The organism is Microtetraspora niveoalba (genome assembly GCF_001570405.1).
Lineage (GTDB): Bacteria > Actinomycetota > Actinomycetes > Streptosporangiales > Streptosporangiaceae > Microtetraspora > Microtetraspora niveoalba.
The window spans coordinates 1-57,671 of sequence record NZ_BBYM01000032.1; the positions used below are offsets into that span (position 1 = coordinate 1).

Annotated in this window: 47 protein-coding genes (1 of these 47 running past the window's edge); 13 read left to right on the forward strand and 34 right to left on the reverse strand. The window is 71.1% G+C overall.

Features of this window, described 5'->3' with window-relative positions; genetic code table 11:
- Both AWQ70_RS28110 and AWQ70_RS28115 read left to right on the forward strand, forming a co-directional pair.
- On the forward strand, positions 1 to 280 hold a 280-nt coding region (locus AWQ70_RS28110), incomplete at its 5' end, for a hypothetical protein (RefSeq protein WP_218004689.1).
- A gap of 539 nt (positions 281 to 819) precedes the next feature.
- A complete protein-coding gene (locus tag AWQ70_RS28115; protein ID WP_157530514.1) occupies positions 820 to 1,269 on the forward strand; it encodes a hypothetical protein in 450 nt (149 codons plus the stop codon).
- Between the two features lie 158 nt (positions 1,270 to 1,427).
- On the opposite strand, the gene AWQ70_RS28120 is transcribed toward AWQ70_RS28115, so the two are convergent.
- From AWQ70_RS28120 to AWQ70_RS28215, 20 genes are all read right to left on the reverse strand, one after another.
- Positions 1,428 to 2,879: a PucR family transcriptional regulator gene (locus tag AWQ70_RS28120; protein WP_067182308.1), complete on the reverse strand. Its 1,452-nt coding sequence runs from the start codon at positions 2,877 to 2,879 to the stop codon at positions 1,428 to 1,430.
- A 79-nt stretch (positions 2,880 to 2,958) separates the two neighbouring features.
- Positions 2,959 to 4,485, reverse strand: a complete 1,527-nt coding sequence (locus tag AWQ70_RS28125) for a PucR family transcriptional regulator (protein ID WP_084517900.1) — start codon at positions 4,483 to 4,485, stop codon at positions 2,959 to 2,961.
- 15 nt (positions 4,486 to 4,500) lie between these two features.
- Positions 4,501 to 6,117, reverse strand: a complete 1,617-nt coding sequence (locus AWQ70_RS28130; protein ID WP_067182314.1) for a thiamine pyrophosphate-dependent enzyme — start codon at positions 6,115 to 6,117, stop codon at positions 4,501 to 4,503.
- Positions 6,114 to 6,911, reverse strand: coding sequence for an ABC transporter permease (locus AWQ70_RS28135; RefSeq protein WP_067182317.1), 798 nt, complete (start codon positions 6,909 to 6,911; stop codon positions 6,114 to 6,116). Before AWQ70_RS28135 ends, AWQ70_RS28130 begins: the two co-directional genes overlap by 4 nt.
- Positions 6,911 to 7,750: an ABC transporter permease gene (locus AWQ70_RS28140; RefSeq protein ID WP_067182319.1), complete on the reverse strand. Its 840-nt coding sequence runs from the start codon at positions 7,748 to 7,750 to the stop codon at positions 6,911 to 6,913. The genes AWQ70_RS28135 and AWQ70_RS28140 overlap by 1 nt, the downstream gene beginning before the upstream one ends.
- Positions 7,751 to 7,817: 67 nt before the next feature.
- Complete coding sequence (locus AWQ70_RS28145; RefSeq protein WP_084517901.1) at positions 7,818 to 8,879, reverse strand: ABC transporter substrate-binding protein; 1,062 nt, start codon at positions 8,877 to 8,879, stop codon at positions 7,818 to 7,820.
- A gap of 12 nt (positions 8,880 to 8,891) precedes the next feature.
- The gene (locus AWQ70_RS28150; RefSeq protein ID WP_067182326.1) at positions 8,892 to 9,980 is read right to left on the reverse strand and encodes an ABC transporter ATP-binding protein; all 1,089 of its coding nucleotides are present in this window, start codon (positions 9,978 to 9,980) and stop codon (positions 8,892 to 8,894) included.
- Positions 9,981 to 10,167: 187 nt separating this feature from the next.
- Positions 10,168 to 11,106, reverse strand: coding sequence for a hypothetical protein (locus tag AWQ70_RS28155; RefSeq protein WP_067182329.1), 939 nt, complete (start codon positions 11,104 to 11,106; stop codon positions 10,168 to 10,170).
- Positions 11,078 to 12,085 (reverse strand): C-terminal binding protein, encoded by a 1,008-nt coding sequence (locus AWQ70_RS28160; protein ID WP_067182332.1) that lies wholly within the window; start codon positions 12,083 to 12,085, stop codon positions 11,078 to 11,080. The genes AWQ70_RS28155 and AWQ70_RS28160 overlap by 29 nt, the downstream gene beginning before the upstream one ends.
- A complete protein-coding gene (locus AWQ70_RS28165) occupies positions 12,078 to 13,799 on the reverse strand; it encodes a hydantoinase B/oxoprolinase family protein (protein ID WP_067182335.1) in 1,722 nt (573 codons plus the stop codon). Before AWQ70_RS28165 ends, AWQ70_RS28160 begins: the two co-directional genes overlap by 8 nt.
- Positions 13,796 to 15,862, reverse strand: a complete 2,067-nt coding sequence (locus AWQ70_RS28170) for a hydantoinase/oxoprolinase family protein (protein ID WP_067182338.1) — start codon at positions 15,860 to 15,862, stop codon at positions 13,796 to 13,798. Before AWQ70_RS28170 ends, AWQ70_RS28165 begins: the two co-directional genes overlap by 4 nt.
- A 1-nt stretch (position 15,863) precedes the next feature.
- The gene (locus AWQ70_RS28175; RefSeq protein ID WP_067182341.1) at positions 15,864 to 16,958 is read right to left on the reverse strand and encodes a Gfo/Idh/MocA family protein; all 1,095 of its coding nucleotides are present in this window, start codon (positions 16,956 to 16,958) and stop codon (positions 15,864 to 15,866) included.
- Entirely contained in the window at positions 16,948 to 17,646 is a 699-nt protein-coding gene (locus tag AWQ70_RS28180) for an SDR family NAD(P)-dependent oxidoreductase (protein WP_067182345.1), read from the reverse strand. The genes AWQ70_RS28175 and AWQ70_RS28180 overlap by 11 nt, the downstream gene beginning before the upstream one ends.
- Positions 17,647 to 17,788: 142 nt before the next feature.
- Entirely contained in the window at positions 17,789 to 18,979 is a 1,191-nt protein-coding gene (locus tag AWQ70_RS28185) for an acyl-CoA dehydrogenase family protein (protein ID WP_067182348.1), read from the reverse strand.
- 195 nt (positions 18,980 to 19,174) lie between these two features.
- Complete coding sequence (locus AWQ70_RS28190) at positions 19,175 to 20,323, reverse strand: CaiB/BaiF CoA transferase family protein (RefSeq protein ID WP_067182351.1); 1,149 nt, start codon at positions 20,321 to 20,323, stop codon at positions 19,175 to 19,177.
- Positions 20,320 to 21,819 carry an aldehyde dehydrogenase family protein gene (locus AWQ70_RS28195; RefSeq protein ID WP_084517903.1) on the reverse strand — a complete coding sequence of 500 codons (1,500 nt, stop codon included), beginning with the start codon at positions 21,817 to 21,819 and terminating at the stop codon, positions 20,320 to 20,322. The genes AWQ70_RS28190 and AWQ70_RS28195 overlap by 4 nt, the downstream gene beginning before the upstream one ends.
- Positions 21,816 to 23,150 (reverse strand): 4-aminobutyrate--2-oxoglutarate transaminase, encoded by a 1,335-nt coding sequence (gene gabT / locus AWQ70_RS28200; RefSeq protein WP_067182355.1) that lies wholly within the window; start codon positions 23,148 to 23,150, stop codon positions 21,816 to 21,818. The genes AWQ70_RS28195 and gabT overlap by 4 nt, the downstream gene beginning before the upstream one ends.
- A gap of 306 nt (positions 23,151 to 23,456) precedes the next feature.
- Entirely contained in the window at positions 23,457 to 24,371 is a 915-nt protein-coding gene (locus AWQ70_RS28205; RefSeq protein ID WP_067182358.1) for a hypothetical protein, read from the reverse strand.
- A gap of 97 nt (positions 24,372 to 24,468) precedes the next feature.
- Complete coding sequence (locus tag AWQ70_RS42480; protein WP_373282392.1) at positions 24,469 to 24,594, reverse strand: hypothetical protein; 126 nt, start codon at positions 24,592 to 24,594, stop codon at positions 24,469 to 24,471.
- A 331-nt stretch (positions 24,595 to 24,925) separates the two neighbouring features.
- Positions 24,926 to 27,805, reverse strand: a complete 2,880-nt coding sequence (locus AWQ70_RS28215) for an AfsR/SARP family transcriptional regulator (RefSeq protein ID WP_218004690.1) — start codon at positions 27,803 to 27,805, stop codon at positions 24,926 to 24,928.
- A gap of 319 nt (positions 27,806 to 28,124) precedes the next feature.
- On the opposite strand from AWQ70_RS28215, the gene AWQ70_RS28220 reads away from it, so the two are divergent.
- The 4 genes from AWQ70_RS28220 to AWQ70_RS28235 all read left to right on the forward strand — a co-directional run bounded on the left by AWQ70_RS28220 (position 28,125) and on the right by AWQ70_RS28235 (position 32,843).
- A complete protein-coding gene (locus tag AWQ70_RS28220) occupies positions 28,125 to 29,213 on the forward strand; it encodes a HesA/MoeB/ThiF family protein (RefSeq protein WP_067182367.1) in 1,089 nt (362 codons plus the stop codon).
- Positions 29,214 to 29,217: 4 nt separating this feature from the next.
- Complete coding sequence (locus AWQ70_RS28225) at positions 29,218 to 30,456, forward strand: hypothetical protein (protein WP_067182371.1); 1,239 nt, start codon at positions 29,218 to 29,220, stop codon at positions 30,454 to 30,456.
- A gap of 319 nt (positions 30,457 to 30,775) precedes the next feature.
- Positions 30,776 to 31,519: a GNAT family N-acetyltransferase gene (locus AWQ70_RS28230; protein WP_067182374.1), complete on the forward strand. Its 744-nt coding sequence runs from the start codon at positions 30,776 to 30,778 to the stop codon at positions 31,517 to 31,519.
- A gap of 274 nt (positions 31,520 to 31,793) precedes the next feature.
- Positions 31,794 to 32,843, forward strand: a complete 1,050-nt coding sequence (locus AWQ70_RS28235; RefSeq protein WP_067182377.1) for an NAD(P)-dependent alcohol dehydrogenase — start codon at positions 31,794 to 31,796, stop codon at positions 32,841 to 32,843.
- 137 nt (positions 32,844 to 32,980) lie between these two features.
- On the opposite strand, the gene AWQ70_RS28240 is transcribed toward AWQ70_RS28235, so the two are convergent.
- The 5 genes from AWQ70_RS28240 to AWQ70_RS28260 form a co-directional block, all read right to left on the reverse strand.
- Positions 32,981 to 33,991, reverse strand: coding sequence for a C-terminal binding protein (locus tag AWQ70_RS28240; protein ID WP_067182379.1), 1,011 nt, complete (start codon positions 33,989 to 33,991; stop codon positions 32,981 to 32,983).
- The gene (locus tag AWQ70_RS28245; protein WP_067182381.1) at positions 33,978 to 35,777 is read right to left on the reverse strand and encodes an IlvD/Edd family dehydratase; all 1,800 of its coding nucleotides are present in this window, start codon (positions 35,775 to 35,777) and stop codon (positions 33,978 to 33,980) included. The genes AWQ70_RS28240 and AWQ70_RS28245 overlap by 14 nt, the downstream gene beginning before the upstream one ends.
- A 111-nt stretch (positions 35,778 to 35,888) precedes the next feature.
- Complete coding sequence (locus AWQ70_RS28250; protein ID WP_067182384.1) at positions 35,889 to 37,253, reverse strand: glucose-6-phosphate dehydrogenase; 1,365 nt, start codon at positions 37,251 to 37,253, stop codon at positions 35,889 to 35,891.
- Positions 37,250 to 39,076 carry a glycoside hydrolase family 15 protein gene (locus AWQ70_RS28255; protein WP_067182387.1) on the reverse strand — a complete coding sequence of 609 codons (1,827 nt, stop codon included), beginning with the start codon at positions 39,074 to 39,076 and terminating at the stop codon, positions 37,250 to 37,252. Before AWQ70_RS28255 ends, AWQ70_RS28250 begins: the two co-directional genes overlap by 4 nt.
- A 323-nt stretch (positions 39,077 to 39,399) precedes the next feature.
- Positions 39,400 to 39,873 carry a MarR family winged helix-turn-helix transcriptional regulator gene (locus AWQ70_RS28260; RefSeq protein WP_067182391.1) on the reverse strand — a complete coding sequence of 158 codons (474 nt, stop codon included), beginning with the start codon at positions 39,871 to 39,873 and terminating at the stop codon, positions 39,400 to 39,402.
- Positions 39,874 to 39,930: 57 nt separating this feature from the next.
- Between AWQ70_RS28260 and AWQ70_RS28265 the strand changes: the two genes are divergently transcribed.
- The gene (locus AWQ70_RS28265) at positions 39,931 to 40,707 is read left to right on the forward strand and encodes an alpha/beta fold hydrolase (RefSeq protein ID WP_067182394.1); all 777 of its coding nucleotides are present in this window, start codon (positions 39,931 to 39,933) and stop codon (positions 40,705 to 40,707) included.
- Positions 40,708 to 40,783: 76 nt separating this feature from the next.
- Here AWQ70_RS28265 and AWQ70_RS28270 read toward each other — a convergent pair whose 3' ends face one another.
- Positions 40,784 to 41,392: a hypothetical protein gene (locus AWQ70_RS28270; RefSeq protein ID WP_157530516.1), complete on the reverse strand. Its 609-nt coding sequence runs from the start codon at positions 41,390 to 41,392 to the stop codon at positions 40,784 to 40,786.
- Between the two features lie 151 nt (positions 41,393 to 41,543).
- On the opposite strand from AWQ70_RS28270, the gene AWQ70_RS28275 reads away from it, so the two are divergent.
- The 4 genes from AWQ70_RS28275 (at position 41,544) to AWQ70_RS28290 (ending at position 44,822) form a co-directional block, all read left to right on the forward strand.
- Positions 41,544 to 42,701 (forward strand): sensor histidine kinase, encoded by a 1,158-nt coding sequence (locus AWQ70_RS28275; protein WP_067182401.1) that lies wholly within the window; start codon positions 41,544 to 41,546, stop codon positions 42,699 to 42,701.
- Positions 42,698 to 43,390, forward strand: a complete 693-nt coding sequence (locus tag AWQ70_RS28280; protein WP_067182405.1) for a response regulator — start codon at positions 42,698 to 42,700, stop codon at positions 43,388 to 43,390. Before AWQ70_RS28275 ends, AWQ70_RS28280 begins: the two co-directional genes overlap by 4 nt.
- Before the next feature lie 110 nt (positions 43,391 to 43,500).
- Positions 43,501 to 43,851: a MerR family transcriptional regulator gene (locus AWQ70_RS28285; RefSeq protein WP_067182408.1), complete on the forward strand. Its 351-nt coding sequence runs from the start codon at positions 43,501 to 43,503 to the stop codon at positions 43,849 to 43,851.
- Positions 43,848 to 44,822, forward strand: coding sequence for an aldo/keto reductase (locus AWQ70_RS28290; protein ID WP_067182411.1), 975 nt, complete (start codon positions 43,848 to 43,850; stop codon positions 44,820 to 44,822). Before AWQ70_RS28285 ends, AWQ70_RS28290 begins: the two co-directional genes overlap by 4 nt.
- A 200-nt stretch (positions 44,823 to 45,022) precedes the next feature.
- Here the strand turns inward: AWQ70_RS28290 and AWQ70_RS28295 are convergent, their stop codons facing one another.
- Complete coding sequence (locus tag AWQ70_RS28295; protein WP_067182414.1) at positions 45,023 to 46,501, reverse strand: FAD-dependent monooxygenase; 1,479 nt, start codon at positions 46,499 to 46,501, stop codon at positions 45,023 to 45,025.
- 108 nt (positions 46,502 to 46,609) lie between these two features.
- Between AWQ70_RS28295 and AWQ70_RS28300 the strand changes: the two genes are divergently transcribed.
- Together AWQ70_RS28300 and AWQ70_RS28305 are read left to right on the forward strand one after the other, a co-directional pair.
- Positions 46,610 to 46,975 carry a winged helix-turn-helix transcriptional regulator gene (locus AWQ70_RS28300; protein ID WP_245647182.1) on the forward strand — a complete coding sequence of 122 codons (366 nt, stop codon included), beginning with the start codon at positions 46,610 to 46,612 and terminating at the stop codon, positions 46,973 to 46,975.
- An 80-nt stretch (positions 46,976 to 47,055) separates the two neighbouring features.
- Positions 47,056 to 47,535, forward strand: coding sequence for an OsmC family protein (locus AWQ70_RS28305; RefSeq protein WP_067182418.1), 480 nt, complete (start codon positions 47,056 to 47,058; stop codon positions 47,533 to 47,535).
- 15 nt (positions 47,536 to 47,550) lie between these two features.
- Here AWQ70_RS28305 and AWQ70_RS28310 read toward each other — a convergent pair whose 3' ends face one another.
- The 7 genes in view from AWQ70_RS28310 to AWQ70_RS28340 are tightly spaced (at most 55 nt apart) and all read right to left on the reverse strand, a layout consistent with a single transcriptional unit that may run on beyond the window.
- On the reverse strand, positions 47,551 to 48,348 hold the full coding sequence (locus AWQ70_RS28310) for a thioesterase II family protein (protein WP_067182421.1): 798 nt from the start codon (positions 48,346 to 48,348) through the stop codon (positions 47,551 to 47,553).
- A 1-nt stretch (position 48,349) separates the two neighbouring features.
- Positions 48,350 to 49,255: an alpha/beta fold hydrolase gene (locus AWQ70_RS28315; protein WP_067182424.1), complete on the reverse strand. Its 906-nt coding sequence runs from the start codon at positions 49,253 to 49,255 to the stop codon at positions 48,350 to 48,352.
- Between the two features lie 30 nt (positions 49,256 to 49,285).
- The gene (locus AWQ70_RS28320; protein ID WP_067182427.1) at positions 49,286 to 52,564 is read right to left on the reverse strand and encodes a non-ribosomal peptide synthetase; all 3,279 of its coding nucleotides are present in this window, start codon (positions 52,562 to 52,564) and stop codon (positions 49,286 to 49,288) included.
- A 26-nt stretch (positions 52,565 to 52,590) separates the two neighbouring features.
- Positions 52,591 to 53,907 carry an MFS transporter gene (locus AWQ70_RS28325; RefSeq protein ID WP_067182430.1) on the reverse strand — a complete coding sequence of 439 codons (1,317 nt, stop codon included), beginning with the start codon at positions 53,905 to 53,907 and terminating at the stop codon, positions 52,591 to 52,593.
- Between the two features lie 55 nt (positions 53,908 to 53,962).
- The gene (locus AWQ70_RS28330; RefSeq protein WP_067182433.1) at positions 53,963 to 55,123 is read right to left on the reverse strand and encodes a cytochrome P450; all 1,161 of its coding nucleotides are present in this window, start codon (positions 55,121 to 55,123) and stop codon (positions 53,963 to 53,965) included.
- Between the two features lie 10 nt (positions 55,124 to 55,133).
- The gene (locus tag AWQ70_RS28335; RefSeq protein ID WP_067182437.1) at positions 55,134 to 56,408 is read right to left on the reverse strand and encodes an acyl-CoA dehydrogenase family protein; all 1,275 of its coding nucleotides are present in this window, start codon (positions 56,406 to 56,408) and stop codon (positions 55,134 to 55,136) included.
- A protein-coding gene (locus AWQ70_RS28340) for an iron-containing redox enzyme family protein (RefSeq protein ID WP_067182440.1) crosses the window boundary here: on the reverse strand, positions 56,408 to 57,671 show its 3' portion. It continues 944 nt past the right edge of the window; the window shows 1,264 of its 2,208 coding nt (coding positions 945–2,208); the start codon falls outside the window, past its right edge; it ends in the stop codon at positions 56,408 to 56,410. Before AWQ70_RS28340 ends, AWQ70_RS28335 begins: the two co-directional genes overlap by 1 nt.

The window sequence follows — 57,671 nt, forward strand, 5'->3', positions numbered from 1 at the left end:
CAAGAAGATGCGGCGAGCATTCGTCGAGCGGCAAGTCACCGTCCACCCCAAGAAGATGCGGCGAGCATTCGTCGAGCGGCAAGTCACCGTCCACCCCAAGAAGATGCGGCGAGCATTCGTCGAGCGGCGAGTCACCGTCCACCCCAAGAAGATGCGGCGCGCCATCGTGGAACGCCGTGCGTTCGTCGAGCGCCCGGTACTCCGCAGGCACTTCGTCAAGCAGGCGACCGTCGAGCACCGGCGGCTGCGGCACACGGGTGCGACCTCCGCTTGCCGGTAGTCGCTCAGCGCGGCCAGGAACGCCCGCGGTCCGATAACCCCGCGTCGCCGGCGAGGGCTGGTCATGTCGGCCCGCCGGCTCGCCCCTCTCCCTGGCTGTAGGGAGTGCGGTCCGAGCGGGGATCGAAGCCCGCCCTCTTCGGGGCAACGGCATCTCTGGCCGTAGGCGGCGGGTACGAATCCGGCCGGAAGTGGGGACGCCCGCTCACCTCACAGGAGGGTGAGCGGGCGTCTTCGTGTTCGGTGACGCCTTCCAGTTCCGGCAGCTCCCCCTCGACGAGGGCTTTACCGACACGGCAGTCAACATCGTCCTCGGCGGGGTAGCTGGGCAGGCACACCGCGTGCGGACCCGAACACGACGGACACCGCACATCGGGAACCGAAAGGAGGAGGGGCGACCTTCCCCGCCTTGCATACGGGGGCGGGGTTCTCCGCCCTGGAAGCCTTATGACCGATCCCGAGATCATCCGAACCGACCTCCCCGCCACGAGACCGGCCCGAGGCACGGCCCGTCGCGGACTCCTTCTCGGAGCCGCCACCGTGCTGCTGTTCGCCACGGGTACGGGCGTGGCCGCGGCGGCCGGTGGCGGCGCCCCCGCCACCCAGAAGATGCCGTCACCGAGCGAGGAGACGCCCGGCGGCCGGCCGGCGGAGGGCTCGAGGGGCTCCGTCCACGGCGAACTGACCATCACGAAGGAGGGCGGCGGCCAGCAGACCCTCACCGTGCACAGCGGCGCCGTGACATCCGTCGACCAGGGTTCCATCGAGATCAAGAGCCTGGATGGCTTCGCGCAGAAGTACGCCATCACCGACTCCAGCCGTGTCTCCACCGGCCGCAAGGGGCTGACGGAGATCACGACCGGTGACAACGCGCTGGTGATCGCCGTCGGGAAGGGCGACTCCGCCCCCGCCGCGCTGATCGCGGACCTCAGCCGGCCGAAGTGGCCGGGGCAGGGTGGCGGTGGCACCGCGCCGCCGCCCTCATCGTGATCGGGTCCGGCCGGTAGAACAGCCGCCCTGTGCGGCTCCTCTGTCCCCTGACGGGGACGGCCTCTCGCTTTCTCCGGCCATGTGGCCGGAGAAAGCGACAGGCCAAGCCCTGACCGATGGCTCATGATGGCCGCTCGCTGGAGCGGCCGCGCACCCGATCAGGCCACTCCGCGTGCGCGCAGAGCGAGCCAGACTTCAGCGAAGACGTCCGGATCGTCGAGGTCGACCCCCAGCTCCTCACGAGCGCGGGCGACCCGATAGCGCAGCGTGTTGCGATGTAGACCCGTCACCCGCGCCATTCGCTCCCAGTTGCCCCGGCAGCGAAGGTGCTCGACCATCGCTTCCTGGAGATCCCGCGACCCCTGCGTCACGAATCGGTCGACCGCACGACGGACATCCACCGGATCGACACGACGCGGCCACCAGGAGTCTCCCGGCCGCATGGCGACGAGCCGCCGCTGCACGCCCGCCCTCGCCGCGCCCGCCATCGCCATGCCGACCAGCTCGGAGATCGCGAGCTTCACCAGCGGGTCGACGGACACGAGCCGGCCCCAGAGCGCTTCCGGCGGCGGATGGTCGCCCGGCAGGAGGAACCACGCCCGAGTCGCACCGAGCGTGACGCCGAGCGCCTCCGGGCACCACTGGGACACGACACGCGCGAGCCCGCCGACCTCACGCCCCTCGATCGCCGCGACGCATCCGGCATCCCAGACGGGCCCGAGTCCGTTGTCCGCCGCGAGGCTGCGTGCGGCCTCCAGATGACCGCGGTCGACCAGTGTCGCAAGGCATCGTCTGGTGACGTCATCCGCCGAGAGCGCAGTCTCCGCGTGCAGAGCGTGCACGCTGAGAAGCGCGACCGCGGTCAGTACGACGTGTCTCATCGGCGCTTCGAGGGGGCGCGGGGTGCCGACCGCGAGGAAGCCCACCACACGCTCGGACGTCCGAAGTGGGTAGGCGACCACCGCCCCGTCGTCGGTGCTCAAGGACAGGGACGAGAGCGTGTCGGCCGCCCGGAGGCGCTCGGCCGAGTCCCTGAGCACCCCGAGATCGTGGACGCCTGGCGGGTACAGGTCGATGACCGCTCCCCCGGTGTCCAATGTCGCGGCCCACCCGTCCACCAACTGGGAGAGTCTGCGGAGGATCGTCGGGCCGGCGTCGAACCCGGCCGCGGCGTCGACCAGTGTCCGATGGGCCGCGAGCGCGTCGGCCAGCTTCCGCTCGGTCGCTCTCGCTCGAGCGCGCCAGTAGGCCTGCGACACCGTGAGGAACGGCGTGCTCGCGGGCACCACGAGGAGCGGCAGGTTGGCCGCGTGGCAGGCGCGAACCAGTCGCGTGGGCGGCCGGCTGAACACCGGCCCCAGTCCGAGCGCGAGGGCACGGACGTCCGCCGCCATCAGGCGCTGTACGTAGGAACGACACCCGGCGTCGCTGCCGGGCAACGACAGTCCCGTCGTCATCAGCAGCTCCCCTCCCCCGAGGTAGGCCGCCGGGTCCGTGAGCTCGCTGATGTGGACCGCCTCGACCTCACGTCCGGGCGCGACGAAGCCGTCCGCGGGACTGAGGTGGCGGCCGAGCATCGAGCAGAGCGACTCGACCGTCGGGAGGGTCACGAGCGCGGCCCGGGACGTCGCGCGTTCCGGCAGTGGGCCGGCCGCCGGCCGCGCCTCCGAGCCGCCGGTCGAGTGTCGCTCATCGGTTGCGCCTGTACTGACGCAACTTGAGGGCGAGCAGCAGGTCCAGCATGTCGGGCCCGGTGCGGAGGTTCCGGCCCGTGAGCTGCTGGATACGGTCGACTCGATAGGCCAGCGTCTGCCGGTGCACGTGGAGCTCGGCGGCCGTCGGCCCCGGGCGCCCGCCGTTCCGGAGATAGGCCTCCAAGGTCGCGAAGAGCGCGTCATTGCGCTCGCTGTCCTCCATGTCGCCGAACGTCTGGGCGAGGAAGTTGTCCACGCCGTTCGCGTCGGCGATCTGGCCGATGAGGGAGTCGATCGCCATGGCGCTGAGCTCCCCCACACCCCGCCGGCCCTCCAGCGCGACCGTCCGCGCCTCGAAGATCGACTCGTCCACGTGCTCGATTCCCGGCCGGGTCTCGCTGCGCCCCACCGCGACGTCCCAGCCGCGGGTCCGCAGGGCCGCCCACAGCTCCTCGGCGGCACCCGCGTGCGGTTCGGAGACCACGATGAAGAGGACGTCACCGATCCAGCCGACGAGCTGGCTCTTCCCCATTCGGACGGCGTGGTCCTCGACACGGGAGATGAGCTCGGCACTCTCACGCGTGCCTTCCGCGCGCTGCCGGCAGGCGATGACGACGTGGTCTGCCGTGGAGTCGATGCCCAGCGCGGCGAACTCCGCGACGAGGTCGTCCTTGGTGATGTCGCGCTTCGAGGCTCGCGCGATGAGGTCGCTCGCCCGCTCGCGGCGCTCGTCCCGAAGCGATGCGAGCCGGCCGAGTGTCAGCCCCAGTGCCGTCACCCCTTGCTCGACCAGCAGGATCTCGCGCTCGGAGGGCTCCGTGGGCTGGACGACGACCAGGAAGGCGATGGTGTCCGAGGCCCCCGGGATCGGGACGATGGCGATGTGTCCTTCGGGCCGGTGGTACGAGACGGACGACCGGCACGGCCAGTTCTCCCGCACCTGGTGCCACAACTCGAGCGCCTCGCTCTCCTGCAGACCGGAGAAGGCGATTTGGAACCCGTAGTAGTCGAAGAGGGAGAGCTTGCACCGCTGCAGCGCGCCGCCGAGGATGTGGACGATCTCCTTGGGGTCGCGATTGTTGGCGACGAGTGGCAGCAGGCGCCGGCTGAGTCCGATCGCCTCACGAAGCGAGGCGTACTTCTCCCGGTACAGGGTGTCGAAGACGGTGCGCGTCACCGCGATGAAGGGCACCTCGAGCGGAACCTCGAAGACGGGCAGGTCCCGTGCCCTCGCGGCCTCGAGCAGGAGGGGCGGCACGGTGTCGTGGTGCACTCCGACGCCGAAGCCCAGGGCCGTGCAGTCACAGCGGACGAGCCGGTCGACGAAGTCGGCCCAGCGCGGATCGTCCGGAGCGAACGCGACGCCCGTCGTCAGGAGGACCTCGCCTCCCGCCAGCCACTCGTCGACGGAGATGATCTCTCCGACATGGATCCACTTCACCGGCCGGCTGAGTGCGGCGGGAGTTCCCGTCAGCCCGCGCAGCCCGAGCGTCCGGCTCGTGTAAAGGTCACTCAGTCTCACCGGTCAGCGCACCTCTCAGAACGCCGATCGGCCGTCGGCTGCCACGGCGACGTCGAGGAGCACGGGCCCGGACGCCGAGAGCGCCCGCTCCAGAGCGGCGTCCAGCTCGTCCATCGACCCGACCGCCCACGCGTCGACTCCGTACGCGGCCGCGATCTCAGCGATCCGGACGCCGTCGATCGCCAGCCCCGGTACCTGGGCAGCGTCGTAGTAGACCTCGGCATAGTCGTGCAGGATCTTGTAACCACCATTGTTCAGAACGATGAAGACGACCGGCAGCCCCGACCTGGCTGCGGTCCAGAGGGTCTGGGGAGCATACTGGAACGCTCCGTCCCCGAGTATGGCGACCACCCGGGAGTCGGGACGCGCCACCTGGGCCCCGACGGCGGCCGAGATCCCGAAGCCGAGCGCCGCATTCGCCGCGCGCAGATAGGACCGCGGCGCGTCGGGTCTCATCGTGGCGCGCACGAGCCCGCTGTTGGAGATGGCTTCGTCGACCACGACGCGATCGAAGGTCAGCGCCGCGGCGCAGCGCGCCAGCACCGCCTCGGCCGTGAACGCCCCCGGCGCCGACGGACGTGCGTCGGGACGATCGGCGACGACGCTCCGGGCAGTCGTGATCCGCTCCCCCGGTCCGTCGCCGTCGAGCGCAACGGAGGACAGCAGACGACGGACCGCGGCCGCCGGCGGTGCGAGCACGCTCCCCCGGCCCGCGAACCGCGCCGCGGGCTCGGGATCCTCGGTCACCAGCACCGTCCGTGCCAGCAGGCCGTCGAGCGGCTCGGGGTCATAGGTGTAGAGCAGGTAGCCGCCGTTGCCCAGCAGAAGCACCAGGTCGTGGTCGCCGAGGGTCCGCAGCAGCGCCGAGGTCTGCAGCGGGAGCTCACCGCGGTAGGCGGGATGCGAGGTGGGGAATCCGAGCAGTGCCTCCATGCCGCCGGAGTACACGGCCACGTCGAGCGCTGAAGCGAGCTCGACGAGCTCGTGCCAGCCACCGGAGCTCACCAGCTCCGTGCCGGCGACGATGGCCGGGTTCCGCGCCGACCGCACGGCCGCGACCAGTTCGTCGCCCGCGGCGTCGGCCAGTCCGCCGCCTGCCGCGACAAGCCCCTCAGCCGGGACGTCACCGCCCGGGACGTCCGCGAAGTCGCAGGGCAGCACCACCATCGTCGGCCCCGGCACGCCCGACGTCGCCATGCGCAGGGCGGTCGCCACCGCCCGCGGCACGTCCTGAGGCCGCACCGGCTCGTGGACGTACTTGACCAGGGGCCCCGCCATCTCGGCGATCGGTCCGCTGAGGAGAGGACGGTCGAAGAGCATCCGCGAGTCCTGCTGGCCGACCAGCACCACGACCGGCGCTCGGCCGTACGCGGCCCCGCTGAGTGCGCCCATGCCGTTGCCCAGGCCGGGCACGGCATGAACGACGGCGACGCCGGGCCGGCCACTGGCCAGGCCGTAACCCGCGGCCGCTCCGATGACCACGGTCTCCTGGAGGGCGTGGACGAACCGGAACCGGTCCCCCATGCCGACCAGGAACGGGATCTCGGTCGTGCCCGGGTTGCCGAACACATCCGTCACTCCGGCCTGCGCCAGCACGTCGAAGACGGCGTCTCGGACACACCGCGGCGTCACAGTGCCACCCCCTTGCGACCCGCCGCCTCACGCCGGCGGGTGACCACGACGAACAGCGCGAGAAGCACGTACGTCGCGATGACGACGAGCGCCGAGATCGAGGCCACCGCGGGATCCGCGCTGTCGAGGATGTGGCTGAACATGCGCACCGGCAGGGTGTTGGTTCCCGGGCCGACGAGGAAGAGTGTCACGGACACCTCCTGGAAGGAGACGATGGTTGAGAAGAGGAAGGCGGCCGCGATCCCCGGCGCGAGCTGGGGCAACGTCACCATGACGAAGGTCCTGACGGGGCCGGCCCCCAGCGTGCGGGACGCCTCCTCCTGGAACCGATCGAGCTGGGCGACGCCGGCGCTCACGGCGACGAAGGCATAGGGCATCGTGATGATGAGGTGCGCCGTCATCAGGCCTGACATCGTGCCGTTCAGGGCGAAGGCGACCACGAGGCCGAGCAACGCGAGACCGACGGCGACCTTCGGCACCGCGAGCGGCAGCGTCAGGAGGAAGCCGGTCGCCGTCCCGCCCCGACGCAGTCGCCGGATGCCGAGAGCCGCTGCGGTGGCGGCGGCGGTCGAGCCCAGGGCGCTGACGAACGCGAGATTCAGGCTGGTGGTGAGCCCGGCCATCCACTTCTCGTCGCCGACGATCTCCTGGTACCACCTGAAGGAGAACCCTTCGGGCGGGAAGGTCAGCAGGGATCCCGACGTGAAGGACGCTCCGACGACGACCAGGATCGGCGCCAGGAGGAACCCGAAGCTCGCGACGAGCCAGCCGCGGCCGAGGATCTTGAGCAGCATCAGCGACCTGCCTTCGGCCCGACCCGGCGCTCGATCCAACCCAGGAGAGCGACGACGGGGAGGGTAAAGAGAATCAAGCAGAACGTGGCCACGGCTGCTCGTTCGGTGTTCGAGTTGCCGATGACGTCCTGGTAGATGAGCGTGGCGAGCATGCGATCCTTCAGGCCGCCCAGGAGGACCGGTGTGACGACGGCACCCGTCGCGAGCAGGAACACGATGGTCGCTCCCGACACCACCCCCCGCGCCGTCATCGGCAGCGTCACCTTGACGAAGCGTCCGACCGGTCCGGAGCCGAGCACCGAGGCGGCCTCGAGAAGCCGCCAGTCGAGCCGCGCGAGAGAGCTGTAGATCGACATGATCAAGAACGGCACGAAGACGTGGACCATGCCGACGATCACGCTGAACGAGTTGTAGAGGATGCCGAGAGGGGCGTCGATGATGCCCAGGTCGAGCAGGACGGAGTTGATCGTTCCGCGTGGCGACAGCAGCACCGACCACCCGTACGTGGAGATCACCAGGCTGATGAGCCACGGCGACAGGGACAGTACGAGAAGGGTGTACTTCAGGCCCGGTGACGAGACACGAGCGATGGCGTACGCGATCGGGTACGCGACGACGATCGCGGCGAGCGTCGTGATCGCCGACACGCGGAGCGTACGGACGAGGATCAGCCGGTTGGTCTCCGACATCGCGAAGTCGACGTAGCCGGCCAGGTCGAAGCCCCGGCCCGTCGGTCCCAGCCCCACCGAGACGCCGAAGAGACGGACGAAGCCGTAGAAGAACACGCCTAGCAGGACAAGTGCGGGCAACAGCAGCAAGGCCGGCTTGAGTTTGCTCATGGGAGAGGGCTCCTAGACTTGTCGACGGGTGGGGGCCGAACTCAACTCGGCCCCCACCCTCGGCCCGCTACTTGCTGATGATCTCTTCGATCTTCGCGGTGTTGCCGGACAGCTGCGACACGACGGCGTTCCAATCGGGGACGTAGAGCTCGTCCTCGATCTCCTTCACCGACGACGCCCCGAGGTTCTCCTTGAGGCTCGCCGGGAACACCGCGTTCTTGTTGAACGGGATGTAGCCCGCCTCGGCCACCGCCTGCTGCTGGTCGCGTTCGAGGATGAAGTTCAGGAACTTCAGCGCCTCCTCCCGGTTCGGCGCGTCCTTCGGGATCACCGCGACGTAGGGCAGCACGAGCGCCCCCTCCTTCGGCCGTACGATGTCGACCGGGGCGCCTTCCGCCTTGAGTGCCCAGGCCCGGCCGGAGTACCACGGGGCCACGTCGATCTCCCCACGCGAGAACAGCTGGTTGGCGTCGGCCAACGACTGGTACAGCGTCAGGAGGTTGGGGGCGATGTCCTTGAGCACGCCGAGCCCGCGACCGAGGTCGTCGTCGCTCCCTCCCGCCGCGTGGTTGAGCGCGACGAGGTCGTTCGCGGCGACGAAGCCCGGCAGCTGCATACTCGCCCGGCCCTTCCACTTGCGATCGGTCAGGTCGAGCCACGAGTCGATCTCGGAGGGGTCGACGTTCTTCGTGTTGTATCCGATCCCGAAGTAGAGGAAGTAGACCGGGACGCCGACCAGCTCACCCTTCTCGTCGACCGGCAGATACCGGTCGTCGACCTCCTTGAGGGCGGGAAGGTTCGCGGCGTCGACCGTCGAGATCAGGTGCTTCTCCTGGGCTACCTTCGCGGCCTGCCAGTAGGGGAAGACGAGGACGTTGAACTTCGGGTTGCCGGCCTGCGACGTGATGGTCGCCTCGGGGTCGATGATCGTCTCGAGGGAGACGTCGGCACCGGTGGACTTCGCGTACGGATCGAGGAAGCTCTCGGTCCAGACGGCGTCGACGCCTCCGCCCCACACGCCGAGCACGACTCCGCCGCCGGCCGACCCGCCGCCGGATCCACAGGCGGCGAGCAGTGATGTGATCAGCAGCCCGCCGAGAGCAACCGATGCCCTTAGTTTCAGACGCATCGCTCCAACTCCTTAGTGAAGTGCCATTCCGTCGTCCGACGGAACGTTCTCGGTGACCGCCCATGAGTCGCGGCTTCGCCACGACAGCTCGACCGTGCTGCCGACCGGGACGCCGCCGTGGGCGGTGGCGACGTCGACCAGGAACTCGAAGTCGGCCTCCGAGGCGACGAAGAGCCGAACGCTCGAACCCCGGTACACGCTGGCGGTGACGAGGCCGCGGACTCGGCAGTCGTGGTCCGGTGCGGCCGCGTCGACGCTGATCGACTCGGGCCGCACGCAGAGAGTGACCTGCTGCCCCGGCGGGACACTGCGCGGGAGACATGCCGACAGCCCGGCGCCGACGAGCGTCGGCTTCCCGTTCTGGGCGTCCGCCACGCCGTCGAGCAGGTTCGAGTCGCCGACGAAGTCCGCGACGAACCTCGACGCTGGGCGCTGATACAGCTCGTCGGGGGTGCCCACCTGCTCGACCCGGCCGCCGTTCATGACCGCGATGCGATCCGACATCGCCATGGCCTCGTCCTGGTCATGGGTGACGAAGACGAACGTGGTGCCGACACGCTGCTGGAGCCTCTTGAGCTCCACCTGCATCTGCTGACGGAGCTGCAGGTCGAGGGCGCTAAGCGGCTCGTCCAGCAGGAGGACGCGGGGCTCGGTGACCAGGGCCCGGGCGAGCGCCACACGCTGCTGCTGGCCACCGGAGAGCTCGGCGACCTGACGGCGCCCCAGGCCTCCCAGCGCGACCATGTCCAAGGCGTCCGCCGTCCGTGCCCTGCTCTCGGCCCGCGACACCCCGCGAGCCCGCAACCCGTAGGCGACGTTCTGGTCGACGTTCATGTGCGGGAACAGGGCGAGGTTCTGGAAGACCATCCCGAGAGGCCGCCGGTGGACGGGAACCCGGGCCAGGTCCTGGTCGCCGACGACGATCCGCCCGCTGTCGAGACGCTCCAGGCCGGCGATGCTGCGCAGCAGCGTCGTCTTGCCGCATCCGCTGGGGCCGAGCAACGTGAAGAACTCACCGTCGTGGATGTCCAGCGTGACGTCGTTGACAGCCTGGACGGAGCCGTAGCTTCGACATGCGCGGCTAATACGGATCGACGACACTTGCTCTCCTTGTCGATCGGAGGATGGTTCGAGTGGTGGCTCCTGATCGGCCGGCCTCGGGCTGGATGCTGATCGAGGCTAGGTAACTCGCCGTACAGGTGGCTTCAGCCAACCGTCGGGAATCTCCTGGACCCGGTCCACGGAATCTCGTGCAAATGGATATGGACCGTCTCCGCGCGGACGCCCGTCAGAGTGCCGCGGCCGGCACGCCGAGCCCGGCGGCGCCGGGTGCCGACTGAGTCGCTTCCGGACAGAAGCGGTCGATGACCTGATGGATCGTCTGGAGCCGATGCACCTTCTCGCGTGCGGCGGCCACCGAGAGGGATTCGGTGTGGAGGCCCGAGGGATAGAGGTCGGGGCTGTTCCGGAGCCCCACCTTCAGGTACACCGGCGCCGCGACCCGGATGATCTCAGGGATCTCATACGTGCGGATGAAGCCACCGAAGGAGTCGGGCGCCTCGATGTAGAGATCGATGGGAACGTCGACAGCCGCACGGATGGCCGCCAGTTGGGGCAGCGTGAGCGCGCTGGGCACGTTCAGCGAGTCGACGCCCATCTCCACGGCGTCGACGGCCGACAGGGGATTGGCACCGAGCCCCGCGAGCGCCGACGCCTTCAGCACCAGATCCGCCGGCACGATGGCACGTTGCCGGGCCTGGTGGAGCACCTTGATGGCCGCACGATCGGCGATGGTCAGGCCCCTGACACCGAGCTCCAGGCCACGGGCGACGTCGTCGAGCAGGTGCACCAGCCGGTCGAGGCCTTCGGACTGGTACGCGAGGTTGTGACCGGCGCCGGTGAGGTTCGACGGCGAGGGTGCCCAACTGCCGCGCGGCCCCGGGAAACAGGACAGCTCGACACCCGCGGACCGCGCCGCGCCGAGCATCCTCCCGAGCTCGGCATCGGTGCTCATCTGGATTCCGGAGCCCTGACTGATCCGGTGCACGGTGAGTTCCGCGGCGGCCGCGGCCTCCAGGGTGGCGTCGACCGCGGCGGGCCCCTCCACGCTGGCGATCTCGATGCGGTACTGGGCCCCGTCCGGGAACCGCTTCTCGCTGGTCGGCAGATCGTAGGCGTCGCCGGCCCCGTAGCCGAGCTCAGTCAGCAGGCTGCGGGCATCGAACATGGGAGTCTCCCTCCAGGTGGATCTTGTTGACGGAGTACAGCGGCGCCCCGTCCCGGAGCGTCGCCACGACGTTGCGGGCCACAGTCTCGCGCAGCTCCACGTACGCCTCCTCGGAGTAGAAGCCGACGTGCGGAGTGAGGACCGCCCCGGGCACGTCGAGCATCGGGTCGTCGGCCGCCGGCGGCTCCACAGCCAGGACGTCGAGGGCGGCGACGACGCTTCCGTCCTCGAGACGGGCTGCGAGCGCCCGCTCGTCGATCACGCCGCCCCGGCTCGTGTTGACCAGGCGCAGGCCCGGTCGTGACCGGCCGAGGACGTCGGCGGAGACCATGCCCCGGGTCGAGTCCGTCAGGGGAACATGGATCGACACGGCGTCCACCCGTGCGAACAGCTCGGCGAGGTCGTCCACCGGCGAGGCGCCGTCGGCCGCCACGGCCTCCGCGGGCACGAGCGGATCGTGGACGAGCACCTGATAGCCGAGGGTCCTCGCCACGCGCCCGACCTCTCGGGCGATGCGCCCGTAGCCGACGAGCCCGAGCCGGCGACCGGACAGGCGGTGGAGCGGATACTCCCCCTTGTACGTCCAGCTCCCGCCGCGGAAGGCGCGGTCGTACATCACCACACCGCGTTCGAGGGCCAGCAGCAGGGCGACGGCGTGGACGGCGACCTCTTCCGTGCAGTAGTGCGGCGCGTTCGCGACGTGGATCCCCCGCCTGCTCGCCGCCTCGATGTCGATCGTGTTCGTCCCGATGCCGTAGTGGGCGATCACCCGGCAGTGCGGAGAGAACAGGTCGATGGTCCGAGCACTCAGCTTGGTGTACTGGTTGCAGACCGCGTCGGCGCGTCCCAGGGCGTCGGCCAGCGCGTCGACGTCGCCGTCGAGGTCGATCACCTCGGCGTCGATGCTCGACAGGATCTCCCGCTCGACGTCCAGGTCCGGATGCTCTCTGTCGGTGAAGACGACGACCGGCCTACTCATGAGCGCCGCTCACGCGCTCGATCACCTGCAGCGTGTCGGGATCGATCCGGACGCCGTAGGACTCCCAGGCGGCCTGGATGCTCACCTTCCCGTTCGCCACGTCCTCCAGCACGAGCTCGACCGGCCTGCGATACGGGTCGCCGTACCCTCCCGACCCGGGCGTGTCCACGGAGATCACGTCGCCGTCCCGCAGCGGGAAGCCGGTCTCCTTCTGGTACAGGCGCGCCGGCTCGCCGTCGCGGATCAGAACCTTGCGGCCCGGCGTGCCGGATCCACCCCCCTCCAGGCCCTGCGGACGGTGCTCCTCTCCGTCGGACCGGATCGTGAGCGACTGCCCGTCCGCCGTGATCCGATAGGAGCGCCGGAAGGCGAGTCCGCCGCGGTGTGTGCCCGGACCACCGGAGTCGGGAATCAGCGAGTACTCGGTGAACTGCAGCGGATACTCGATCTCGGCCGCCTCGACCGGGACGTTCATCACGTTGCCCACGTAGTCGTCGACGGCATCGAGCCCGTCCTTGTTGGGGCGCGCCCCGATCGGCCCGCCGAGCAGGTCGAAGTACACGCCGTAGCGACAGGTCTCCGGATGCACACCGGAGATCGAGATCGCCGTCGTGTGGGCGTTCGACTGCGCCGGGATGCGGCCGGGGAGCGCCTGCGCGAAGGCCGACAGGATGACGTCCGCCGCTCGCATGACGGTGAAGTGCCGGGCGCCGCAGGGTGCCGGGAACTGCGGGTTCACGACGCTCCCGGGCGGCGTCACGATCCTGACCGGCCGGAACGCCCCCTCGTTCTGCGGGATGTCCGGATCCGTCACGCACTTCGTGATCAGATACGCGGCGGCGCAGATGGCCGCGGGCACCGCGTTGTAGGGCCCCGCGGTCTGGGGCGAGGAGCCCGCGAAGTCGAACACCATGTCGCTGCCGCTGACCTTGACCGTGCACCGCAGCCACACCTTGGTGTCGCGGTCGATGCCGTCCTCGTCCAAGAAGCCCTCGGCGAAGTACTCGCCGTCGGGGATCTCCTCGATGCAGTTGCGCAGGCGCCGCTCGGTGTAGTCGAGACGATCCTGCGCGACAGCGGCGACGAGGTCGGCGCCGTGACGCCGGCACAGCTCCTGGATCCGGCGGACACCTGTCTTGTTCGCGGCGAGCTGGGCCCGCAGATCGCCGAGCAGCTTGTCGGGCTGACGGGTGTTGGTACGCAGGAGGGCGATGAGCGTGTCGTTCAGCTCGCCGTCGCGCTCGAAGAGAATGGGCGGCAGGCGCACGCCCTCCTGGTAGATCTCGGTCACGTCGTTGCCGATCGACCCGGGCGAGCGCCCACCGACGTCGAGGTGGTGCGCCACCGTCACGGAGAACGCGACCGGGCGTCCCTCGAAGAACACCGGCGTGAACAGCGCGATGTCCGGCAGGTGGCTGCCGCCCGCGTAGGGGTCGTTGAAGATGATCGAGTCACCCTCGCGCAGGGACTCCAGCGGGTAGCGGTTCGCCAAGGTCGAGCGCAGGGCGCCGCCGGCGAATCCGAGGTGCGCCGGGATCGACTCCGACTGGGCGATCAGCTGCCCGGATGTGTCGTAGAGCGCGGCCGAGCAGTCGGCTGCCTCACGGATCACGACGGAGTAGGCGGAGCGCTGCAGCGTCGCCATCATCTCCTCGGCGATGGAGACCAGTGCCGCATGAACCACTTCGGTCGTGACGGTGTCGATCGTCGTCACGTCAGTTCCCCTTCCGCGTTGATGTGGATGATGACGTTGCCGAACTCGTCGATGCGGGCGACGTCTCCGGGCGGTACCAGGACGGACGTGTCCTCGGCCTCGATCAGGGCCGGCCCCGCGACGACGTTGCCGCCGCGCAGGAGCTCCCGACGCCAGACCTCGGTCACGCGAACGCCGCTCTCGAAGAGGACCTCGCGCTCCCCCAGCCGCGCGGACGCGTCCGGCGTCGCGTGCCCGACGGTCTGCCGCACGACGGGCGGGCTCACCGGGCCGAGCGCGGTGAGGCGGACATTGACGATCTCGACCGGCTCCCCCGGCGCACTGTGCCCGTAGGCGCGCTCGTGCTCCTGGTGGAAGCGCGTCAGGACATCGGCGTACGCGCCGTCGTCGATCCGCTCCGGCGGCAGGTCCACCGTGATCTCATAGGCCTGCCCGACGTAGCGCATGTCGGCGTGGCGCCTGAGCACTCGGCTCTCGACGGGGACCGCCTGGCGTGCCAGCGCGTCCTGTCCCTCGGCCTCGAGCTCCTCGTACGCCTTGTTCAGGGCGGTGAGGTCAATGTCGTCGCTGATGAACCGGCGTGTCACGGAGAAGTCGTGCCGGATGTCGGCCACCAGACAGCCCAGAGCGGACAGTGCCGAGGACCCGAGCGGGACCAGCACCTTCGGCACACCGAGCTCGCGCGCCATCGTGGCGGCGTGCAGCGGGCCGGCGCCGCCGAAGGCCATGAGGGTGAACTCCCGGGGGTCGTATCCCCGCTGGAGGGAGACCATCCGCACCGCGTTGAGCATGCTGGCCTCGGCGATCCGGATGACGCCCAGCGCCACCGTCTCGCGATCGAGCTGGAGCTCGCGGGCGAGCGCGTCGACGGCCGCGGCCGCGGCTCTCGCGTCGAGCTTCATCCGACCGCCGAGGAAGGTGGCCGGATCGATCCTCCCCAGCAGCAGGTTCGCGTCGGTCACCGTGGCGCTCGTACCGCCGTGGCCGTAGCACGCGGGGCCGGGCATCGCTCCGGCGCTCTGCGGCCCGACGCGCAGGGCCCCGCCGGAGTCGACCCATCCGATGGAGCCGCCTCCGGCCCCCACGGTGTGGATGTCGACCATGCGGACCCGGAGGGGACGGCCGTCGATCTCCCCCTCGGCGGTCATCCGCGGCGTCCCGCCCGTGATCAGCGAGACGTCGCAGGAGGTGCCGCCCATGTCGAGCGTGATGAGCTCGGACTCACCCGCCAGCGATGCCGTGAACGCGCTGCCGATGACCCCGCCGCTCGGGCCGGAGAGGGCGGTCGTGATCGGGCGCCCCTCCACCACCTCCGGCGTCGCGATCCCGCCGTTGGACTGGATGACGTGGAAGGTCACGTTCGACCCGCGTTCGACCAGGCCGCGGCGTACGTCCGCCATGTATCGGGCGACGCGCGGCATGGCGTAGGCGTTGGCGACCGTCGTACTGGTCCGCTCGAACTCTCGGAACTCCGGGCTCACCTCGCTCGAGAGCGACACGTGGAGCTCGGGGCTCACCGACTTGATGATCTCGGCGACGCGGCGCTCGTGATCGGGGTTGGCGTAGGCGTGGAGCAGGACGACGGCGATCGACTCCACGCTCTCCGAGACCGCGCGCCGCGCCAGCTCGACGACCTCCTGCTCGTCCAGCGGCTGGACGACGGTCCCGTCGTAGGCCATCCGCTCGCTGACCTCCCACCGCCAGCGACCGGGCACGAGGATCTGCGGCTTGTCCTGGAACAGGTCGTAGAGCTTCGGCCGCCGCTGCCTGCCGATCTCGAGCACGTCGCGGAAGCCGCGGGTGGTGATCAGCGCCGTCGACGATCCGTTGCGTTCCAGCAGCAGGTTCGTCACGACCGTCGTGCCGTGCACGATGGACCGGACCGCCTCGATGGAATGGCCGGTGTTGGCGAGGATCCGGTCGATGCCGTTGAGCAGCCCCACCGACGGGTTCGACGGCGTCGACGGCACCTTGGTGAGCGAGAGCTCCGCCGTCTTCTCGTCCATCAGGACGACGTCGGTGAAGGTTCCGCCGACGTCGACGCCAATTCGGACTCCACTCATCTCAAATGTCCTCCATGCGCTCAGGGTGTGACGGCGCCGTGGCAGGCCAGACGGTCGCCGGTTCGAGGGGGCGGTACGCGGCTCGGGCCAGAACGTCCTGCACGGCCGCCGCTTCCCGGAAGGTCGCGAGATCCCTCGACCGCTCGCCGTCGACCGAACGGACGAAGAGCTCGGCGAATCGCGCGAGGCGAGGGATCAGATCATCGATGTCGGCGGGCCCGGCATCGGGGCCCGGCGCGTGCAGCACGCGCTCGGCCCGGCCGTCGTGCAGCCGCAGGACGCCGGCCCTGTCGTCGAGAAGAAGCGTGCCCGACGATCCGACGACGCACAGCGAGCTCTCGAAGAACCCGTGCGTGGGCGTGAACGCGATGCCGGCCACGCCGCCGGCTTCGAGCCCGACGCTGACCTCGAACGCGTCGTCGGCATCGGTCCGGACGCCGCCGTGCGCGTCGACGACGGACCACGTCGTACCGCTCCCGCCGGATGCGAAGGGGCCGGCGAGCCAGTTGACGGTGTCGAGGTAGTGCGATCCGAGGGCGAGGAGCAGACCGCCGCCCTCGCGCTCCCAGAGCCAGGAGTGGGGGAAGCCCGCGAGACGACCCACCGACGGGTGCCGGACGCTCCAGGCGACGCTGCGGATCGTGCCGACCACGCCCGACTCCAGGGCCCGCTTAAGTGCCAGCCGGCCCTCGGAGAGCCTGAACTCGAAGTTCACGGCGCTGACCCCGGCGGCGCTCTCCGCGACCTTCACCAGCCGCCACGCGTCGGCGGGTGCCGGGCTCAGCGGCTTCTCACAGACGACGTGGAGTCCCTTCTCCATCGCCGCGATCGCCGGCGCCAGGTGGTCTTGCGGCTTCGTCGCGATCACGACGAGGTCGAGGTCGGCCCGGTCGAGCATCAGCCGCCAGTCGTCGTATCCCTCGGGCACGGCGTGGGTGGAGGCGGCCTCCTGGCCGCCGCCCGGCCGGCTGGAGCACACCGCGACGACGTCGCATCCGGCCGTCCCGCGCCACACCGGCAGGTGGTGGGTGAGGCCGAATCCGAGTCCGAGGATCCCGACGCGAAGGGCACGCGCGCCGCGCGGGTCAGCGAGCACTTTGACCTCCGTCGACGACCAGGGTCGTGCCATGGACGAAGGAGCTCCGCGGGGAGCCGAGGAAGTAGACGGCCTCGGCGATCTCCTCCGGCCGGCCCGCTCGTCCCAGGAGCCCGTACGCCGTCCGGAACGCCTCCGGATCCTCGCGCGACTCGATGGTCTCCAGACCCATCTCGGTCTCGGTGAGGCCCGGGCACACCGCGTTGATCCGGATGCCCCGCCGGCCGTAGTCGACGGCGACACCTCGGACCAGGCCGAGCAGGGCCGACTTGGTCATCGTGTAGACCGTGTTCGTCGGGAACCCGATCATGGCACCGACCGACGCGGTGACGACGATGGTGCCCGCGCCGCGCTCGACCATCTGCGGCAGCACGGCCTGACACGTGTTGTAGACGCCGTGCACATTGACCTCGAAGAGCTGCCGGCGGATCGCCGAGGGCGTCGTCAGCAGATCCCCCGCGTGGTTGACGCCGGCGTTGGCGACGAGGACGTCGGGCGCGCCGAGCTCGCGGCCGGCCGCCGCGGCGGCGTCCTCGTCGGTGACGTCGACCGGTCGCCAGCACACGCCCGGGATGTCCGTCTCGAGCACGTCCCACACCACGACGTCGTAGCCGCTGTCGCGGAACCGCTCGCACACGGCGCGGCCGATGCCGCGCGCCCCTCCGGTCACCAGTACTGTCTTCTTCACCTTTGCCTCCTCGACTTCGAGAAGGCTAGGTGCGAGACGTCGTGCCGATCTTCAGACAAAAACCAGAAATCGCGGGGCGGCGTTCCGTACCTACGGCTGAGAGGCGGGTGCCCGGACTGTCGCCGCCCACCACGCCTCCTCCTCAGCGGAAGGCTGCGTGGCCGGTCATCGCCTGGCCGACCACGAGAGTGTGCATCTCGACCGTGCCCTCGTAGGTCAGGACCGATTCCAGGTTGTTCATGTGCCGGATCACGGGGTACTCGAGCGAGATGCCGTTCGCCCCGAGCACGGAGCGCGCGGTACGGCAGATCTCGAGCGCTCCCCGGACGTTGCTGAGCTTGCCGATGCTGACCTGCTCCGGCCGGAGCCGGCCGGCGTCCTTGCGTCGGCCGAGGTGGAGCGCGAGGAGCAGGCCCTTGGTGTACTCGAGGTTCATCTCCACCAGCTTCTGCTGGGTCAGTTGGAAGGCCGAGATCGGCTTCCCGAACTGGACCCGCTCGTTGGCGTAGTCCAGGGCGGCTTGGAGAGACGAGCGGGCAGCGCCCAGGGCGCCCCACACGATCCCGTAGCGCGCCTCGTTGAGGCAGCTCAGCGGGCCCTTGAGGCCGCGGACGTCCGGGAAGGCGGCCGACTCCGGCAGGCGGACGCCGTCGAGGACGAGTTCGCTGGTGACCGAGGCCCGCAGCGACTGCTTGTGCTTGATCTCCGGAGCGCTGAAGCCGGGCGTGGCCGTCGGCACCACGAAGCCGCGGATGCCGTCCTCGGTGCTCGCCCACACGACGGCCACGTCGGCGATCGTCCCGTTGGTGATCCACATCTTCCGGCCGTCGAGGACCCAGTCGCTCCCGTCCCGGCGTGCGCGGGTCCGCATACCGCCCGGGTCGGAGCCGATGTCGGGCTCGGTCAGGCCGAAGCAGCCGATCGCCTCGCCTGCCGCCATCCGAGGGAGCCACTCGCTTTTCTGCTCCTCGCTTCCCCAACGCCAGATCGCGAACATCGCCAGCGACCCCTGCACCGACACCAGCGAGCGGATGCCCGAGTCGGCGGCCTCGAGCTCCAGGCACGCCAGGCCGTACTCGGTGGCCGACATCCCGGCGCAGCCGTAGCCCTCGAGGTGCATGCCGAGGACGCCGAGGGCGCCGAGTTCCTTGGCCAGTCCGCGGACGTCGTCGATGGTCCCGCGCTCGAACCAGTCGGCGACGTGCGGCTCGATGCGCTCCGCGCACAGCCGGCGCACCGACGCGCGCACGGCCTTCTCGTCGTCGGACAGGAGGTCGTCGATGCCCACCGGGTCCAAGGGCTTGAACGGCGGCAAGGTGGTCGTAGCGCTCATCACTGTGTCCTACCTTTCGAGTACGGGTCTGAAGTGGTCATTCGTGAGATCGGTCGGCCCGGGGACTCTCGGTATGGCTGTCATCGTTTCGCCGCCGGATGGCTGAGGGGACTCGGGCCGCCCGGAGTCCTCGCGGCGACTCGACCGCTGATCGGGACACGCGCGCCCGACCAGCCGCCACACCGATCGCTCTTGTCAACTTCCTTGGGAAGTCTCCTCGGTCAGCATCCTGCGTACCTCGTCGTTGTGCTGGCCCAGTCGCGGCGGCGCCGCGTAGCCGGTCACGGGTGTGGCCGAGAAGGTGATCGGGCTGCGCACCTGCCGAGGCCGATCGGCGCCGACAGACACGGTCGGCTCCAGGCCGAGCCGCTCGGCCAGCCGGAAGCCGTCGGCGATGGTGCCGACCTTGCCGGCCGGCACCCCGACGGCCGACAGTCTCCGGACCCACGATGCGACCGTGTCCGCCGCCAGGAGGTCCTCGATCAGCTCGACGAGCTCGGCTCGGTGTGCCACCCGGTCGGCGTTCGTCGCGAACCTCCGATCGTCGGCCAGGGCGGGGACGCCCAGGACCTCGGCCAGCCTGCCGAACTGTCCGTCGTTGCCGCAGCAGATCGCCACATGACCGTCCTTCGCCCGCAAGGTCTCGTACGGTGCGATCGAGGGGTGCCGATTGCTCATCGGCCCGGGCGCCTCCCCGGTCGTCAGGTACGCCGACGCCTGGTTCGCCAGCGATCCGAGCAGGCTCGACAGCAGGTTCACCTCGACGTGCTGTCCGCGGCCGTCGGCCTCGCGCGCGCGGAGCGCGGCGAGAATGCCGATGACCGCGTCCCTCGAGGTGAGGACGTCGACCAGGGCGACGCCGACCTTCATCGGGTCGTCCGGATGACCGGTGATGCTCATCAGACCACCGACCGCCTGGACGAGGAAGTCGTAGCCGGCCAGCTCCGCACCGCCGCGACTGCCGAACCCGGTCACCGACGCGTAGACGACGCCGGGGTTGCGCGCGGCGACGGCGTCGTACCCGAGGCCGTGGCGGGCCAGCGAGCCGGCCCGGAAGTTCTCGATGAGGACGTCGCAGCGGGCGGCGAGCTCCTGCGCGAGCTCGAGGTCGCCGGGATCGGCGAGGTCGAGCTCGACCGACTTCTTCGAGCGGTTCGCGCACTCGAAGTACGAGCTCGCGCTCCCCGTCCACGGCGGACCCCACTGCCGGGTGTCATCGCCCACGCCGGGGCGTTCCACCTTGATGACCTCGGCACCGAGGTCGGCGAGCGTCGCGGCGGCGAGCGGGCCGGCGAGCACCCGGCTGAAGTCCGCCACCAGGACGCCGTCGAGAGGGCGGGTCACGGCGTGCTCGTGGCCGCGAGCCGGCCGTTCACGCGCCGCGGCAGGCGCCAGGGGTTGGCCGCCCGCGCCTCGGGCGGGAGCCAGTCGTCGCGCACGGACTGGTAGGCCACCGGTCGGACGAACCGGGCCAGGCCATGCGCACCCACCGAGGTCGCCGACGGCACCGACGTCGACGGCCAGGGGCCCCCGTGCTGCTGCGCCCAGGTGAAGGCGACGCCGGTGGGCCACTCGTTCACCGTGACCCGCCCCGCCTTGCCGCTCAGCTGCGCCACCAGTCCCGGCGCCTGCTCGTCAGCCCCGGTGCCGACGAAGACGCCGGCCGCCAGCGAGGACTGGAGTCGCTCGATGACCTCCGCGAGCTGCCGGTCGTCGTCGTACTCGCACACGAGGACGACGGCGCCGAAGCACTCCTCGAGCAGGCGGCTGCCGTGTCTCAGGGCGGTGATGTCGGCGCGCAGGACGGCGGCCGGCGCGGCCCACCCCGCGCCGGAGGACGGGATCTCCGCGACGAGCTCGGCTCCCGCCTCGACCATCGCCCCGAGTCCGGCGACCACGGCGTCCGCGATGCCTCGGGTCAACATCACCGGGGTGGGGGCAGACGCTCGCAGCGCGGTGGCGACGGCGTCCGCGGCCCCCGACCCGGCCGGCGCGAGCAGCAGGCCGGGCTTGGTGCAGAACTGGCCGTGGCCGAGCGTGAAGGAGCCGACGAAGCCGCGAGCGACCGCATCGACATCGGCGGCTCCGGCGCGGGTGAGGACGACCGGGTTGACCGTCCCCATCTCGGCGTACACCGGGATCACGACCTCGCGCTCGTTGGCGATGCGCCAGAGAGCCAGGCCACCGGCTTGCGAGCCGGTGAAGGCCACGGCCGCGATCTCCGGGGCGCGTACCAGGTCGACGCCGACCTGATGACCGTTGACCACCGCGAAGGCGCCGGGCGGCGCGCCCTGCGCGGCGAGCGCCTCCTGGGCGATCTCCGCCTGCCGCATGGTCAGGCCGACGTGGGCGGGATGCGCCTTGACCACGACCGGACAGCCCGCGGCGAGCGCCGCTGCGGTGTCGTTGCCCAGCACGCTGAAGGCGAACGGAAAGTTGCCGGCGCCGAAGACCGCCACCGGCCCCATGGGGCGGTTGACCCGGACGAGGCCGGGGGTGGTGGGCGTGGGGTCGTCGATCGTGACCTCGAGGTAGGAGCCCTCGGCCGCGACGTCGCCGTAGAAGCGGAGCTGGCCTGCCGTCCTGGTGACCTCGCCGGTGAGCCGCTCGAGCCCCAGCGCGGTCTCGCGGTCGGCGAGCGTGGCCAGCTCGTCGCGGTGGAGCTCCAGGGCGTCCGCCATCGCGTGCAGCCAGCGACGGCGCTCGGCGGGGCTGGTCGCCGCCAGCGACGGCGCGGCGGCGTCCGCGCTCGCCAGCACCGAGGCGAGCAGCTCGGGGCCGGTCTCTGCGACGGTGGCGACCACACCGCCCGTCCGGGGATCGAAGGAGGTGACGGTCATCGGATGCTCCTCACGGCCTCCACGAGGACGTCCACGCCCTCGTCCAGCAGTTCCATGGGGATGACCAGTGGTGGCAGTAGCCGGATGACGTTCCCGAACGTGCCGCACTGGAGGGTGAGGACGCCCGCCTCGTGACAGCGTGCGACCACGGCTCGGGCGACGTCGGGCGCGGGCCGTCTGGTGCCGGGCCTGACGAACTCGAGCGCAAGCATGGCGCCGCGTCCACGGACCTCACCGACGACGGAGTCGGGACCGACGAGCGCCGCCAGCCGCGGCAACACGCGCCGCTCGATCTCCCGGGCCCGGTCGACCAGCCCCTCGCTCTCGATGGCCTCGATGGCGCCCAGGGCGGCGGCGCAGGCGACCGGGTTGCCGGCGTAGGTACCGCCGAGACCGCCGGCGGGCACGGCGTCCATGAGGTCGGCCCGTCCGGTCACGGCGGCCAGCGGCAGACCACCTCCGAGCGCCTTCGCCGTGGTGATGAGATCGGGGACGACGCCCTCGTGCTCGCAGGCGAACATCGCGCCGGTGCGCGCCAGACCGGTCTGGATCTCGTCGGCGACGAAGACGATGCCGTGCTCGTTCGCGAACTCCTGGACGCCCTTCAGATAGCCCGGGGGCGGCACGATGAATCCGCCCTCACCCTGGATCGGCTCGGCGACGATCGCCGCGACGTTGTTCGCGCCGATCTGCGTCGTCACGATCTCTCTGAGGGCCTCGAGACCCTCTGCCGCCGCATTCTCGGGCCCGGACGGCCAGCGATACGGGTAGGGAGACGGCGCCCGGTAGATCTCGGGTGCGAACGGGCCGAAGCCCTGCTTGTAGGGCACGTTCTTCGCGGTCATCGACATCGTGAGCAGGGTGCGCCCGTGGTAGGCGTGGCCCAGGACGACGACCGCCGGGCGCCCGGTAGCCGTCCGGGCGATCTTGATCGCGTTCTCGACGGCCTCGGCGCCCGTGCTGAACAACGCCGTCTTCTTGGCGTGGTCGCCCGGCGTCAGGCGGTTGAGCGCCGCCGCGACATCGACGAATCCGTCGTACTCGGTGACGAGGAAACACGTGTGGGTGAAGCGCTCCGCCTGCTCGGTGAGCCGCCGCACCACCGCGGGGTGGGACGCGCCGACGCTGGTGACCGCGATGCCGGAGGCGAGGTCGATGATGTGGTTGCCGTCGACGTCGACGAGGACTCCCCCTCCCGCGCGGTCGATGAAGACGGGCATCGTCGTACCGAGGCCGTCTGCGATCTCGGCCCGTCGCCGCTCGTGGAGCTTGACGGACTTCGGTCCCGGTATCACCGTCGTGACGATGCGACGCTGTTCGGGTATGGACATGACTTACCTCCGCCAGATGTGCTTGAGGCAAGGTAGGGAAGCTCGGTCTACTGGTCCATGGATGATTCCGACCAATTCCCGGCGCTCTTCGTCGGAATGACCAACGCCGGCAGGCCTTCTACGGCCGCCTCGACAACGCCACCCACTTCACCGCCGTCATGGTGAATCCCGGCCAGTGTTCCTCGCGCCGCGTTTCCGTGCGCAGGACGACCCGCGTTCTCGACGCCGACGCGGGCCGGGTCGGCACCGGCGCCCGCGACCGCTGCGGAGGTCGGGGAGGGCGTCCAGGATTCGTCGCCGCTGCCGTCAGCGGCACTCCATGTCGCCCGCGACCTTGGTCAGGACGGCGCGTTTGATCGCCGCGTACTCGGCGTCGGAATCTGCGGCGAATACGTGCACGAACCTTGCGGCGCCGCCGTCGCCGCACACCAGGCGTGTCGCGGCGTCACCGTCGTAGCGGAGGTCCTCGCGCATCAGATCCAGGGGCTTGCCGGGCGATACCCGCACCGTGGCTCGAACGCCGTCCGGCGAGAGAGCGTTCAGAATCGCCTCATCGTGCAGGACGACAGCCGAGAACAAACCAAGGCCGTGCTCGTCGTCGCCTTCGCGGAGGGCTGTGCACCTGGCGACAGGGCCCGCGCCGAAGGCGCCGAGCTGTGCCAGATCGCTGTTCTTCTTCCGTACGGTCGCGGGCAGCTCCACACCGCAGGGTGATTCGCCCGGGGCGAGGTGTACGGCCTCCATCCCGGACCAGTCGAAGGTTCCGGGGTCGGGGAACGGCTCGCCGCCACACCTGACGATCTTCGCGTTGCCGACGGCGAGCAGGATCTTCGCGGCGGAATCCGCCGCGCCGCGCCGCTCCGACGCCGCGCCGGGGAGGTTGACGTTCACGAGTTCGTTCCCACAGGGGGGCAGGTAGAGCCAGCCGTCGATGCGGTCGCCGCTGGGCCTGATCATCCCCGGCAGGCCGTGGCCCAGCGGGACGATGCCGAGCCTCCACCACAGATGTGCCTTGAGCGGCGTCTTCATCACGGTGGCGGTCAGCCGCCAGTCGCCCGCCGTGACGGTGCACTCCGCGTCACCCCATTGGTCCTCACCCTCGGCGACCTCCCAGGACGTGTCGCCGGGTGGTGGGCCTGTATCGAAGCCGGTCAGAGCCATTCGCCGGTCGCGACCCGGCGCGGCCCGGAACCCGAGCGCGCCGTCCCCCACCACCGACACCGCTCACCCACAACGGGCGGGAACGTGCGCTTCTCGCGGCCCACGGGGCCGCCGTACGAGCACGGGGAGCCGGGAATCCGGCCCGGTGACGCCGGTCCTAGGAGTTGCTCCACGACCGTGTCGACAGAACCAGGCGGTAGCCGTCGGGGTCCTGGAGTGTGACGCCCCACTCGTCCCAGTACGGGTTGTGCGCCGCGACCCGGGTGCACGTCTGCGTGGTCAGGTTCCAAGGGTGTCCACATGTGGACCGGCAGGTGTCTGTCCGCCCCTCCCGATCTCGTCATCACTGTGCCAGGCACTACCGCGGCCTGGACGATGACGAGATGAGGAGTACGAGGTGGGCACGATCAGCGTTTTCGTGAGCGTCTGTGTGGACGGCGTCATGCAGGGGCCCGGCCGGGCGCTGGTGGTGTCGGCGGTGGCCACGGAGACGGGCGGCGGCGACGAGGCGAAGTTCCTGCCGGCGGTGCGGGGCATCGCCCGCCTGGAGCACGGAGCGTATGGGCCGCTCGTCGGGTTCGACGACGCGCTCGTCCTCCGCCGGCCTTGGCTCCTCAGGCCCCGAGTTCGCCGAGGGCTGCGCGGGAGCGGGCGATCTGCTCGCGAGTGCGGGCGGACCAGACGGGTTCGTTGAGCCGGCTGAGCAGGGCATAGCAGGCAGTGAAGTGATCAAGGGCCGCGCGTTCGTCACCCCGCCACCGGCAGATCTCCCCCAGGGCATACGCGGTTATGGCCTCCCCTAGGGCGTCGCCGGCACGGGCGCACATCTCCCTGCAGTCGGCGAGCATGCGCGCGGCGCGGTCGAAACGGCCCAGCGCGCCCTCGGCCTCCGCCAGCCGGCGCAGCGCGATCCGCTCGCCGTTGTTCCATCGCAGCTCGCGGCTGAGGTCGAAGCTCATCCGGTAGTGGCCGACGGCCTCCTCGACCCGGCCCATCTCGTAGCAGGCGATCCCCATGCCGCGCCATATGCGGGCGCTGTGGACGACGCTCTCGCCGTCGGCGAGCGCAAGAGCGCGCCGGGAGGTCGTGACGGCGTCGTCGTAACGGCCCAGGTACAGCTGAACTGCGGCGACCTCGGTCCACGCGGTCAGCAGGCCGTGCGTGTCGCCGAGGGTGATGAAGCGGTCGGCCGCCCGGGTGGCGACGGCCAGCGCGGACCGCAGATCGTCCTCCATAGTGGCGGCGACCCCGAGCAGCGCGTACGCGGCCGAGTGCCGGTCCCCCGCCCCTTCACAACGATCCAGCAGCCGGCGGAACTCCACGGCGACGGTGTGGGCGCGCCTGCGGTCCACTTCGGCGTCGGCGCGCACCAGCCGCAGGCGCGTCTCGGCGGAGGCGTCGCCTGCCCTCGCGGCGGCCTCGATCGCCTCCCCCAGCAGGTACACGGCGTCGTCGTGGAAACCGCGCAGGATGAGGAACGGCGCCAGGGCGTGGGCGAGGTCGGCCGACACCGTCACCAGGCCCGCCCTGGCCGCCGTCACCACCACCGCGATGAGCAAACTGCGCTCCGCCGACAGCCAGGCGCCGCCCTCGGCCGAGGGCGGCGTCCGCGCCGGGACGCCGGAAGGCGGCGGCGCGAAGGCGAGGGGCAACTCGCGCGCGGCGTCGGTGACCCGGACCCGCGCCTCGGCGGCGACCCGGCGCAGCGCCGCCTCCCGGCACCCTTCGCTCTCCTCGGCGGCGAAGAGCTCGGAGGCGAAGCTCCGCAGCAGGTCGTGCATTCGGTATCGGGGCTGTGCCGCCGCGTCGATGTCGCTCCCACTGATCAGACCGGCGGCGGCGAGCTCCTCCAGGGAGTGGTCGACGTCGTGCGCGGACGCGCCCACGAGCGCGGCCACGGTCCACGCCGCCACGCTGTCGGCCGTGATCGGTCCGAACATCCGGAACGCCTGCCGGGCCTGCGGGGACAGCGTCGCATAGCTCATCGCGAACGTGGTCCGCACGTCCAGCTGTCCGGAATGCAGCTCGTTCAGGCGCGCCGGCGTGTCGGTGAGCCGCCGGGCGAACTCGGCCAGCGGCCACGCGGGACGCGTGACGAGGCGTGCTCCGGCGATGCGCAGCGCGAGTGGGAGCCGTCCGCAGGCGCGCAGGATCGCCTCCGCCGACTCCGGGTCGCTCTCCACCCGATCGGTGCCGGCCACACCCGCGAGCAGGTTGCGGGCGTCGGCGGGTGGCGGCACGTCCAGGGTGAGCGCGACCGCGCCCGGCATCGTGGGAAGGGGCCCGCGGGAGGTGACGATGACCGCCGACCTCGGTGTCCCCGGGACAAGCGGCCGCACCTGGGCCTCGCCGCCCGCGTCGTCGAGCAGCACCAGGACCGCACGGTCGGCGATCCGGGCCCGGTACATCGCCGCCTGCTCCTCCATGGAGGCGGGCATGACAGCGGCGTCCACGCCGAGCGCCCGCAGCAGTTCGGCGAGTAGGTCGGCCGGGTCGCGGGGGGACGGCGAGGCGCCGCCCAGCCGGACGAACAGCTGTCCGTCGGCGAATTCCTCCCGCAGTTGGTGGGCGACGTGCACGGCCAGCGTGCTCTTGCCGACGCCGGGCGGGCCGGACACGACCGCGATCGCGGGCGCCGCGCTGCCCCGGTCGGTACGGCCGGCTGTTGCGCGCAGCGCGGCGATCACCTTGCGCGTCTCGGACTCGCGCCCGACGAAGTCGGCGATGTCCGCGGGGAGCAGGCAGATCCCCCTCCACGCGGGCTCCCGCCGCTCAGCCGCGTTCGGGGCGGATGCGTCCAAGACGGCCGCCGGTGCGGCCGGTTCGACGGGAGCGTCGTTCAGGATCGCCGCGTGCAGGTTCCGTAACTCCTGCCCCGGCTCCACGCCCAACTCGGCGACGAGCACCGACCGCGCCCGCCGGTACGCCTCCAGCGCCTCGGCGCGCCGCCCCGCCCGGTGCAGCGCCACCATGAGCCGATGCCACAGCCGTTCGCTGAGCGGGGCGGTCTCCACCAGCGGGGTCAGTTCGGCAACGAGTTCGTCGTGCAGGCCGAGCCGCAGGCGCACGTCGATCCAGTCGAGCCTGGCGCTCTCCCTCCTCTCCTCGAGTTCGGCGATGCGCGCGGTCACCGGCCCGGCCAGCGGCACGTCCTCGGCGGGCCTGCCGCGCCACAGCGACAACGCCCGCGCGAACAGGCGGTGGGCCTCGGCCAGGTCGCCGCGCGCCGACTCCAGACGTGCCTGCCGTACGGCCTCGTCGAAGGCGAGGAGATCGAGCCGGTCGGGATCGAGCGTGAGGAGGTAGCCCTGCCCCTGTGTCTCCACCTCGATCGCGGCCTTGCGGAGCACCGCCACATAGGTCTGCAGGTTGGCCAGGGCAGATCTGGGCGGGTCGTCCCAGACCGAGGCGATCAGCCGGTCTCTGGAGACGACGGCGTTCGGATGGAGCAGGAAGGAGCTGAGCACCGCGCGCGGCTTGGCCGCTAATCGCACGGGCCGCCCAGCCTCAGCGATACGGACCGGTCCGAGGATCGCAAAGTCCACTTTCGCCTCCCGAATCCGCTCAGCGAAAACCCCCGACGAGGACCCTTTTGACCTTCTGTAGCGACTTTATGGGGATTCTGTGGGCGCGCATAGGAGCTTGATCGAAGACATCCGAAAGGAGGTGGGCTCAGTGAAGATCGAGGTTCGCAAGGTCGAGGCGGTCAAGGCGACCCAGTTCATGACCTGACGCGCCGCCTGTCAGTAGATCGGCGGGGGACGGCGCGACCGTCCCCCGCCCGTTTCGTCCGATCGACCCTCTGGAGTGGCGATGCGAGTGATATTGAAAGAGTGCGCCTGGGAAGCCCTCGGTGACGACCTCATCGTGGTCCACGACCCGCGTGAGGCGTTCACCCTGGCCGACCCCGAAGGCCGGATCGCGGCGCTCCTCGACGAGCTCGGCCGCGGGCCCGCGACGGCGGAGAAGCTGAGCGCCGCGCTGACCGCGCGGGGCTTCGCCGCCACGGTCGCGGACGTCCGGGACGGGCTGGACGGACTCGACTCCCTCGGCCTGGTCGAGAACGCGGACGAACGGTGGCTGGGCGCGCCCGACGCCGACGAGCGCCACTTCTCCAACCTGACCTTCTTCGGCTCCTTCGCCGGACTGCACACCTCGCGCGCGGAATTCGTCCGGCGGTTGCGCGACTCGCACGTCCTCGTGCTCGGCGCCGGCGGCGGCGGCTCCTCTCTCGTGCAGTGCCTGGCGGGGCTCGGCGTCGGCGCGCTGACGCTGGTGGACCGCGACGACATCGCGCCGCGCAACTTCGCCCGACAGTTCCTGTACCGGCATGTCGACATCGGCCGGTCGAAGGTCGACCGCGCCGCCGAATGGGTGCGCGAATACGACCCCGGCATCGAGGTCCGTGCCGTCGACCGGTGGATCTCCGGCCCCGAGGACCTGAAGGACCTCACCGAGGACGTCCACGTGGTGGCCGGCGGCCTGGACGGCGCTCCGGACGCCAACCTGTGGGTGAACGAGGCCGCACTGCGCGCGGGGGTCCCTCTCGTCGCCGGCGGAATGACCCGCACGCAGCTCATCTACTTCTCCGTCGATCCGGGCAAGAGCGCGTGCCTGCGATGCGACGAGTCGGACCTGCCCGACCCGGACGAACACTCCTCGGCGGGGGTCGCCCACCGGCTCACCCGCGGGCTCCGGCTCGCCAACGGGCTCACCGGGCCGATGGCCATGCAGGTCGGCTCGCTGGTCGCCTACGAGGTCATGCGCTACCTGACCGGCATCGAACCGCCGCGGGCCGCCGGGTCCCGTGTCATCCTCGACCTGCGCAACGGGCTCATCCCCACCTGGGAGCCGTTCCCCCGCGACCCCGACTGCCCGGCGTGCGCTCTGGCCCGGCGGTGACGGGATGAACGGCACCACGGTCCCGCTGCGCCCGCTCACCCTGGTGGAGGAGGGCGATGAGGTACTGGTCGGCGATCCCGACACCGGCACGTTCGTGACCATGCCCGCCGTGGGCGGAGTGGTGATCTCCGCACTGCTGCGCGGCGCGACCGCGGAGGAGGCCGCCGCCGAGGCCGAGGCGTTCGCCGGGGAGCCGGTCGACATGCCGTCGTTCGTGGCGACCCTCGCCGAACTCGGCTTCGTGGACGATCGGCCCGGCGAGGAACGTCAGGCCGCTCGCACCGCACCCATCCAGATGCGCCGCTGGATGGGCTGGGTGAGCCAGCGGATGGCCCGCCCTTTCTTCGGCCCGGTGGCCTGGACCGGCTACGTCGTCCTCGCGTCGTTCTGCCTCGCCGTCTTCATCACCTCGCCGTCCCTGTTCCCGAGCCCGGCGCGGGACGCGTTCCTGTTCGACGACATCGGGCTGAGCGCCCTGCTGCTCATGCCGTTCGTCATGGTCTCGACGGCCCTGCACGAGTGCGGGCACTGGCTCGCCGCGCGAGCGATCGGCGTCAAGTCCCGCTTCGGCATAGACCGGCGGATGATGCTGCTCGTCTTCGAAACCGACCTCACCCAGGTGTGGACGGTGCCCCGCCGCCAGAGGTACGGCCCACTGCTCGGCGGCATGGCGACGGATGCGGCCGTGCTCAGCCTGCTGCTGGGGGCCCGCCTGCTGATCCAGCAGGGACTGTGGGCGCCGCCGCAGCCGGTGGACGCGACGCTCGCGGTGTGGGTGTTCGTGAAGCTGGCCGGCTTGCTGTGGCAGTGCATGATCTTCCTGCGCACCGACCTGTACGCGGTGCTGGTCAACGCCCTCGGCTGCCGCGATCTGTGGCGGGTCAAGACGCTGCTGCTGCGGCGGGCGTTCGGCCGCCTCACACCCGAGCAGGCCGAGGAACTGGCCGGGGCCGCCCCCGCCGACCTGCGGGCCGGCCGCTGGTTCCGTTGGCTGTGGCTGGCCGGATTCGTCGGCGTGCTGGCCTGGTTCGTCTTCTTCGTGGTCCCCGTCGCCGTGACCGTGCTCCGGTGGGCGGCGGACGGTCTCCTCCTCGGACCGTTCGACCTCCGGTTCTGGTACTCACTGCTGTGCACGGCCCTGCTGCTCGGCCCGGTAGCCCTCGCCATCTACCTGACAGCCAGGGAGTACGCCCTCTGGGCCCGCGTACGGACATTGCTCGTGCGCCGGACGCGCCTCGACTGACGATCCGGTGAACGGTGCACGGCGGCCGGCTCTTCGGGGGGCGGACGTACGACGACCTTCTGGGGCACGGGACGACAGTGGGACCATCGCCTCATCACCGAGGGCGAAGCCCATCTCCGCCGCGCCGAGCGAGGAGTGCGAGCAGCGTGCGCCCGAGCCGTGAACGCTCGGGCGCGGCTGATCCCAGGCTGTCGTGGCGCGACCGCTAGGGAGTGTCTGACAAATGCTGCGAGCCGTTCGATGGGCGGGCCGAAAACCGGTTGAGCGGGCGGGCCGAAAACCGGTTGGGCGGGCGACAGGGGTCGGATAGCCTTCCGCGATGGACACGATCGTCACGACGCTCGCGGAGCGTCCGGAGCTCTGCGCCGGGCTGCGGGAGATGGCCGACGACTGGCCGCTGTTCGTCCTGAACGACCCGGTCGGCTGGTCGCACTTCGGCCGGCTCGCCGACACCTTCCCGGAGTTCACGTTCGTCGCGACCGAGGGGGGCGAGGTCGTCGCCCGCGCGTACTCGGTGCCGTTCCGGCTCGACGCGCCCGGACGCGGAGAGCTGCCCGCCGGCGGGTGGGACCAGGTGCTGATGTGGGCCTTCTCGGACCATCGTCGCGGCGTTCCGCCGGACACGGTGAGCGCCCTCGAAATCACGGTGCGGCCCGACCTTCGGGGCAAGGGCCTCTCCGGGACGATGCTGGCCGCGATGCGGGCGAACACGCGCTCCCTCGGCTTCGCGTCGCTGGTCGCGCCCGTACGCCCGAACGGGAAGCACCGCGAACCCGCGACGCCGATGGCGGAGTACGCCCGGCGAACCCGCGAGGACGGGCTGCCGGTCGACCCGTGGCTGCGCACCCATGCGCGCGCCGGTGGAGTGATCGTCTCGGTCGCCCCCGTCTCGATGGCGGTCGCGGGGTCGCTGGACCAGTGGCGGGAGTGGACCGGCCTGCCGTTCGACACGGACGGCTGGGTGGAGGTGCCGGGCGCGCTGGTGCCGGTGCACTGCGTGCCGGAACACGGTTACGCCACCTACGCCGAGCCGAACGTCTGGGTGCGGCACGACCTGACGTGACGCCCCGGAGGCGTCCGGCCCATCTGAGCCCCCGAGGACCTGTTCGCGGTCGCCGACGCCGGGCTTCCTGGTTGCCGGCGGCGCGGCGGGGCATGAACCGGCTACGGGGCGCCCACCCGTGACCTGCGGAAACGGATCACATGGTGGCGGCGTGCCGGCAACCTCACCGGACATGACCGCACGGATGCGGCGTGGCCCGCCACCACCAGGGGCCGATACGGCCGGCGTGCCGCCGTCCCCCGGACGGTGAGCGCCGGCAGGAGGGACGGATCAAATGAAGGCGTTCGTGATGAAGGAGATCGGGCGCGTCGGCTTCATGGAGAAGCCCGTTCCGCGGCCGGGCCCGGGGGACGCCGTCATACGGACGACAAGGGCCCTCATCTGTACATCGGACTCCCACACGGTCAGCGGCGGCATCGGTCCTCGCGAGAACCTGACACTGGGGCACGAAGCGGTGGGCATCGTGGACTCCGTCGGAAGCGAGGTGGCGTACTTCCGGCCCGGCGACCGCGTCCTGGTCGGCGCCATCACCCCCGACTGGGGCGACCCGTCCTCACAGAATGGGTACCCGTCGCAGTCCGGCGGGCCGCTCGGGGGCTTCAAGTTCGCGAACTCCAAGGACGGCGTGTTCGCCGACTATTTCCACGTGAACGAGGCCGACGCCAATCTCGCCCGAATCCCGGACGGCATTCCCGACGAGATGGCGGTCTACTGCGCCGACATGCTCTCGACCGGGTTCATGGGGGCCGAGAAGGGGAGCATCCCGATCGGCGGGACCGTCGCCGTCCTCGCGCAGGGCCCGGTGGGCCTGATGGCGACGGCAGGGGCCAGGCTCCGCGGTGCCGGCCTCGTCATCGGGGTCGAATCCGTCCCACGCCGGCAGCGGCTCTCGCGCACGTACGGCGCGGACGAGATCGTGGATTTCACCGACGAGGACGTCCTCGGGCGGATCCTGGAGCTGACGGGTGGTGAGGGAGTCGACACCGCCATCGAGGCACTGGGCGCGGATGTGACGTTCCAGACCGCGGTCAAGGTGACCAAGCCCGGCGGCACGATATCCAACGTCGGCTATTTCGGCGCAGGGGAGTTCGTGCGCATTCCCCGCGTCGAGTGGGGGGTCGGAATGGCCGACAAGACGATCGCGACCGGGCTCTGCCCCGGAGGAAGGCTGCGCATGGAGCGACTGCTGCGGGTCCTGGAGACGAAGCGGGTCGACCCCACCCACATGACGACTCACGAGTTCCGCTTCGATGACATGGAGCGGGCCTTCGAGATCGCCGACAGGAAACTCGACGACGTCGTGAAAGTGCTGATCACCTTCTAGCTCCGCACTCTTCCGGCCCGGCGGAAGCCGCAGCGGGACGCCGGCAAGGCGACCGGCCTGCCGGCGCGGTCGTTGCGGACCCGTCGCGGCGGGGGTTGGCTCGCACCGCTGCGCAGGCTCTTCGAGGTGCCGGTCACTCAGGGACGGGAGCCGGCCGTCACATCGTTGACCGGGCAACGGGCCGGTTGCCCGGTCAGGACCCGCACCGCCTCTTCGGCGGCGAAGCGCCGCACCGTTCTGATGGCCTGCTCGGAGTAGTAGGCGGCGTGGGGGGTGACGATCACGTTGGGCAGCGTGAAGAGGGGGCTACGTGGGAGCCAGCCGCGTTGCTTCGCGGGCTCCTCCTCAAGGTCGTCCAGCGCCGCGCCGGCGATCCATCCCTCGGTGAGCGCCTGGTAGATCGCCGTATCCTCCACTATCGGGCCGCGCCCGGTGTTGATGAGGATGGCGGTCGGCTTCATCCGGCGGAACGTCGCACGGTCGAAGGTGTGGTGTGTCTGCGGGGTGAGCGGCGCCTGGATCACCAGGTAGTCGGCACCCTCCACGAGCTCGTCGAAGGACACCGGCCGCACCTGGCATGATCGGATCTCGGACTCGTCGAGGAACGGATCGTGCGCCCAGACCTCGACACCGAACACTCGCGCGCGCTCGGCGATCAGCCGTGCGATGAAGCCGAAGGACAGCAGCCCGAACACCCGTCCCCTCAGCCGCCAGATCGGCTCTCCGCTCTGCCACCGCCACGTGCCCTGCCGGGTCGCCCGGTCGTACACGCAGATCTTGCGGGCGGCGGCGAGCCAGAGCGCGACGGCGTGATCGGCGACCTCGTCGGCGCACCACTCGTTCGGGGCGTTCGTGACCTGGATGCCCCGCCGGGTGGCGGCGGCGACGTCGACGATGTCCACGCCCGTGCCGTAGCGGGCGATCACCCGGCAACGGGTGAACGCGTCGATGGCGCGGGAACCGACCCGCGCGTACTGGGTCAGGACGCCGTCGACGTCCCGGCCCTTCTCGATCACCTCGTCCTCGCTCTTGCACTGTGCGGCGAGGAGCTCGAATCCGGCGCCCTCGGCGATCGCGCGCTCGATGTCCACATCGCCGAAGTCGAAGTCGGCGATCAGGATCGTGCCTCTGGCCTCAGTGCGAGTCACGGGGAATCCCCTTGGTGCGTACGAGATCCTGGTACGACACCGCGAGCTCCAGGCAGCCTCCGGTGTCCAACTGTCCGACCGTGGAGCGGTAGATCTCCTGCCACGGTGTCTGGTTTTCGAATACCGGCGGTGTGTATCGGGTCCACCGCGCGGCGATCTCCTCGTCCGACAGGAGGACGTCGACACGCTGGTTGTCCATGTCGATGCGAATGCGGTCGCCGGTGCGCAGGATGGCGAGATTGCCGCCGACCGCGGCCTCGGGGCTGGCGTTGAGAATGGACGGCGCGTCCGAGGTGCCGCTCTGGCGGCCGTCACCGAGCGTGGGCAGCGCGGTGACGCCCAACTGGAGCAGCGCGGCGGGCACCTCCATGTTCACCACCTCGGCCGAACCCGGATAGCCGATCGGCCCGGTGTAGCGGATGACGAGGATGCAGTTCCCGTCTATGCCCAGCTCGGGATCCTCGATGCGGGCGTGGTAGTCCTCGGGCCCGTCGAAGACGACGGCGCGAAGGTCGAACACCTGCGGATCACCGGGATGTGGCAGGTAGCGGGCGCGGAAGTCGTCGGTGATGACCGAGGTCTTCATGACCGCGGAGTCGAACAGGTTGCCGCTCATGATGAGAAGTCCGCCCCGCGTGGCGAGAGGCTCGTCGAAGGGACGGATGACGGTCGGGTCGGCGGGAGGAACATCGGCCAGGTTCTCGGCCACGGTGCGGCCGGAGACGGTCACGGCGTCGCCGTGCAGGCGCCCTGCCGTCAGCAACGACCGCATGATGGCGGGGACGCCGCCGGCGCGGTAGAAGTCCTCGCCGAGGAACTCACCGGCGGGGGCGACGTTCGCCAGTACCGGGATGTCGGCTCCGACTCGTTGCCAGTCCTGCATGGACAGCGGCACCCCGACGTGACGCGCGATGGCGTTGATGTGGATGGGCGCGTTGGTCGAGGCGGCGATGGCCGAGGCGACCACGATCGCGTTCTCGAAAGCCTGCCGCGTCATGATCTCGCGCGGGGTGAGGTCCTCACGCACGAGGGCCACCGCCCGGCGGCCTGTGTCGTAGGCCATCTGCCCTCGCCGGCGATAAGGGGCCGGGATCGCGGCGCAGCCCGGCAGGGACATCCCCAAGGCCTCGGCCAGGCTGTTCATCGACAGCGCGGTACCCATCGTGTTGCAGTGACCGATGCTGGGCGCGGAGGCGGCCACGCGCGCCATGAATTCGTCGTAGTCGATCTGCCCGCCGGCGAGCAGCCGCTTCGACTGCCAGATCACCAGCCCCGAGCCTGATGAGCCTGTCCGCTCGCCATGGTGATAGCCGTTGAGCATCGGCCCTCCGGACAGGACTATCGCCGGGATGTTCACCGTCGCCGCCGCGGTCAGGCACGCGGGCGTGGTCTTGTCGCAGCCTGTCGTCAGGACGACTCCGTCGAGTGGATACCCGTAGAGCACCTCGACCAGCCCGAGGTAGGCGAGGTTGCGATCCAGCGCGGCGGTCGGGCGTTTACCGGTCTCCTGCAGCGGATGGACGGGAAACTCGAATGGAATGCCACCGCCGTCGCGGATCCCGTCCTTGACCCGGTCGGCGAGGGCGAGGTGGTGGCGGTTGCAGGGAACGAGGTCGCTCCCTGTTTGTGCGATGCCGATGATCGGCCGGCCCGACTGGAGCTCCGACGGGGTCAGTCCGAAGTTGAGAAAGCGCTCGAGATACAGAGCCGTCATCTCCGGATTGCCCGCGTTGTCCCACCATGCCTGGCTGCGCAGGCCGTCTGCGGTGCGCTTCGTCGATGGCATCAGACACTCCTCACCGGCCTACCAGGACTCCCGCCGGCCGGGCGCTGCCGTGGCGTAGGAGGAGTCCCCGCGCATCACAGCGCCCCTCTACCCACAGCTCAACCGCCCAACCTACGTTCGCGGGGCAGGCCCGTCCGATCCGGCCGGATACTCAAGAAGCGGAACCAGGTCCGTGGACCAGGCCGACATGACAGGTGCGAGGACCCGCCAGGCCTCTTCGGCCTCGTCACCGCGGATGGACAGGGCGGCGTTGCCGTGCAGGACGTCCAGCAGCAGTCGGCCGTAGGCAGGCAGGTCGGGGCCCCCCAACCGCGCGGTGAGGGTGAGCGGGGCGAGGGTGCGGGCGCCGGGGCCGATGCCGGTCAGTGCCAGGGTCATGCCTTCCGGCTCCAGACCGAAGCGCAGCACGTTGGGCGGGGCCTGCTCGCCGCGGCCGAAGGGCAGGTGGGGTACGGGCCGGAAACGTACCGCGACCTCTTTGCGGTCGGCCCCGAGCGCTTTGCCGCTGCGGAGCCGGAACGTCGTGCCGGACCAGCGCCAGCTTTCGAGTTCCAGCTCAACCTCGGCGAAGGTCTCGGTACGGTGCCGTGGGTCCACGCCCTCCTCCTTGGCATAGGCGGGAACGTCACGGTCGCCGATGCGACCGGCCAGATACCGGGCACGGCGGGTGCGGCGCACGACGTCGTCGTCCGTGAGAGGGCACACCGAGCGCAGCACGTCGATCTTCCGATCGCGCAGGTCACGCTCGCCGAGGCTGAGCGGTGGTTCCATGGCCACCAGGCACAGCAACTGCAGCAGGTGGTTCTGCACCATGTCCTTGAGGGCTCCGACGCCGTCGTAGTAGCCCGCCCTGCCTTCCAGCGTCAGGGACTCGTCCCAGACGATCTCCACCTCGGCGATGTGCGCGCTGTTCCAGATGGGCTCCAGCACGCGGTTGGCCAGCCGGCTGCCGAGCACGTTCTGGACGGTCGTCATGGCCAGGAAGTGGTCGACCCGGAACACCGCCTGCTCCGGCACGACCTCCGACAGCAGCCGGTTCAGCGCCACAGCGCTGTCCAGATCTTCACCGAACGGCTTTTCCAGCACGATCAGGCTGCCCGGTGCCAGGTCCGCGCCGCGCAGGGCGGCCACCGTGCCCGGGAAGATCGCTGGAGGGAGGGCGAGGTAGACGGCGACGGGACCGTCGCCGGCGATGGCCGACGCGACGTCGGTGACGTCCGTGGCGTCGGCCCGCAGGTAGCGGGCGCGCTCCGCGATCGCCTTCCTGGCGTCCGCAGGCGAGGAGAAGCCATGACGGCCGAGCTGATCGGCCGCCCAGCGCCGGAACCCCTCGTCGCTCCAGTCCGCCCGGTCCACGCAGGTCAGCTGGAAGCGGTCGTCGAGATGCCCGGCCGCCCGCAGGGCGGCCAGCGCCGGCAACAGGTAGCGCGCGTTGAGGTCGCCGGTGGCGCCGAAGATGACGAGCCGGTCGATCATGTCGTGCCCCCCTTCGCTCGTGCGAGGCCAACGCCGGCGGCGATGATTCCGATGTGGCTGAACGCCTGGGGAAAGTTGCCCATGAACGTGCCCGTCGACGGGTCGATCTGCTCCGGCAGCAGCCCGAGCGGGCTGGCCCGGCCGCACAGTGAGGCGTACAGTTCCCCGGCCTGTTCGATCCGGCCCTGCTGGGCAAGGTTCTCGACCAGCCAGAAGCTGCACAACATGAAGGCGCCCTCGTCGCCGGGCAGGCCGTCGGGCGAATGATCGTGCAGGTAGCGGTAGAGCAGCCCGTCGCCGGCGGACAGACGTTCGGCGATGGCCGCGGTTGTGGCCACCATCCGCGGATGATCGGCCGGGATGACCTTCCGGAGCGGGAGCGCGAGCAGACTGGCGTCCAGCCCGCCGCCGCCGTCGAGGTGTTCGCTCAGGGACTGCGCGGCCTCGTTCCACGACTGGTCCACGATGAGCTGACGCAGTTTGCCGGCGGTGGCGCGCCACGTTGCGACCTGTCCGGGCAGGCCGAGCCGCTCACCGATCTCCGCGGCCCGGTCGAGGGCGACCTGGCACATTCCGGCCGAGTAGGTGAAGACGCGGCCCGCGCTGCGTATCTCCCAGATGCCCTGGTCCGGGTGCCGCCACGCGCTCGCGGCGGTCTCGGCCAGCTCCGCCAGGCCGGACCACAGCGCGGGCTGGATCTCACCACCGGAGCGCAGCCACTGGTCGGCGCAGTCCAGCACCTCACCGTAGACGTCGTGCTGGCGCTGGTCAGCCGCGCCGTTGCCCCATCGCACCGGAGCGGAACGCCGATAGCCTTCCAGGTCGGCGTCCTGGATCTCCTCGGGTACGGGATCGCCGCGGAGGCTGTACATGATCCGCAGCCCGCGGCTCTGTTCGAAGGCGTCGAGGACCCAGCCGAGGAAGGCGTCGGCCTCGCCGTCGAAGCCGATGCGGCGCAGTGCGAACACGGCGAAGGCGGCGTCCCGGATCCAGGTGTAGCGGTAATCCCAGTTGCGTACACCGCCGATCGGCGCGGGCAACGAGGACGTGGGGGCGGCGACCAGCGAGCCGTTGACCCAGTCGTCGCACAGCTTGAGCGTGATCGCGGCGCGGCGGACCAGCGGCTCTTCCGGGCCGCTGTAGCTGCAGCTCCGCATCCAGCGGCGCCACGCCTCGGCGGTCTCGCGCAGCATGGCCTCGGGGTCGAACCGGCGGTGGCGGTGGATTCGGCCCCAGGACAGCACGAGATCGAGGCGATCGCCCTGTTCCAGGTCGTGGACGGTGTGCAGGCCGGTCAGGGGACGGTTGGAACGCAGATGCAGGCGCAGGTCCGGCCGCCGGGACGCCTGCACTTCCAGGCCGCTGCCCAGGAGCCGGGTCTGTCCGCCACCGCGGGGGCGCAGCTCCGCCCGCATACGGACGGTCCCATCCAGAACCCGGGCGGAGCGGACGAGTTCGGCCCGGCTCGCCCCGGCGTCGTCGGTGAGGTCCGCGCCGGCGCGCAGGGCCAGCGCGTCGGTGATCCTGACCATGCCGGTCGGGCTGCGCAACTCGGTCACCAGCACCGCGGTGTCGGGCTCGTAGCGCTGCCGGGCCTCTTGCAGGTCCTCCACCGTCAGGGTGAAGTGCCCGCCTCGCGCGTGATCCAGCAGGCCGCACAACAATGGTTCGCTGTCGAAGCGAGGCAGGCACAACCATGGGATCGAGCCGTCCAGGCCGACCAGTGCCGCGGTTGTGCCATCCCCGATGAGACCGAGATCCTCCAGGGGCAGGTAGCCCTCCCGTCGGCGGACCGGGCGGAATGACGGATCGGGATCGAGCATGCCACGTTCCTCTTCTGTCGTACGGCGCACCGCCGGAGAGCCGCACGGAGCGGCGCCCTGGACCGTGCGGGCATCCGACGCGCAGATCAGGGCCGCCGGCGCCGCCGAAAAACAGGCAGACTGTGCCGCGCTGATCGAGACCCAACCCCCGGTGAGCGACCCGATGCCACACTCCGCATCGGGCATGGGCGCGCCACATCACCCCTGACAGCGCGGACAATGACAGGCCTACCCCACGGCCTCACCATGTAACGCCGCCCTCCCGCCGGAACGCCGCGCGCCGGGCTGGGCGGCGGCCACCGCCGCTCCTCGTGCCGTCCGGCTCATTCGATTTCGACGTTGTCGAGGGACCGCAGCAGGCGTGAGAGGACCCGGATGCAGGCGTCGACCTCGGCACCCGACAGGTCGCCGCCGACCTGGCGGAGCACCGCGCGCTCGCGGTCGACCACGGCTGTGATGGCGGTCCGGCCCTCCCGGGTCAGCCGGATGAGCGAGGACCTCTTGTGCGCCGGATTGGGGACGAACTCGACCAGGCCGCGCGCGGCCGCGTCGTTGATCATGCGCTGGACGAACTGGCGACTCAACGCCAGGGCCCGTCCCATCTGAGGGACGGTCATCGGCCCGTGGTCGCGGAGCATGGTGAGCACGGCCCGCACCCCTACCGACAGCCCCTCGATGGTCGCGTCCTGCTCCACCTTGCGGAAGGCACGTCGATACAGCGGCCCCACGAGGTCGAACACCTCGGCGAGCCGATCGGCCAGTTCTTCTGACGCCAGACTGCGTTCACTCTCACTCACCTCACCATAATGACACCTAGGTTGTCATTATGGTGAAACAATGACACCCTGGTTGTCATGAACGGCATGCACTGGCTCGACACCGGCACGGGTCGGCCCCTCGTCCTGCTGCACGGCGGCTTCCTGGACCACACCATGTGGGACGACCAGATCAAGGTCCTCGCCGCACACCACCGCGTCATCGCGCCCGACGCCCGCGGTCACGGCCGCTCCGCCAACTCCACCGAGCCGTACCGGCTCACCGACGACCTCGCCGCGCTGCTGCGCCACCTGGACACCGGGCCCGCGATCCTGGTGGGAGTCTCCATGGGCGCGAGCACCGCGGTCGACACCGCGCTGGAGCACCCGGACCTGGTCAGCGCTTTGGTCGTCAGCGGCGCCGGCACCAGCGAGCCGTACTTCACCGACCCATGGACCACCCAGGTCCTGGCCACGTGGCACTCGGCAATGGCGGCCGGTGACCTGGAGGCCTCGATCGAGAGGTTCATGCTCTTCGCCGCGGGCCCGCACCGAAGCCTGGACGATGTCGACCCCGACGTCACCGGCCGCCTACGCCGCATGGCCAGGGCCACCATGTCGAAGCACACCGCCGGAGAGGCCGTCCCGCTCGTCCCCGTACGCGACACCTGGGACCGCGTCGCCGGGATCGACGTGCCCGTGCTGGCCGTCAACGGCGCCATCGACTCCCCCGACCACATCGGCATGGCCGAACGTATCGCCGGCACCGTCGCCGACGGCCGCGCGATCTCGATCGACGGGACCGCGCACTACCCCAACATGGAGCGCCCGGACGTCTTCAACGACATCCTCGAGGCCTTCGTCCGCACCGTGTGACCACCCCGTGGACGGCGGTCAGGACGCCGAAGGACGGAGATCCGGCCGTCGACCCGCCACCGCTGACCGACAGAGTTCAGGCCGACGCCTTCTGGCCCGGCACGATCGGCGCCGCGGATCCCGCGAGCGGCAGGGAGCGGGTCCACAACATCCACCCCAGCACCCCCCAGTACGCGGCGGCGAGCAGGCCGCCGCCGAGGCTGGACAGCGGAAGGGTGAACACCCAGGTCAGCGGAAGCAGTACGGCGAGCGCGAGGGGGAGGCACCGCCGACGGTACGTGTGGACGGCGACGGCGACGAGTCCGGCGAACCAGAGCAGGTTCGCCGGGATGGCGATCGCGGCGAAGAAGGAGGCATCGCGTCCACGGACGTTGGAAACGGTGGTGACCACGGTCAGCAGCATCATCCCCGCGGCGGCGACGAGCGCCCCCCACCGAGATCCCGCTGATCGGCCGAGCGCGAGGACGATGGGGATCTGCAGGAGCATCAGCGCGGCGAGGCAGACGAGCATCAGATGCTCGATCCCGACCACCGTCTCCTCTCCGGAGGGGGTGTGCACGACCTGCAGCGTGCCCGCGATGAGGGAGGCGATCGCCGTTCCCGCGGAGCACAGGGCCAGTGCCCGAGGGTTCCCCGCCGGATCCTGGGAAGCGGGGGAGTCGGAAGCGGAGGTTGGAGAAGTCATGCCTCCAGCGTCCTCGGACGCGATGTCGCGCACATCGCCGTCACGGCGCGCGGATCTCATCCTCACGGCTCGAGCCGGCGCGACCTGAGGATGACCCCGGCCACGTCCGGCGGGGGACGTCGCGGGTGACGGCGGCGGCTACGGTGGCCGCGTGGATCCCCTCTCCCGGCTGGCACACGTCCCGGCCCGTCCCCCACGGTCGGACTACTGGCTCGCCGCGCTTCTCGGCGTGTGGGCGCTGGTGGAGGCGGTCGCTCTGCCCGGCCCCGGCCCTGTCGCGGTACGGGTGCTGTTCGCCCTGGTGGTGTCGGCACCCCTGGTGCTGCGCCGCGGGTTTCCGGTGCCGGCTCTGCTCGCGATCGCGGCCGCGCTGGTGGTGCGGGCGTACTTCGCGACCACGTTGGAGCCCGGGGCCACGCCGTTCCCGGCGCTGCTCGTCGCCACGTTCTCGTGCGGCCTGTACGCGCGACCGGCCTGGCTGGCATGGGGCAGTGCCCCGGTCGGAGCGGGCGCGATCGTCGCGGCCACCTATCTCGACTACTACACCGGCACCCCCGGGCCCGGTGACTACGCCCTGCTGTCGTTCTTCTGCTTCGGTAGCTGGGCCGGGGGGCGGGTCATCCGGATGCGGGTGGCGCAGGCCGAGGAGGCGGCCCGCAGGAAGGACGAGGACGCCGCCCGGTCCGTCGCCGAGGCCGCCGCCACCGAACGGGCACGCATCGCCAGGGAACTGCACGATGTCGTCGCGCATTCGCTCTCGATCATCGCCATGCAGGCGGGTGCGGCCGAACGCCTCGTCCACACCCGCCCCCAGGCCGCCGAGGAGCATGCCCGTACGGTCCGGCGCAGCGCCCGCGAAGCGTTGATGGAAATGCGTCGTCTGCTCGACGTCCTGCACGAGACGGCCGAGTACCATCCGGTGCCCGGCCTGTCGGATCTCACCACGTTGATCGACGAGGCGCGCGAGTCAGGCACCGGTGTGGAGTTCGTCGAAGTCGGCGAACGCCCCTCGCTCGCCCCGGGTTTGGAGCTGTCGATCTACCGCGTCGTACAGGAAGCCCTGACGAACGCCCGGCGTCATGGTCGGACGGGACAGGCCCGGGTGACCATCGCCTATTCGGACCCGGACACCAGGGTCACCGTGTCCAACCCGGATCCGTCCCGGGGATCGATCCCGTTCCGTGCCGGCAGAGGACTCACCGGAATGCGCGAGCGCGTCGGGCTGCACGGCGGATCACTCGACATCCTGCAGGACGACGCCGCGTTCACCGTGACCGCACGGTTCCCCGCCGAGGAGCGCCCGCTATGACCCGCACGACGATCACCCTGCTGATCGCGGACGATCACCCTCTCGCCAGGAGCGGGCTCGCGGCGATCCTCGCGGAGGAGCCGGACATCGAGATCGTCGGGCAGGCGTCCGACGGCGACGAGGCGGTACTCCTCGCCCAGCGGCTCCACCCGGACGTGGTCTTCATGGACGTGCGCATGCCCGGCGTCAACGGAGTCGAGGCGACCCGGCGCATTCTCGCGACGACCGAACACACCCGCGTGGTCATGCTGACCACCTTCGACCTCGACGAGCACGTCTACGACGCCCTGCGGGCCGGCTCCGCCGGGTTCCTGCTCAAGGACACCCCACCGGACCAACTATGCGACGCCGTACGGCGATGCGCGGCGGGCGAGACGATGCTCTCACCGCCGGTGCTCGCACGCATGGTCGACAAGCTCGTGGCCCTTCAACCGGCGCGACACAGACCCGACTCCCGCCTGGCCGACCTCACCGGAAGGGAGACCGAGGTGCTCACCCACCTCGCCCGAGGCATGTCGAACGCCGAGATAGGGCAGGCGCTGTTCCTCAGCGAGGCCACGGTCAAGACCCATGTGGGACGGGTCCTGACCAAGCTGGGCCTGCGGGACCGTGTCCAGGCCGTGGTCTTCGCGTACGAATCCGGCCTGGCCACTCCCGGGTCGCGTCACTCCGACACCGATCTGGGATAGCCCGTACCGGCGCCGGGACCGCCATGCGTCACCGGGCCAGGTCGCAGGCGTGCGGTCTCCGAGCCGTGCCGGTTTGACTTCGAGCGCACTCTAAGGGCGACCCTGGAGACATGACGATCCAGGAGGCCGCACGCAGGTCGGGGCTGAGCGCGCACACGCTGCGCTACTACGAGCGGATCGGGCTCATCCACACCGTCGGCAGGAACGGCAGCGGGCACCGCGACTACGACGAGCAGGACCTCGAGTGGCTCGCCTTCCTCACCAGGTTGCGCTCCACCGGCATGCCGATCGCCGACATGTGCCGCTATGCCCAGTTGCTCCGCGCGGGCGCGCACACCGCCGAGGAGCGCCGCCGCATGCTGGAACGGCACCGCGAGAAGGTCGCGGCCAGGATCGCCGAACTCACCCAGGACCTGTCGGCCCTGGACTACAAGATCACGATTTACCGGGAGACAGCATGATCAAGCGGACCCTCGGAAAGGGCGGCCTGGAGGTCTCGGCACTTGGCCTCGGCTGCATGGGCATGTCGGAGTTCTACGGCCCGGCCGACGAGAAGGAGTCGATCGCCGTCATCCACCGGGCGCTCGACCTGGGCATGAACTTCCTGGACACAGCCGACATGTACGGCACCGGACACAACGAGGACCTCGTCGGCCGGGCGGTCGGGGACCGCAGGGACGAGGTCGTGCTGGCCACCAAGTTCGGCGTCAGGCGTGACGGAAACGTCCGCTCCATCGACAACACACCCGAGTACATCAGGGCCGCGTGCGACGCCTCCCTCCGGCGGCTCGGCGTCGACCACATCGACCTGTACTACATGCACCGCCGCAACCCCGACGTGCCCGTCGAGGAGTCCGTCGGCGCCATGTCCGAGCTCGTACGACAGGGCAAGGTCAGGCACCTCGGCCTGTCCGAGGTGAACGCGGAGACGCTGCGCAGGGCGAACGGCGTCCACCCGATCGCCGCCCTGCAGAGCGAGTACTCCCTGTTCACCCGGGGTTTGGAGGAGGAGATCCTGCCCACCGCGCGCGAGTTGGGCGTCGGGCTCGTGGCCTACTCCCCGATCAGCCGCGGCATCCTCACCGGCACCGTCCCTCCTGCCGATCAGCTTCCCGACGACGACTTCCGCAAGTGGGCACCGCGTAACCAGGGCGAGAACGCCGCGCACAACGCCGCCCTGGTCGCCGAGGTCCGGAAGATCGCCGAGGCGGCCGGGATCACCCCGGCGCAGTTGTCCCTGGCGTGGCTGCTCGCGCAGGGTGACGACATCGTGCCGATCCCGGGCACCAAGCGGCTCCGCTATCTGGAGGAGAACGCCGCGGCCGCCGGCATCACGCTGACGCCGGACCAGCTCGCCGCGCTGGAGTCGGCCGTACCCGCCGACGCGGTGCGCGGCGCGCGCTACGCGGACATGAGCACCCTCGAGGCCTGAGCGCGCACCGGTGCCCGGACAACCGGGCACCGGGGCCGATCCCCAGGCATCCTCGCTGATCGGCGCCTTCCCAGCACTGGCGCACGACACCGCACGCGGCGATTTCACGGCGGATGATCGAACCGGCCGCGGAAACCCCCTCGCCCCCGCGGACCTCTGACCGTCGCACCACATGATGCCCACGGCGCCGAGCAGGCCTGTCACCGCATGAGCGCGCCCGCCCACAGCGCCAAGGCGTCGGTGAGACCGGCGACGTCGGCGGAGGAACCGGCCCAGCCGACATAGCCGTCGGGCCGTACCAGCACCGCGTCCGCACCGAGCTCGCCCTTCACGTGCGCCCGGCCGATCCTGACCGACCACGGCTCGGCGGCCTCGGCGAACACCGCCTCGTCGGCCGTGGTCAGCAGCAGGCCGCGGCCGTCGCGCAGCAGCCGCGCCACACGGTCGGGCCCGTACGGCGTCACCAGGTCGAGGTCGGGGACGTGGCGCCCCAGCAGGGGATGGCAGCGGCCGGGCAGATCGTAGCGGATGTCCAGCCCCGAGATCATCCCGGCGACGATCCGGTTGGCCTCCGGGACCCGCAGAAGCTCGTCGACGATGTCGCGCAGGGCGAGGTTCTCCTCGTCGTGGACGAGGAGGACGGCCTGGGCGCGGGTGTTGGCGAGGACACGCGCGGCGACCGGGTGACGCTCGGCGTGGTAGGTGTCGAGCAGGCCCTCGTGCGCCCACCCACCGATCTCGGCCGCGAGTTTCCACCCCAGATTGAACGCGTCCTGCAGGCCGAGGTTGAGGCCCTGCCCGCCCATGGGCGAGTGGATGTGCGCGGCGTCTCCCGCGAGCAGGACCCGCCCGTGGCGGTACCGCTCGACCTGCCGCGAGGCGTCGGTGAACCGGGAGGCCCACCGGATGCCGGTGAGCCGTACCCCCGGACCGAACGTGTTGCGCAGGGCCCGGCCCACCTCCTCCTCGGTGATCGGGGTGTACCGGGAGAGGCCCTGCTGCTCCGGCCCGTAGAACAGGAACCGGTGGACACCGTCGCCGATGGGGGCGATGTAGCCCTTGCCGGCCCTGTCGGGTGTCATGACGGGCAGGTTCCAGGTCTCCGACACGGCCCCGTCCGGGTCGGAGATCGTGATGTCGCAGACCACTGAGGAGAGCTTCCCGTCCAGACCGGGAAAGCCGATGCCGAGCAGCTCGCGGACGGTGCTGCGCCCGCCGTCGCAGCCCACCAGGAACCGGGCCGAGAGCGGCGACTCGCCCCCGGGGCCGAGCAGGGTCGCCTCGACCCCGTCGGGATCCTGCGACAGTGCGGTCACCTCGTGCCCGCGCAGGACCTGGACGCCCAGCTCGCCGAGCCGTTCCTCGAGCAGCGCCTCGACGCGCCCCTGGGGGATGCCGATCATGTACGGGTGCCGGGTGTCCCAGGCGGTGAAGTCCAGCCGCAACCCGGCGAAGTGCCCGCCGGGCACCCGCTGGACGGCCCGGTCCATGAGCGGTTCCAGGAGGCCGCGCAGTTCGAGCGCCTCCGCGGAGCGGGGCTGGATGCCGAGCGCCTTGGACTGTCCGCTGCGCCGCGCCAGCCGTTCGACGACCACGGCGCGCACTCCGGCGAGGCCGAGCTCGGCGGCGAGCAGGAGCCCGGTCGGTCCGGCTCCGACAACGATCACATCGACGTTCATCACGGATGCTCCGTTCGACAGGGGCGGGCGGTGAAGCCGCCGGCCGCTGCGCAGACGGTAGATCCGGGGGTGCCGGTTTCCGCAACGATACCCGCCTACGATGGACCGGTGACCCGGCCGCTGGATCCCGACATGTTCGCGGGATGTGCCCCTGTCAGACCGCCGATCCAGATCGGCGGCAAGTGGACCGTGAAGATCATCGCCTGTCTCGCCGGAGGCCCCCGGCGCTTCTCGGAGCTCCTGGTGCCGCTGCGGGACATCACGCCGAAGACGCTGACCGCGTCGCTGCGCTCGATGGAGCGCGACGGCCTGGTCTCCCGCACCGCCTACGCCGAGAACCCGCCTCGCGTGGAGTACGCGCTCACCTCCCTCGGCCGTACGCTGTTCGACCCCCTGGCCGCCGCCTGCGCCTGGACCAGCGCGCACCTGCCCGAGCTGCTCGCCGCGCGCGCGGCCCACGACGCCGGCCCATGACGAGGATTCCGGTCCGCGACGCCGGGCGACGTGCGACGATGGGCTGAAGATCCGCACCATGCCGGGGAGGTTGACCACCTGTGGCGCGACCGCACACCTACGAGACGATCGTGACCTGGACCGGCGATCGCGGCACCGGCACCAGCGGCCCCCGCGACTACAGCCCCGACGTCGAGATCGCGGCCGACGGCCCGGGCGTCATCACGGGCAGCTCCGACCCCGTGTTCGGCGGCGACCCGGCCCGGTGGAACCCCGAACAGCTCCTCGTCGCGTCGTTGTCGCAGTGCCACATGCTGTGGTACCTGTCCCTGTGCGCCCGCGCGGGTGTCGTCGTCACCGCCTACCTCGATCGGGCGACCGGCAGCATGGCCACCCATGCCGACGGGGGACGCTTCATCGAGGTCGTGTTGCGCCCGCAGGTCACGGTGACCGATTCCGCGATGACCGACGAGGCCGTCCGGCTGCACGACGAAGCCCACCGAAACTGCTACATCGCCAAATCGGTCGCCTTTCCGGTCCGGTGCGAGCCGGTCGTCAGCGCCGCCGCGCTGATGATCTGACCGGCGCGACACCCGTCAGATCATCAGCTCGGAGTGGCCGGGCGAGGCCGGCGCGGCGACCTCCCCGGCGACCAGCTCCCGCAGCACGTCGGTGACCGCCCGGGGGTGGTCCTCGAAGTAGAAGTGACCGCCCGGTGACCAGTGCCGACGCACCGGCTGTACGGTCTCCGCCTCCCACGGACCGAGACCGGCCGCCCCGATGTGCGGGTCGTCGAGCCCGTTGACCAGCGAGATGCCCACCGGCAGCGGGGCGGCGGGCCGGTAGCGGTACCGCGCCACCAACCGGAAGTCGGCCTGCACCACCGGCAGCAGCAGGTGGTGCAGCTCCTCGTTGGCCAGGATCTCCGGCGGGAGACCGCCGAAGAATCCGACGGCCTCGGCGAACGCGCGCCCCTCCAGCGCGGCGGCCTCGACGACCCGGGCCGACGGCAGCAGGGACGGCGCCGACGCCCCGGACGCGACCAGATGCCGCAGCTCGGCCGCCCCGGCCAGGCGCCGGGCCACCTCGAAGGCCACCAGCGCGCCCAGGCTGTGACCGAAGAGGACGAACGGCCGCCCCGCGCTCGCCTCGACGATCGCCGCCGCGGCGCCGTCGGCGTACTCGCCGATGCCGGCGGGCAGCGGCTCCTCGAACCGGTGCGCGCGGCCCGGCATGACCACGCCGGTGACCTGCGCCGTCCCGTCCAGCTCCGCCTGCCAGCGCAGGAACGTCCGGACGTTGCCGCCCGCGTGGGCGAAGCAGTAGACGCGGGGCAGGTCACCCGCACCTTCGCGATCGGCGACGAACCAGCTTTCACGGTGACCGGCGAGCACTTCATCCTCCCAGGACGTCGACGGGGCGCCCCCACTCCGCCTCGGCGGCGCGGACGAGCCGGGCGATCTCGGTGACCGCCGGGGGGCGCAGGCAGGCGTGGTGCCCCGCCTCGGTGTACAGGGTGCGCACCCGGCCGCGGAACATCCCCGCCCATTCGGGCACCGAGTCGGGGGTGCCGGCCGCGCCGACCAGGACGGCGTCGGCGCCGACCGACGCGGCCGGCTGGTAGCCCGCGAGCGCGGAGATGTGCGCGACGAAGACGGCGTACCGGCGGTCGAGCTCCTCGCGCACCACGGCGCGGTCGTCGCCGTCCGCGGTGAGGGCGTCGGCGAGCCGGTCGAGCTGCACCTCGACCGGCTCGCCGGGGTCCGCGGCCGCCCCGCGGCCGGACGGCATGACCTCGGCGGCGAACAGCGCGGCGAGGCCCTCCTCGTGCTCGGCGTACGACGGGACGGTGCGATAGGGGGCGTCGATGAGCACCACCAGCCCGACGTCCGCGCCGTCGTCTTCGAGCCTCCGGGCGGTCTCGAACGCCAGGACACCGCCCATCGACCATCCGATGAGCCGGTACGGCCCGGCCGGCTGGGCCGCCCGTACGGCATCGGCGTACCGGCCCGCCATCTCGGCCAGCGACGTCCCGGGCCGGGTGCCCGGCCGCAGCCCGGCCGCCTCCAGACCGTAGAGGCGGAACGCGGTGGCGAGCTCGCGGGCGAGGGCGGCGTACTCGAACACCGACCCGCCGACGGCGTGCAGCAGGAACGCCGGCGTCGTCCCGCTCGTGGCGAGATCCACGACTGGGCCCGCGGCCGAGCCCACAGCCGGGCCCGCGGCCGGCGATGCGGGCCCGTTCCGGCGGCCCTGGCGCAGCCGGGCGGCCAGGGCGGCGCGTTGCGCGTCGGTCAACATTCGGACTCCTCTCCCCCGCCCGCGTCCCGGCTACTCCAGCCCCTCCAGGCCGGCCAGCCCGTCCTCGCCCAGTTCGACGTCCTCGAGGCCGAACTTGTCCCGCAGCAGCACGGTCAGCTGGCCCGGGGTCGGGGCGAGGAAGATGGCGGTGACGTCGGCGTCCACCGCCAGCTCGGTGCGCAGTTTGGCGATCAGGCGCATCGCCTGCAGCGAGTTGCCGCCGAGGTCGAAGAAGCTGTCCTCGACGCTGACCTGCTCGACCTTGAGCAGCGTGGCGTACATGTCGGCGACCACGGTCTCGATGAGCGTGCGCGGGGCGACGAAGGCGGCGGCCGTTCCGGCGGCGTCGGGCTCGGGCAGCGCGGCACGGTCGACCTTGCCGCTGGCGTTGAGCGGGAACTCCTCCAGCATCATGATGTGCGCCGGCACCATGTAGGCGGGCAGCCGCTGGGACAGGTGCTGGCGCAGGTCGGCCACGCTCACCCCGGCTCCGTCCGGCTCGAGCCGGGCATACCCGACGAGCTGCTTGTCACCGGCGGGGTCGTCGCGGACCACCACCACGGCCTGCGCCACCGCCTCGTGCGCCGCCATCGCCGTCTCGATCTCGCCGAGCTCGACCCGCAGGCCGCGGATCTTGACCTGCCCGTCGATGCGGCCCAGGAACACGATGTTGCCGTCGGGGCGCCGCCGTACCAGGTCGCCGGTCTTGTACATCCGGGCGCCGGGCGCTCCCGCGAACGGGTCCTCGACGAACTTCTCGGCGGTCAGCTCCGGACGGTTGAGGTAGCCGCGCGCCACCCCGGGGCCGCCGAGGTGCAGCTCCCCCGCGACGCCGACCGGCACCGGGTTCAGGTGCGCGTCGAGGACGTAGGCCAGGTAGTTCGGCTTGGGCATGCCGATCGGCGGCGGCGAGATGTCGTCCGGCCGCAGCTCCATCATGGTGGCGCCGATGGTGACCTCGGTCGGGCCGTACCCGTTGCACATGCGCAGTCCGGGCCGCAGCCACTTGCGTACGAGCTCGGAGGAGAGCTCCTCGCCCGCCGAGATCAGCACCCGCTGGTCGGGGAACTCCTCGCCGGTCAGCAGGTTGAGCACCGCCGGCGGGAGACAGGCGAACGTCACCCGGTGCCGGCGCATCAGCTCGGCCAGCCGGGGCGGGGACAGCAGGGTCTGCCGGTCCCCGAACACGGCCGCACCGCCGGAGCAGACCGCGAGGAACATGTCCATCGCGGACACGTCGAAGTTGAGCGACGCGAACTGCAGGAACCGGTCGTGTTCGGTCAGCGGCCAGTGCACCACCATACCCTGCACGAAGTTGACCACGTTGCGGTGCTCGACGACGACCCCCTTCGGGCGGCCGGTGGAGCCCGACGTGTAGATCGCGTACGCCGCGTTGGACGGCTGGACGGGCACGCCGAGGCCGGCCGCGCCGTCCGCCGCACCGTCGTCGGTGTCGGCGTCGGCCGCGAGCGACCAGTCCCGCTCCGGCACGACGGCCGTGGCGCCCAGCGCGCGCATGGGCTCCTCACCGTCGGCGTCGGCGAGCACCACGGTGACCGCCGCGTCCTCGAGCATGAAGCGCAGCCGGTCCTGCGGATACTCGGGGTCGAGCGGAACGTAGGCGCCGCCTGACTTGAGGATGCCGAGAATGCCCACGAGCCGTTCCAGCGACGGCCGCATGTGCACACCGACCAGCGTCTCCGGCCCCACACCGAGCCCGCGCAGGTGCCGGGCGGCCCGGTTGGCGCGGGCGTTCAGCTCGGCGTAGCTCAGCACCTCGTCGCCCATGATGGCGGCCGGCGCGTCGGGCACCCGGGCGGCCTGCGCCTCGAACAGCTCGTGCAGGCACATCGTCGGGAACTCCATCGTGTTGGAGTTCCACTCGACCAGCTCGCGGTGCAGGTCCTCCTCGGTCATGACGGGGAGCTGCGACAGCCGCCGCGCCGGATCGGCGACCACGCCGGCCATCAGCACCCGGAGCGACTCCAGCAGGCGGTGCACGGTCGCCGCCTCGAACAGCGCGGTCGCGTACGCGATCTCCACGACGAGGTCGTCGTGCGCCTGCATGAAGAAGTTGAGGTCGAACTTGGCCGTCGGTGCGTCGACCGCCTCCGGCCGCATCACGGCTCCGCCGGCCGTGATCGGCCCGTCGGGGTCCTCCCCGATGGTGAAGCCGATCTGGAACAGCGGCGCCCGGCTGGCGTCCCGCTCCACCTTGAGCGCCTCGACCAGTTTGGGGAACGGCAGGTCCTGGTGCGCGTACGCGGCGAGCGTCGTCTCCTTGACCCGGGCCAGCAGTTCGAGGAAGGTCGGGTCGCCGGACACGTCGGTGCGGATCGGCAGCGTGTTCACCAGGTAGCCGATCAGCGGCGCGAGCTCCGGCCGGCCCCGGTTGGCGCTCGCCGTACCGACGACGATGTCGTCCTGGCCGCTGTAGCGGTGCAGCAGCACCTGGAGCAGGGTCAGCAGCGTGACGAACATGGTCGTGCCCTCGCCGCGGGCCAGCGCGCGCAGCCCGTCCAGGACGTCGGCGCCCATCGGCAGCCGGGCCACGTCGCCGTCGAACGACTGGAGCACCGGCCGGGGCCGGTCGGTGGGCATCTGCACCGACCCGACGCCGCGCAGGTTCTCGCTCCAGTAGGAGACCAGCTCGTCGATGCCGCCCTCCAGCCGGTCGCGCTCCCAGATCGCGTAGTCGGCGAACTGGATCGGCATCTCCGGCAGGTCGGCCGGCCGGCCGGCCACCTCCGCGTCGTAGCACTCGGCGAGCTCACGGAAGAACACCGCGAACGACCAGCCGTCGAACACGCTGTGGTGGACATTGATCAGCAGGGCGTGCTCCCGCTCGTCCAGCCTGACCAGCCGGATCCGGAACAGCGGCCCCTTGGCCAGGTCGAACGGCAGCAGCCCGTAGGAGACCGCCTCCTTGGCGAAGCGCGCCTCGCGCTCGGCGGGAGCCGCCCCGGACAGGTCGAGCACCGTCCACACCGTCGGTTCCGGCGGGTCGACGACCTGAACCGGCCGCCCCTCGGTGGAGATCAGGCGGGTGCGCAACGTCTCGTGCCGGGCGACCACCGCGTCGACGGCCCGGCCGAGCGCGTCGGCGTCGAGGGGGCCGGTGATCCGGAGGCTGCCGGCGATGTTGTACGTCGGCAGGCCGGGGGCGAACTGGTCGATGAACCAGAGCTGCTCCTGGCCGTACGACAGCGGCAGTTCGGTGAGGTCGGGGCTGCGCCGCGGAATGGCCGTGGCGCCGCGTCCTTTGCGCAGCCGGGCGGCCAGCGCGGCTCTCTGGGTCTCGCTCAACATCGCAACCTCCTGGAGGGTGGGATAGGTCAGGCGGACGCGGTGTCCGGCTCGGTCTCAGGTCGGGGCTCGGTGAACACCGCGATGTCGTCCACCGGGCCGGTGGGCATCTCGGGCAACCGGAACACGGGTGAGAAGAACGTCCACACGATCGGCGTGGTCAGCAGCAACACCGTGATCACCATGGCGGGGCGCAGGCCGAGGTACTGGCCGAGCGCGCCGCCGAGCAGCGCCCCGAGCGGGATGGTGCCGAACAGGACCATCCGGTAGCTGGCGTTCATCCGGCCGAGCAGCCGGTTCGGGGTCACCACCTGGCGCAGCGTCACCGTGTTGACGTTGTAGATCACGAGCATGTAGCCGGCGAGCGCGTGCGCCACGGTGAGGACCGCGACGGACGGGATGCCGTCTCCCCGGGCGGTGAGGATCAGCAGCGGGGCCAGAGCGGCGGTGAACGTCGCGGCCCGCAGGGTACGGCCGAGGCCGAGCGATTTGGTCACCCGGTTGGCCGTCAGCGCGCCGAACAACGAGCCGAAGGCCCCGATGCCGAGCACCAGGCCCAGTTGTTTGGCGCTGAGCCCGACGGTCCGCACCGCGTACACCACGAAGACGGTGAACATCGCGTTCTGCGCGAGGTTGAAGGTGGCCGACTGGGTGAGCAGGTTGCGCAGCACCGCGCTGCCGTACACGGCCCGCAGGCCCTCGGCGATCCGGTCGCGCAGGGTCACGTGCTCGGCCGGCGGCTCGGGCTCGGGCTCGGTGACCCGCATCGAGCGGATCATCACGACCGAGAACAGGTACGAGACGGCGTTGACCGTCAGCGTCACCGGCGCGGTGAGCAGGCCGACGAGGAGGCCGCCCAGGCTGGGCCCGGCGATCATCGCGAGCGAGAAGGAGGTCTGCAGCCGGCCGTTGGCGTCGGCGAGTTGCGAGCGGTCGACCACGCTGGGCACGAACGACAACGACCCGACGTCGAAGATGACGGTGAGCGTGCCGATCGCGACGGCGACGACGCAGAGCAGCCAGATCGACAGGAAGCCCGAGAGCGCGGCGATCGGCACCAGGGCGATGAACAGCGCACGGCCCAGGTTGCTCGCGATCAGCACCGGCCGGCGCCGGCGCCGGTCCAGCCAGACACCCGCGAACAGCGACACCACGACGATGGGCCCGTACCGCATCGCGTTGACGACGCCGACCTCGAAGGCCGAGGCGCTGAGGCTGAGCACGGCCACCAGCGGCAGCGCGAAGCGTGTCAGCTCCGCGCCCATCAGCGAGACCGTCTCGCCGATCCAGAACTTCAGGAACTCCGGGTTGCGTAACGCGCCTGGAGTCTTCACCACCTCGGACATGCGGCCCTCCGGTGCCGTTGTGTCGGTAATCGGTACGGTCGGGACCCGGGGTGGGTCACAGGACCGGGATCCTGGCGTTGGCCAGCGGCAGATAGCTCACCGGCCGCCTCAGCGAGGCCGGGTCGAAGCCCTGCGCGAGCAGTTCGGCGACCACGGCCGCGGCGATCGCGACGGCCACCTCCTCACCCGGGCAGCGGTGCGTGGCCGCACCGAATGTGAAGATCGCCGCGTCGGAGCGGTCCGCGTGGAACTCGTCGGGTTCGGCGTTCGCCGCCGGGTCGCGGTTGGCGGCGGCCAGCACCACGAGCACCGCGGCGCCCTCCGGCACGGCGGCGCCGGCCACGGTGACCGGCGCCGCGGCGAACCTCCGGGTGTTCTGCACGGGGGCGTCGAACCGGGCCACCTCGCGGGCGAACGCCCGCCAGCGCCCGGGCTCGCGCGGGGCCTCGGCGACGCCCGTCGCCAGGGCGACCAGCATGTTGCCGATCAGGCCGGCGGTCGCGTCGTAGGTCTGTGACAGCAGGCCGACGCCGTTGGCCAGCAGCGGCGCGACGCCCTCGTGGGCGGTGGCCGGCGATCCGTCGCGGCGGGCGGCGCGAACCAGCTCGCCCAGCACTCCGGTCCCGTGCTCGTCCAGGTACGGCGTGAGCAGGCCCTGCAGCACGGCGGCGGCCCGGGCGGCGGCCGCCTGCTGTTCCGGGGTGGCCGACGCCGGAATGCACTGCACGAAGTCGGCGATGAGCCGGCCGGCCTCGTCGGCCGCCTCGTCGTCCAGCCCGCACAGGGCGGCGACGACCCGCGCCGGCACCGAGAACATCAGGTCGCGCAGCGGCGGCGGGCCGGAGTGCTTGAGCGCGCGGGACGTGCGCTCGGCGGCCAGCGCGGTGATCTCCTCGGTGCGCGGGTGGCCGAGCGCCGCGCGTACGGCCCGCTTGTGCCGCTGCTGCACCGGCCCGTCGGTCATCCGGACGAGGTGCCCGAACACGTCCCCCGCCGGGGTGCCGGCGATGCCCGCGGGCACCGGCTCGGCCGGCGGGCGGACCCGCAGTCCCGGCTCGCCGAGGACGGCGGTGACCGCCTCGGCGCTCGCGGCGACCCACATGCGCAGCCCGTCGTCCCAGCCGAACGGCCGGTTCCGGACGAGGTCGGCGTACCAGGGGTAGGGGTCCGCGGCGGTCACCGCGGTGATCGGGGTGAGCTCGGACGGGCTCGTCATTGTCGCTCCTTCAGCGGTCTCGGACGTGGCTCGCGTCGTCGGCGAACAGGTCGTGGCTCTTCTCCGCCCGCCGGACGTCCAGTGAGCCGGCGATGACGGAGCGCTGCACCTCCGACGTGCCCTCGTAGATTCGCAGAGACCTGATCTGCCGGTAGAGGCGTTCCGGCAAACTGCCGGCCACCAGGCCGGCCGCGCCGTGCATCTGCACGCAGGCGTCGACGATCTCCTGCGCGACCTCGGTCGCGTAGAGCTTGGCGATGCTGGAGTGCCGTGGGTAGCGGCGGTTGCCCTGGTCGGCCTCCCAGGCGGCGCGCGCGACGAGCAGCGCCGCGGCGTTCAGCTTCACCTCGATGTCGGCGAGCGCCGCCCGCGTGGTGGCCAGGTCGAGCAGCGGTCCGCCGTAGATGCGCCGCCGCCGGGCGTGCGCGAGTGCCGCGTCGGCGGCCCGGCGGGCGAAGCCGAGCGCGGCGGCGCCCACGGTCATGCGGAACCGGTCGAGCACCTCCATCGCCAGGGGGAAGCCGCCGCCCGCCCGGCCGAGCAGCGCGTCGGCGGGCAGCCGGACGCCGTCGAAGCGCAGGTGGGCGAACGCCCGCGGCGCGGTCACCGCGACCGGTTCCACCGTGAACCCCGGGGTGCCGGCCGGCACGAGCAGGGCGCTGAGGCCGAGCGACCCGGCCCCCTCGCCGGTACGCGCGATCACGCAGTAGACGTCGGCGGTGCCGCCGCCCGCGATCCACGCCTTGACACCGTGCAGCGTGTAGCCGTCGCCGTCCCGCTCGGCGGTGGTGGTGATCGCGGCGACGTCGGAGCCGGCCTGCGGCTCGGAGACCGCGAACGCGGCCTGCAGCGTGCCGGCGGCGAGGCCCGGCAGGTAGCGCCGCCGCTGCGCGGCCGTGCCGTACCGCAGGATCGGGGTGGCGGCCAGCGCCTGGATCGCCAGCGCGAAGTCGGCCAGGTCGCCCGCGTAGGCCAGCACCTCCCGGGCGACGCACAGGCTGCGCAGGTCGCCGTCGCCCGCGTGCTCGGCGCCGGATCCGGCGCCGGGATCGGAGCCGGGGTCGAGGAACGCCAGCAGCCCCGCCTCCCCGAGGCCGCGCAGGATGCGGCGGCCGCCCTCGTCCGGGGCGTCCTCGGCGTGCCGGAGCAGCTCGGCGTGGTCCAGGCACCAGCCGGTGACGCGCGCGGCGAGCTCGGCGTGCCGCGGCTCGAAGAAGGGAAGGGCGAGGACCGCCGGGTCGGGGCCGCCGAGCCGGGGCGGCGCCGTGGTCGCGTCGATCGTCATCAGATCAGCAGCTCGGCGGTGCGGGGCGTGGTGGCCTCGCGAACGAGCGCGTGCTCGACGAAGTACGCGAAGGAGGCGTAGCCGCGCCAGATCCGCCGCCATTCCTCCTGCACGACGTGGTCGCCGACGGTGCGGCTCACCTCGTCCAGGTACGCGACGATGATCTCGGCCGACTGCCGGGCGTGGCCGCTGGAGAAGTTGTCGATGGACAGGTGGGCCTCCTCGTAGATCGGGTCGAAGCCGTGGTGCCGGAGTTTCTGCGCCTCGTGCAGCCGCATCTCGCCCAGCCCGAACATCTCGATGCCGAGGTTGTAGCCGAGGATCTCGTTGTAGAAGGTGTCCGGGAACAGCGCCAGGCAGATCTGGTGGATGGAGAACCCGTAGAGGTGGTCGGGCAGCTCGTCCTGGTCGAGGAAGGCGTCCTCGCGTATGTGCGGCACCTGGATGTCCATGCTGTGCAGCACCTGGTGGATCAGCGTGATGTGGTTCTTCCGCAGGTCGCCGCGGCCCATCTCATCGGCGTAGATCGCGGCGAGCATGCCGTCGCTGGTCCGCCGGTACCGGCCGACGTTGCCGATCCGGTGCGCCCAGGTGCCGTCGATCAGACTGCCGAGCGCGAACGTCTTCTGGACGAAGACGACCTCGTCCCGGTCCGGGATCTCGGTCAGCGGACGGTAGGGGTCGACCAGCTTGTCCCAGTAGATGCGGTCGACCCGGTCCAGCAGGGACTGCGGCGTGTAGTCGAGCCAGCTCGCGTCCGTGTACCGGCCGGCGGCGCCGCGGTCGAACAGCACCTCCGCCGCGTCCAGGTTCGCCAGGGCCTTGGCCCGTGCGATCGGCAGCGTGTTGGGGAACGCCTCGATGTTGACCAGCCGGTGGAACAGCTCCCGGTCGTCCGCCGGCCGCGCCTCGGCGAACCTGACGCCCGCCGGCTCGCTCGCGGCGACCGCCGCCGCCCAGCGCGCCGCCGCCGCCTCGCCGCACCTGTCGGCGGGGATCTCCACGTCGGGCAGGTCGCCGGCCGCCGCCCGGTCCGCCCACTCGGCGAACACCGCCGCCTCGCGCTCGTCGAACACGCCGAACATCGGCCCGCCGAACTTGATCGCCCGCAGGAAGCGGCCGTCGCCGCCGTGAATCCGCTTGAGCTGGCGGGAGTCGCGGAAGGTGCGGACGAACGCGGCCACGTCGAAGCCGGGGTCGTCGAACACCTCGGTCAGCCGCCGTCCGGCCACCCGTACGTCGCGATGCTGGCGCCCGGCGAAC

Coding starts and splice junctions, on each gene's coding strand:
- AWQ70_RS28270 (WP_157530516.1), bottom strand. CDS start 41,392: ATGACTTCTCCAACCTCCGCTTCCGACTCCCCCGCTTCCCAGGATCCG.
- AWQ70_RS28295 (WP_067182414.1), bottom strand. CDS start 46,501: ATGAACGTCGATGTGATCGTTGTCGGAGCCGGACCGACCGGGCTCCTG.
- AWQ70_RS28250 (WP_067182384.1), bottom strand. CDS start 37,253: ATGATCGACCGGCTCGTCATCTTCGGCGCCACCGGCGACCTCAACGCG.
- AWQ70_RS28230 (WP_067182374.1), top strand. CDS start 30,776: ATGGACACGATCGTCACGACGCTCGCGGAGCGTCCGGAGCTCTGCGCC.
- AWQ70_RS28225 (WP_067182371.1), top strand. CDS start 29,218: ATGAACGGCACCACGGTCCCGCTGCGCCCGCTCACCCTGGTGGAGGAG.
- AWQ70_RS28145 (WP_084517901.1), bottom strand. CDS start 8,879: ATGCGTCTGAAACTAAGGGCATCGGTTGCTCTCGGCGGGCTGCTGATC.
- AWQ70_RS28290 (WP_067182411.1), top strand. CDS start 43,848: ATGATCAAGCGGACCCTCGGAAAGGGCGGCCTGGAGGTCTCGGCACTT.
- AWQ70_RS28330 (WP_067182433.1), bottom strand. CDS start 55,123: ATGACGAGCCCGTCCGAGCTCACCCCGATCACCGCGGTGACCGCCGCG.
- AWQ70_RS28155 (WP_067182329.1), bottom strand. CDS start 11,106: ATGTTCGATGCCCGCAGCCTGCTGACTGAGCTCGGCTACGGGGCCGGC.
- AWQ70_RS28160 (WP_067182332.1), bottom strand. CDS start 12,085: ATGAGTAGGCCGGTCGTCGTCTTCACCGACAGAGAGCATCCGGACCTG.
- AWQ70_RS28185 (WP_067182348.1), bottom strand. CDS start 18,979: ATGAGCGCTACGACCACCTTGCCGCCGTTCAAGCCCTTGGACCCGGTG.
- AWQ70_RS28220 (WP_067182367.1), top strand. CDS start 28,125: ATGCGAGTGATATTGAAAGAGTGCGCCTGGGAAGCCCTCGGTGACGAC.
- AWQ70_RS28285 (WP_067182408.1), top strand. CDS start 43,501: ATGACGATCCAGGAGGCCGCACGCAGGTCGGGGCTGAGCGCGCACACG.
- AWQ70_RS28280 (WP_067182405.1), top strand. CDS start 42,698: ATGACCCGCACGACGATCACCCTGCTGATCGCGGACGATCACCCTCTC.
- AWQ70_RS28325 (WP_067182430.1), bottom strand. CDS start 53,907: ATGTCCGAGGTGGTGAAGACTCCAGGCGCGTTACGCAACCCGGAGTTC.
- AWQ70_RS28235 (WP_067182377.1), top strand. CDS start 31,794: ATGAAGGCGTTCGTGATGAAGGAGATCGGGCGCGTCGGCTTCATGGAG.
- gabT (WP_067182355.1), bottom strand. CDS start 23,150: ATGTCCATACCCGAACAGCGTCGCATCGTCACGACGGTGATACCGGGA.
- AWQ70_RS28315 (WP_067182424.1), bottom strand. CDS start 49,255: ATGTTGACCGACGCGCAACGCGCCGCCCTGGCCGCCCGGCTGCGCCAG.
- AWQ70_RS28335 (WP_067182437.1), bottom strand. CDS start 56,408: ATGACGATCGACGCGACCACGGCGCCGCCCCGGCTCGGCGGCCCCGAC.
- AWQ70_RS28135 (WP_067182317.1), bottom strand. CDS start 6,911: ATGCTGCTCAAGATCCTCGGCCGCGGCTGGCTCGTCGCGAGCTTCGGG.
- AWQ70_RS28245 (WP_067182381.1), bottom strand. CDS start 35,777: ATGCCATCGACGAAGCGCACCGCAGACGGCCTGCGCAGCCAGGCATGG.
- AWQ70_RS28195 (WP_084517903.1), bottom strand. CDS start 21,819: ATGACCGTCACCTCCTTCGATCCCCGGACGGGCGGTGTGGTCGCCACC.
- AWQ70_RS28140 (WP_067182319.1), bottom strand. CDS start 7,750: ATGAGCAAACTCAAGCCGGCCTTGCTGCTGTTGCCCGCACTTGTCCTG.
- AWQ70_RS28320 (WP_067182427.1), bottom strand. CDS start 52,564: ATGTTGAGCGAGACCCAGAGAGCCGCGCTGGCCGCCCGGCTGCGCAAA.
- AWQ70_RS28170 (WP_067182338.1), bottom strand. CDS start 15,862: ATGAGTGGAGTCCGAATTGGCGTCGACGTCGGCGGAACCTTCACCGAC.
- AWQ70_RS28255 (WP_067182387.1), bottom strand. CDS start 39,076: ATGCTCGATCCCGATCCGTCATTCCGCCCGGTCCGCCGACGGGAGGGC.
- AWQ70_RS28265 (WP_067182394.1), top strand. CDS start 39,931: ATGAACGGCATGCACTGGCTCGACACCGGCACGGGTCGGCCCCTCGTC.